Below are 57,251 nucleotides of genomic sequence, written 5' to 3'. Positions count from 1 at the left end.
GCCTGTGAACTTTCAGCTCCTCGGCCAGCAGCCGGATAGACGGCAGCTTGTCATGCGCCTTCCACTCCCCGCGTTCCATCCGGTTGTACATGTACTGGTACACTTTACGAAACAGAGGATGACTCTGTTCTGTGCCTGCCGCCTTTTTCATCCATCTGCCTCCTATCCACAATACCCTGTCAAACAGCCAAGGCCAATATTCATATCAACTAACTTCTCTTGGCCCTATTGTACTATATTCCGCTCTCCATCTGTTCTGTCATCTATTATCTGTTCTGTTCCTCTTCGGATATGATTAACCAAAACCTTCAACCGGCTGCCACATTACCATCACAAAGGGGAACTGAATCATGATTATGCTCGCTTATTCGCTCGTCTGCCTGATCTTTGGCACAACCTTCCTGGCTATTAAAATCGGCGTAGACGCCGGAACGCCTCCGTTTTTCTCGGCGGGTCTGCGCTTTTTCGTTGCGGGTGCTGTACTCTTTCTCTTTATGGCCTGGAAAGGCAAAGCCAGCTTCCGCCTGCTCCTGCGCAAAGAAATGCTGTTCACTGGCGCTGCGCTGACTTTTGGAACCTTTTCCGCGCTGTACTGGGCCGAGCAATATGTCTCCTCAGGGCTCGCTGCCGTGCTGTCCGCTACCGGTCCCATGATGATTCTGCTGATGCAGACCGCGTTTCTCCGGCAAAAAGCGCCCTCCTATTCGCTGTTGGGCTGCATCATCGGCTTCACTGGCGTGCTGCTGCTTGTGCTGCCAAGCCTTGCAATTGATGTTTCTCCCCTGTGGATCACCGGCTGCGCCATAGTGTTGACCGGAGAAATTTGCTACGCAGCGGGGGCGATTTATTCCAAAAAAGTAACCCGCACCTTCTCCGGCGAATCGCCCGTTGCCCTGAATGCAGCACAGATGATATACGGCGGCGCGCTCCTGTTCGTACTGTCCCTGTTCACCGAAAACGTGCATCCCGGATTTCTGCTGTCGTTCCAGACAGCCGGTTCCCTGCTCTATCTAACCGTGGTCGGCTCCATGGTCGGGCACACGCTGTTCTACTGGCTGGTTGCCAAAACGAATCCCGTCTTTCCTTCTACATGGCTGTACATCTCCCCGCCGATTGCGGTTGGCGTAGGTTTCCTGTTCTATGGAGAGACTGTAACCTGGCTCACTCTGCTCGGCGTCTTCACCATCATCACCGGCACCGTGCTTGTAAATGCAGGCGCACTGAAGCAACTGCTGTTCAAGCCGAAGCAGAGCGCACCGCTGATGCAGCCGCCGGCAGCAGAAGCTTATCCGCGGAAACGGATTTTGTGAGAGCGGCGGGTTGCCTAGGCTGGCGCAGGCCGCTGGGCTGCGACGGCTGGCGGCGCGGGGGTGGGGCGGCGGCGGCCCAACGCGGCCGGGCTCGGCGTGGAGCCGGGGGCGGCGCTAACAACGGCAGTTTTGCCGTTGTTTCGGTTTGCGGCGCCCGCTCACGACCAGCGGCACCGGAAGCTCTGCTCGCATGCGGACACCAGATCCGTTATTCTTCAAAGTAACTCCATTATTCCTTCATTGCGGACACAGTAGCCGTTATTGGCATCCTTTTTCCCTAATACGGGCCGAAAATCATGAAATAAGAGCTCCTGAGTCCGCGACAACAGTAAAAATACTCATTTTCACAAAATAAGCGCATCTGTGTCCGCAACGCTAAGAACCTAACACCTGCAACTCATTACTCTCAACTCAGCTACTCCTACCCCACTCCCACTCAACCAATAATTACTCCCTACTCTCTGCCCTCCACTCATGCCCCCCAATCAGCTACTCTCCACTCCCACTCCACCAATAATTACTCCCTACTCTCCACTCATGCTCCCCCACTCAGCTTCTCTCCACTCCCACTCCACCAATAATTACTCCCTACCCCCTGCCCTCCACTCATGCCCCCCAATCAGCTACTCCCCACTCCCACTCCACCACTAATTACTCCCTACTCTCCACTCATGCTCCCCAATCAGATACTCTCCACCCCCACTCAACCACTAATTACTCCCTACCCCCTGTCCCCACTCCTCACTCACTGCTCCCCACCCCACATTCGAGGTTGCATCGGGTGGCTTTATGGTGCGGATGAACTCCGGGCTGTATAGGCCGGGAGTGGGAAGCGCTCTAGCAAATTCCGTTGCTCTTAACCGCCTACGTTCTAACCGCGAATAAAAACGTCTATTTTTCAATAATATAATATATATGACGTATTATATGTTGCATTAATGATCATTATTGCGTATTATATAAGCAAGTTAAGGGCTATATATTCCAATAGCACGTAAGAATGGAAGGGGGAATCGGCAAACGGTGCTCCTTTTCAGTGAAGGAACGCCAGATTGTATCCGGAAAGTGGAGGGAACCTGTGATCGAACTGACACCCCGTCAACTGCAAATTGTTGAAATTGTTAAGAAAAGAGCACCCATTACCGCCGAGCAAATTGCGGAGCATCTCAATCTCAGCAAGCCGACGATCCGCTCGGACTTATCCGTGCTTGTCATGCTGGAGTACATTGACGCCAAACCCAAGGTGGGTTATTTTCCCGGCAAAAAAACCGCAGAGCGCCTCGGCGGCAGCTATCTGCTGAAGGAAACCAAGGTCAAGGACATTCAGAGCATTCCGATCATTATCCGCGAGACGACAACGATTCAGGATGCCGTAGTTACACTGTTTCTGCAGGATGTCGGCACGCTGATCATCTGCGACGGGGACGGCAAGCTGACCGGAGTGGCCTCGCGCAAGGATTTTTTGAAGGTTACGCTGGGCAATCCCGGTGCGGTATCCATGCCTGTAAGCATGGTGATGACCCGCCAGCCCAAGGTCGTGACGGTTTCTCCCGGAGATACGGTGCTTGATGCCGCACAAAAAATGATTTTTCACGAGGTGGACAGTTTGCCGGTGGTAATCCCCGGTACTGTGGAAGAAAACGGCCCAAGGCTCGACGTGGTCGGACGGCTGACCAAAACTTCCATCGTCAAACTACTCCTCGATCTAGAAGCCAAAGGATAACGGGAGGAATCAAAAACGCATGGAGCCATCCTCACATTTCATTACGATATGCTCGGATTCTATAGGGGATACAGCAGAGGCTGTCGTGCAGGCTGTTATCCACCAATTCCAGAATCAGCGTGTCACGATCAGAAGATACGGCAATGTTAGGCATGAAGACGAGCTGCGGAAGCTGATGGAGGAGACTGCCCAGCTTCAGGGCTTTGTCGCCTACACGCTGGTTCAGCCGGAGCTGCGGGAGATGATCCGCGAGGAAGCGGTGCGCCTCGACCTGCGGATTGTCGATATCATGGGCCCGATGATGCAGGCCTTCATTGATACCTTTGATGATGCGCCCCAGGCCCGGCCAGGGCTGCTTCACCAGCTCGACGAGGACTATTTCCGGCGGATCGAGGCGATAGAATTTACCGTGGCCTGTGACGACGGGCGCGATCTTGGCGCGATGCTGAAGGCGGATATTGTGCTGCTGGGCATGTCCCGCACCTCCAAAACCCCGCTCAGCATTTTTCTGGCCCACCGGGGCAAAAAGGTCGTGAACTACCCCATCGTTCCCGAAATCGGCCCGCCGCAGCAGCTGATGAGCCTGCCGCCGAACCGGCTCATCGGGCTTACGATGAAGCCTGAGTATATGCTGAAGATCCGCTCCGAGCGGCTGAAGCAGCTTGGACTCCCGGCAGGCTCGCAGTATGCCAGCCTGGAGCGCATCACCGAAGAAATGGAATACGCCGCCGTGCTGTTCGCGAAGCTGGGCTGCCCGGTGATTGATATTACGAACAAGGCCATTGAAGAAACTGCAGGCATTATTATGGGTTATATCACTGATTCTCCTTAGAATCATCGTTTTACTGCTGGTCTTAGCCTGTCCGGCCTTAGCTTATACAAATAGAATACTGGAGGGAAATCATATGGAACGCGAATTGGCACTGGAAATTGTACGGGTAACTGAACTGGGCGCTTTATCTTCGGCCCGCTGGATAGGACGGGGCGATAAAAATGCTGCGGATGATGCGGCCACAACCGCCATCCGTTCCATGTTCGATTCCGTCTCCATTGACGGGACAGTGGTCATCGGCGAAGGGGAAATGGACGAAGCACCGATGCTCTACATCGGTGAGCAGGTCGGGAACCGGAACGGCCCCTCCGTTGATGTGGCCGTTGATCCGCTGGAAGGCACGGAGGTGGTAGCCTGCGGGCTTCATAATGCCCAATCGGTAATCGCCATTGCCGACCGGGGCAGCCTGCTCCATGCGCCTGATATATACATGGAGAAGCTCGCCTGCGGTCCGGAGCTGGCCGGCAGGCTCAGCCTGGAAGATCCGGCTGAGACCACGCTGCGCAAAGCCAGCCTCATTACCGGCAAAGCGCTCTCCGAGCTGACGGTGATGGTCCTTGACCGCAAGCGGCATGATCAGCTGCTTGCCACGCTGCGCGGGCTGGGCGTGCGCGTCAAGCTGATCGGCCACGGCGATGTGGCCGGAGCCATAGCGGCAGCGCTGCCGGACAGCGATGTTGATCTGTACATGGGCTCCGGCGGAGCACCGGAAGGCGTGCTGGCAGCAGCCGCGCTGAAATGCCTCGGCGGTGAGCTGCAGGGCAAGCTGCTGCCGGAGGGCCCCTTCGAGCTGCAGCGCTGCCTGATGATGGGCATCGAGAATCCGACGCGCGTCCTCTCGATGGAGGATATGGTCGGCACCGGCGACGTCATCTTCGCGGCGACCGGCGTGACCTCCGGTGAATTTTTAAGCGGAGTCCGCTTCATCGGCAAGGAACGCGCCGAGACTCATTCCGTCATCATGCGGGCGCAGAGCCGCACCATCCGCTACATCCGCAGCATTCATTTCCTGCCGGGCAAGGAGATTCCGCAGGTAACGGCCAGCAGACCGGATGCCGCTTTCATCTGATGTGCGGTTCACCGTACTGGCTGTAATAGCAAGTTTTAGGCCATCCTTTGCGGATGGCCATTCTTTTGAAAATTTGCACTCACCGAGACGAATCAAGTCCTTTTACCTCCATTACCTTTTTACTAAACTGATACGCTACAGTAACGTTTTCTATAATCTCAGTATCCTGATATGCAAGAGAGCCCTCGAACTCTAAGGTGTCATTGTCTTTCCACACTACTTTGTCTGCATAGCTATAATTCTCATGATCCGGGCGGGTCCATGTATCCAATTTTTTTTGTGCACCATATTTGACTCTTGCAGATTCTACTAACTCTGGACTTGTTTTTCCCGCTTCAACATTCATAATTTGAACAAATTCACTTTTATTAGAGCCTGTCACGACCGCAACTAACTTCTTATCCGGTGAAGGAATAATATCTGTAATATACATAGATGGTGGAGAAAAGCTTAAATACTCTTGAAGCACATTGTTTTTTATCCTCCAAAGGACATTTTGACTTCCATAATCCGAATAATTGTTAAATAACGTAAACATTAGACTTCCGTCTGCTAACTTAAAAATATACGGGCTCCGATAACTTTTGGACAGAATATCTATGGCAAAAGCGGCTGAATCAGCGATTTTTGGATTATCATTTTCTAAAAAGGGCTGGAGTGCATTTAACGCTTTTTCTCTCAGCTTTTGATCATTAAAGCATTCTACCAGCCTATTAATAGCAATATATATATGCTCATCATTATTACTTTTTAAAGCTTGTAGAAATTTTTCCGCATCATAGCGGGCAACCGGTGCTAACTCCATGTCTTCAGCTCTTAAATAACGTATATAAGGCTCTGCGTTTTGATTTTTATAATATTCTGTTGCTAATAAAGCTGAAGCCGTAGAACTATAAAGGATAAGACAGGCAACCAGAACCACCCACTTTTTAGAAATACTTTTTTCCTTTTCTCCATACTGTGCCCGGCCGCTTCAATTAAGTTCTCATCAATTAATCCGATCTCTTTATATAACTCTTCTCTCTTCACAGGTTAACCCCCTCTTTCTCCAGATGAACTCTAAGTTTATTTCTTAACCTGAATAAAATGGATTTCACTTTGCTGCTGCTCATATTAAAATTCATAGAAAGATCCTTTATGGAACAGGAGTACCAGTACCTCCCAATAAATAAATTTCTTGCTTGCTCATCCAAGCCATATAGAAATTGATTTATTATATTGGCTATCTCACCTGCTTCATACTCTGTTTCTACAGTATCAGGGGAAGCTATACAATCTTCTAATTCAGCCAGAATAACTTCAAACTCACGATTACGCTTTTTCGCTGTGTTATAACCATGTTTATCAAGCGCAATATTACGTGTGATCCTCCCCAGAAATACAGGGAACTTCCTAGGCAGATTAGGGGGGATTGCATTCCATGCTCCTAAGTATGTATCGTTCTCACACTCTTCAATATCCGAATAACTGGAAAGTGTGTTTCTGGCAATCATTCTGCAGTATGCCCCATATTTATTCTTAGTCTCTATAATGGCTTGCTGCGAACGCTGTAAATATAGGCAGACTATTCCCTGATCTTCCATCCGGTATTCTCCTTTTACAAATCTTCTCTCTCTTATCTATATAAGTTGAACTTTAGTTTTACATTGTGGGGTAGGGTCGTAACTGCGGGGAATGTTTGGACTTCCAGCCGCTGTTGTCCCCAGATTTCTTGATTGGAACCGCCTTTTGCGGTTGAAATCCGGTGACAAAGGCGGACGCTACCGCTCTTCCAGTTCCAAACTTCCCCTCCGCACTTCCCCCTTTTATGAATTTATTAAGTTCATCTTATCTATATAGTAGAATGTTCATAGAATTGGTTGCACTTCTTTTCGATTTTCTAATATTAATGGGTTCGCAAGCAGTTTTAAAAGGGGCACCCTTTGCAGAGGTTTACGGTCCTTGTCCAAAAAAAGGAGCGGGGTAAGCCCACTCTCCATGGATAAAATTGTACTGTTCTAACGGATACCAGCCATTGCTCCGCAATACTTAATAACGTCCATTATCGTTCCATTGACCGTACATTTTGTTTGCTCTCGTGTTTGTTATGAATTTGTCTAATCTGTTCTTATATACTTCCGGCTGATTCTTATAGCTTTGTATCGTGTCGATCCGAATTCTTTGGTAAAGATCCGGAAATGCCATGAAATTCTCATATACTTGCTTTTCCTCTTTTAGCCTTTGCTCTATATCTTCATCTATTGTAAAAGAATGGTGATCCATATCAGGAAGAACCCTTCTTCCTTCGTCTCTCATGAACCCCAGCTTTTCGAGGCGGCGGACACGCTCTTTATTTAATTCAGTCCATGAGCTTTTTTTACTTCTGGGAGATAGTCTCTGAGCCAGTTCCGTTCCAGACAGCTTCTTCTTGACTCCATCGATCCATCCAAAGCACAAAGCTTCTTCGACCGCGTCCAAATATAACAACACATCGGGGATGGGCGTCAGACTAACCAAGACCCAGCAGCACTTTTCAGTCTTACCATAGTCCTGCAGCCAATTCCTTAAATCTTCCCTCGATTTTACCCGAATTAAATTTTCAATTTCCATAGATAAAAACCATTATCCTTTCCAAATTGATTCACATTCCCATACTATACCTCCACGCGAAAGTAAAAAAATGGCCTTTAATTGCAAGACCATTTTAATGAGTTGCTTTCCAAAGAAAATAAAGTAATAGACTGGAAATAAAGTGTTAGACTCGGAAAATAAAGTTGGAGACTGAGAAAATAAAATATTAGACTGGTGGCGCCTCATTAAGCTAACGGGCAGATTTGTTTAATGGTAAAATGGTGGTAAACCGAATTTGGGGGTATTGGAGTGCGAATGTATGCCCTTCTTAAAGAACATGTTGATGATGTTAGAAAGCTTATGATTTACGATTATGAAAATGGAGTTTATGTTTTTTTATATGATACACAAGAAGATAAGAGTGGCTTTGCCGACTTATGGTTTGAAACGTTTGATGAAGCTGTTGACTACTGTATTGAAAAATACAAAGTAATACAGGATCAATGGGTTGTAATAAATGATCCAAAGGAAGGGCAACAACACGATATTATACATTAATTAATAATATTAGCTTTAAGCTAACGAGGAATGTTAGTTCAATAAATACAGCGACAGTCTAGGACTTTATTTTCCTTGTCCATGGCAGTCGCTGTTCCAATTTTCAAGGATCAGTCATAACTAATTTTATGGAGACTGATGGTAAGGCAACTCGAAAGTCCGTGTAGAATATAGAAAACCAATCTAATACTTTATTTTCTTCTGACAGTTACTGTTTATTGGAAATAACTTTATCAAGGAACTGATCTGCGTCACTATTAAATTTCCAGTTAACTCCAAATTTATCAGCCAGCATTCCGAAGCAGGAAGACCAAGGGGTATTGGATAACGGCATGATGACATGACCGCCAAGGGACAAATGATTAAAGTATTCTTCCAGCCTTTGCTTATCATCCATGACCAGACTAATCAGAATATTATTCCCTTTGACCAGCTCACCTGTTACAGCCTTCATCGAAGGCAGAATATCCGACATCATGATTTTCCCGCCTGCAAATTCTATGGAAGACTCCATGATCATATTTAACTCATTTTCCGGCATTGGGTAGTTTGGATCTTGCGGGATATCGCCGAATTTCACCTTTTTTACTTCATTTGCGTTTAAAGCCTCCGCATAAAATTCAATGGCTTGTTCTGCGGTTCCATCAAAGTTTAAATAGGCAATAGCTGACATAGGACATAACCTCCTTCTTGTTATATATGTAGTATAATCTACAAAAGGCGACAGCTATATGTCACCGTTCTTGGATTAATGTAGAGAAAAAGGAGGAGGAAATATGGACAAGGTTGAGAGGCTAATTTCTATCATTATGATATTGCTGAAAAAAGATGTCGTTCCGGCAAATGAATTCGCGCAACTATTTCATGTTTCCAAAAGAACGATTCTTCGCGATATGGAAACGCTGAGTTTATCAAACATCCCGATCTATTCGGTCATTGGCGTTCATGGCGGCTACGGCATTATGGATGAATACAAGGTTGATAAACGTCTGTTAAGCAGCTCCGACTTGGAGAATATATTGACTGCGCTTGGCGGATTGGAACAAATTCTAATTAGCGAAGAAGTTGAGGTGACGATCAAAAAAATAGAAGCCATGGTTAGCCCATTGTCCCCAAAAGGTTCAATCGAGCTGTCATTTTATGATTGGGAGGGCCGGTCTGAGATTCTTCAAACCTTGAAGATATGCCAAGAATCGATACTAAAGAGAAGGTTAGTTTCGTTTGATTATATAGATAAAAATGGCACCACGACGAATAGGATTGTCGAGCCGTACCAGCTTCATTTTAGCGAAACGAGTTGGTATTTGAAGGGATTCTGTTTACATCGCCAGGGATACAGAACATTTAAATTATCCAGGATCGATCATCTTCATATGGAGGGAAATACATTTAACCCTAGAGATTATTCATTGGAACAAGCACATGAAGCAAGTTATCAACCGCAATTAGCCGCTATTAAAGCGTTGATTTCACCTGGCATAAAAGATCAATTCATTGAAAGGTACGGCCGGAAGAGTATTGAAAACTATAGTTCTGACTATTTCTTAGCCACCATCCATGTTCCTCAAAACAGTATTGGATTTCAATTTTTAGCAAGCTTCGGTACAAACCTGAAAATCGTAGAGCCCAAAACATATGTTGAAGAATTCCGAAATTATTTAATTAGAATGGTGGAGAAATATTCTTAAATGTCCCCAAGAAGAGCGTCGAGTTGCTCCCATCGCTCCGCAGTGTGGATCATTTCTTCGGCAAAACGGACAGGGACCGCACCGCTCAGGGTGATAGCTTTTGGCGAACAGCCTTCCCTGGTTCGTCTCGACAATCCACTTCTTGTTCATTAACCCGCGCCTAACACGCTCAGCGGACAGCATCTCAGCGGAAAAATGCTTTTTCAGCCAGTCCGCGATTTCGCTGACTATTTGGTCCTCGTCGTCAACAGCATTTAAAGCCAACCTCTCTAATCATATAAACCCCTGAGATAACAAAATCTTCTGTACTTCGACAGCACAATCAGTCTATCCGAAATTCCCTTCACATAGGTCTGAACAAAGCGAACATATTCATTCAGGAGTTCTGTTTTTCCTGAAAGAATCTCTACGGCGTATAAATTCACTTTTGCTAAGAACCGAAATCACGTATTACCCGCGCTATTCTTTTAAAGGCTAGATTTCTCAATTATGTGATATTAAATTTCCAGATCAATGCAAGCGCCGTTTCAAAGATACCACCTTAAAAATACTATGTATCAAAAGGACGGTGATAAAAAATGAGTATAAGTCCACTCTGTAGACAGTTTGCGGAGATTTTTGGTGGTGAGGCCCAGGTAGTTAATGGTGTATGTGTTGCAACTAAGTTACGTACCAATATCAAGGTCCGAATATTGGGTAGACGTTCAAAGGGCTTGTTTACACTTCCTTTCGGCATTTCCTTCGAGAGTGTTGGTAAAGACGGCAGGGCACTATGCCTTGGCGAATCAGTTATCCTTACTCGGGAAATAAACCCATTTATTTCTGAACTCCGCAAAGCAGGCATTAAAATAACTGCTCTTCACAATCATTGGTTATTTACAAACCCGAACATCTGGTACATCCATTGGGAAGCAGTCCAAAAACCCCTGGTATTCGCTAGAAATGTGCGGAACGCATGCAGAGCTCTGACCAATAAACCCGTTGGCCCATTAGTCTGTAAGCGTGCTAGCAAAAAATAAGTATCGGCAAAAGTCCACTTCCAGATACATCATCATTTTGTAGTACAAAAAACTTGCCCCTACTTATGATACGGTTCACCACACAACAGCGGGAAGACGCACCCGGTAGTTACCTCCCCCCAGATTCCCGCTCACTCATTACAAAGAAGGGTATCCCCAAGTCCAGCGGACTCGGAGATACCCTTCTTTTACTCCAATAATCGATACTCCAGGGAGGCAATGCCCCCTGCTTGCGAAATCCTCTTAACGGGTCCGGCTATGGTCTCTCAGCACCCCGCTATTATTGTTCACCTTTACATTCCCCGTCTTATCCACCCGGGCTTCCTCACGTTTAACCGTATCTTTAACCTGCTCCGTCTCCTGAATTTCACGTTTATGAACGTCCACTTCCCCGGTAACCACCGTATTCTTGTTGACCTCGACCTGTTCCTCGCTTACAGGAATACGAATCGTCTCACCGGCTCCGACGGGTTCCGCCGTGGAATCATGATTAACGGAACGGCGTTCGATAACAATTTCTTCATGGCTGACTGGAACATTAATCGTTTTCTGCTCTTCAACGATCTCTTTCCGCACGTTCACTTCACCGGTCTGCACTTTATTTTTGGAAACGTCGAGCTGTTCTTCCCGCAAGCGCAGCTTACGCGCTTCATCGTGATCTCGCTCACGGTCAGCCCAATCAGCAGAACTTGTATTGTCCAGTACGCTGTCCATGCCTTCCCGTGAGCCGGAATAGACATCTCCCGTCATCCCCGGCCGGTTCACATCATCCAGCCTTCTGCTCTCCGGAAGATCATTCACCGGTGCGGAATTCATCGTATCCAGTCCAGTATCCTCGCGTCCCTCCAGCCCGGAGCCGTTAAATGCGGCATCCACCGTATCACTTACTGAATGCCGGGCTTTCGCCGCCTCACCTTCAGGAATTGCCTCCTCTATATAACGGTCAGCATTTGCGGAATTGTGGCTGCGGAACACCGAGTACACATCATTGGCCCGCGTGCTGTCGGCATCCACCATGACGAGAATGCGGCCTTCATCCACATAATTATCATAGCTTTCTGCCTCATCCTCCGGTATGCCAAGTCCGATCAGTCCGCCGACAAGTCCCCCGGTTCCGGCACCTACCGCAGCTCCGGCTAGTGTTGCCGCAATGGGTCCCGCCGCAAGAATGGGTCCGATTCCCGGAATCGCCAGTGCGCCGATGCCTGCCAGAAGTCCGGTTACACCGCCCAGCACGCCGCCGGTTGCCGCCCCGGAAGCCATTCCCTCAGGGGCTTTGGTACCCGTTTCATCATGGATCGTTTCGACATCCTGCTTATTTCTTGCAATCACCGAGATATCCTCTGTCAGAAATCCGCGGCTTTTCAACGCCTCAATGGCCTGTGAAGCTTCATGTTCGGTATGGAATACACCAACAATTTTCTTGTTCATAACGATTCCCTCCTGATGGCTTTTTATTGGGTGTCAATTCATCATGTTGCTTATTTTCACACCCCTTACTTAACCAAACGCGCAGGGCCTAAACTGGGAAATCTCCGTTTCCAGGCTGAATCCACAAAAGAATTTTCTAAACAGGAAATAATTTGGGAAATATAAAAAAAGACACATTTTCATCAATTTTTCCGAATCCAGGTTAGATAATCTGACGCAAATATCCCGGATTTCGCCCATTTGTTAAGCCTTTTGGAACATTGACCGCTACCCCATTACAGATGCTGCAAAAGGGACTATACTCCTCGTAAGATAGGTCAACTATTATGACTCGATTAAGGAGGCCCTGGTATGAATATGCGACTCAAGGTGCTGAAGAAGCACCTGCTCTTCTGCTGCAGCGAGCACTGCAACAATCAGGATGTGGAAGATGTCATGCAGGAATTCAAAGAACAGCTCGTGGAGAAGGGGATTAACAAAACCGTCAAAATCAACAAAACCAGCTGTCTCGGCCTGTGCGGCAACGGCCCTTTTGTGATTGTTTATCCCGACGGCATCTGGTATTACAATGTGACTACAGATGATGTGGAACGTATTGTGGAAGAGCATCTGGTGAATGGCGAGCCTGTCGAAGAACTGGTAATGCTCAAAATGGAAGCCTGAAGCCTGATTCCTGCCTGCCCGGCTGGCTGCATGTTTCTATTCGCTGCATTAACCCCCGTACAACCCCTCCTTATCTAAATCCTGTAAGTCCCGCCCACAGCCTAGGGCCTGGGACTTTTTGCGGTTGCTCAGCCTTGGACAATCTAATGTATAATAGAGGATGTCTATCAAGGTAATTGCCTGGAGCCATCCTACACTGAAAAGAGGCTGAAGCATGGCTATATTCAAATATAATTCAGAGCGCCCTTTCCGGGGCAATCCCGGTCTGCATCTTCATTATTGGGGCCGTGAAGAGTGTGCTCCCGGACACAGCGTCGGCCCCGGCGTGCGGGACCTGTACAAAATCCATTTCATTCATGCCGGAACCGGCCGGGTCACTGTCGGGAGAGAAACCCACATGCTGCAGCCCGGTCAGGCGTTCCTGACTTATCCTCATATCGTTACTCATTATGCCGCAGACATGGATCAGCCCTGGACCTATTCATGGGTTGCTTTTACGGGAGAGGAAATCGGTTATCTGCTGTCCAAAACCTCGCTCTCGCCGGAGCATCCCGTTTTCCCGATGGATGATTCGCTTATGCCCGCACTCTATGACCGGCTTAGCGCGGCTGCGGACTATAAGGACAGTCTTGATCTGCCTCTTAAGGCGATCATGTACGAGTTCTTCGGGCTGCTGGTGCGCCTGGTTCCGGCGGCTGCCCATCCCCTCCCGCTCCCCCGTCAAAAAAGCATCTATGTGGAGCAGTGTCTGCACTATCTGCATGCCCATTACTGTGAGAATGTGACTGTAGAGCGCATGTCCTCCTCCCTGAAGCTGGACCGCAAATATTTATCGGCATTGTTCAAAAAAACCGTCGGCCTGCCGCCGCAGCAGTACCTGCTTAATTTCCGCATCGCCAAGGCATGTGAGCTGCTGACGGAGACCCCCTGCACAATCGGTGAAATTTCACGCTCTGTTGGCTATCAGGACCCGCTGCTGTTCTCCCGCATGTTCAAGAAAGTCAAAGGCTGCTCACCCAAGGAGTACCGCATCCGCCATGCCGGTAATGACATTATTCTATAAACTTCTTCCTTGCTGACATACTTTTGTTCCTGCACTTCCGCTACAATAAAAGCGAAGCCTTTAGCCCAAACTGGTAAAGGAAACTTTTTAAGGAGGAACAAATCCGATGTATTCTGCAAATCCTGAACGTTACAGCCAGATGAAATATAACCGTACCGGCCGCAGCGGCCTGCTCCTGCCCGCAATCTCGCTTGGACTATGGCATAACTTTGGCGGCAATGACGTGTTCGAGAACGGCCGCGCCATGATCAGAAGGGCCTTCGACCTGGGGATTACCCACTTCGATCTGGCCAATAACTACGGCCCGCCGGCCGGCTCCGCCGAAGAGAGCTTCGGGCAAATCCTGCGAAAAGATCTCGCCGCTTACCGCGACGAGCTGATCATCTCCAGCAAAGCCGGCTACTATATGTGGCCAGGCCCTTATGGCGAATGGGGCTCGAAGAAATACCTCGTTTCCAGTCTCGACCAGAGCCTGAAACGGATGGGACTGGACTATGTGGATATTTTCTATCATCACCGTCCCGACCCTAACACACCGCTGGAGGAAACGATGTCCGCACTGGACCTGCTGGTGCGCCAGGGCAAGGCGCTGTATGTCGGCATCTCAAACTACAATGCCGGACAAGCGCGTGAAGCGGCGCAGATTCTGCGCCGCCTGGGCACACCCTGCCTGATCCATCAGCCGAATTATTCCATGATATCGCGCTGGATTGAAGACGGGCTGCAGGATGTGCTCGCCGAAGAAGGCATTGGCACCATCGCCTTCTCTCCGCTGCAAAAAGGCATCCTGACCGACCGCTACCTCAAAGGCATCACACCGGATTCCCGTGCGGCCGGACCCAGCGTGTTCCTCTCCGAGAAGGAGATCACCGCAGAGGTCATTGGCAAAGTAAGCAAGCTGAATGAGCTTGCTGCCGCGCGCGGGCAGAAAATGTCGCAGCTGGCCTTGTCTTGGGTTCTCCGTGGCGGCAAAGTCACTTCGGCCCTGATCGGTGCCAGCAAGGTCAGCCAGATCGAGGACGCGGTTGCCTCCCTGAACGCGCCTGAGCTCAGCGCGGAGGAGCTGGAGCAAATCGAGAATATTTTGCGGGGATAAACTTAAAAGCAGCACAGAAAGGACCGCAGATGAAGACAAACCGTTTAGGAAATTCTGATTTATACGTAAGCGCCATGGGACTAGGCTGCATGTCTCTCGGAACAGATGAAGCCAGGGCTGCCGCAATCATTCATGAAGCGCTGGAGCTGGGCATCAACTTCCTGGATACCGCCGACCTTTATGATGAAGGGCGCAATGAAGAATTTATCGGCCAGGCACTGCGCGGGCGCCGCGGGGATGTCATTCTTGCCACCAAAGTCGGCAACCGCAGAATTCCCGGACAAACGGGCTGGAGCTGGGACCCTTCCAAAGCCTATATCAAATCGGCAGTGAAGGGCAGTCTGCGCCGGCTGCAGACCGATTATATAGACCTGTACCAGTTGCACGGAGGAACTCTCGAAGATCCGGTCGGCGAGACGATTGAAGCCTTTGAGGAGCTGAAGCAGGAAGGTCTTATCCGGTACTATGGCATTTCCTCCATCCGTCCGAATGTAATCCGCGAATATGTCTCCCGCTCCCATATTGTCAGCGTCATGAGCCAGTACAGCATCCTGGACCGGCGGCCGGAGGAAACGGTACTGCCGCTGCTGGAACAGCATGGCATCGGCCTGATTGCCCGGGGGCCGCTGGCCGGGGGCATATTAACCGAGCATGGCGGCAGCAAAGCCCACCGGGAGTATCTGGGTTACGGCAGCGAGGAGCTGCCCCTGCTCCACGAACACCTGGTGGAGCAGACCGGTCCCTCCCGCACCCTGACGGAGGCGGCCCTGCATTATCCGCTGGCAAACCCGGCGGTGGCTGCGGTTATTCCGGGCGCGAGCAGCCTGGAGCAGCTGCGGTTGAATGCAGCGGCAGCTGCGTCGGCCCCGCTAACTCCGGCAGAGCTGGCAGCCGTCCGGGCTGCCAGCAAAAGCAACCGGTACACGCAGCACCGGTAGAGCAGCAGAGCAGCACACGCCAAAGAGGCTGTCCTTAAGCGGTTAAGCTCTAACCGTGCAGGACAGTCTCTTTTTTCTTCACGCATAAACTTGCGTTATATACACCATCACCAGCAGCCCGAAGATAAAGGAATAGGTGGACGGGCGTTCGTAACCATGACCGTGGCTCTCGGGAATCAGTTCCTTATAGACGATGAAGAGCATCGCTCCGGCAGCAAATGCCAGCCCGTACCCTACTACATTCTGCACATAGCTGGCTGTAAAATAACCGATGACCGCCGATACCATCTCCATGAGGCCGGTCAAGGCGGCCATGATCAGCGCTTTTCGACGGGTCGCTTGGGAATTGAGCAAAAACACCGCCAGGATGAGCCCTTCCGGCATGTTCTGCGCCCCGATAGCGATCGCCACCATGGGACCGAGACTGGCCTGCTGGCTGGCGTAGCTGAAACCTGTACTGAGGCCTTCGGGAATATTATGAATGAACAGCGCGATCAGCACGAGCAGCGCTTTGGAATCCATGTTGGTGAAGCCGGGTTTATTCTCTACATCAATATGGGGAATATTATTCTCAATCAGATCGAGCAGCAGCACACCGGTAATCAGACCCAGGGACAGGGCAATGATTCCCGACTCTTTGATCGCCTGCGGCATTAACCCAAAGGTGGATGCAGATACCATAATTCCGGCGGTGAAGGCGACCAGCACATCCTTCCACAGCTCGGACAATCTCCGGACAAACAGAATGGGAACCACCCCAAGCACAGTAGCCATAGCCGATAAAAAGCTGCCAAAAAGCGCAGTTGCCAAGTCTTCAACCCCTTTAGTGGACAGGACTCCTAGACCCAGCTTATGCTATAAGCAGCCTTAGTTATGTCTAATAATTTCCATTTCCCTCCTGCAGCTCCGGCACAATCTGCAAATACATCAGATCCTCGTCCAGATATTCCTCCCCCAGCTTCATTGCCCTCGGCTCTGTGCCGTAGCAGATAAAACCCAGAGATTCATACAGCCGTTTGGCGGGCAGGTTGGTGGAGGTAAGCGTCAGATTAAGAATTTCCAGACCCGGCAATGCTTTGGCCCGGCTGATCAGTTCCAGCATCAGGAGCCGTCCCACTCCCTGCTGGCGGGCGCCCGGATCAACGTATACGGAATATACATGGGCTTTATGATGGATTTTCGGCCTACTCTCACGGAAAAAAGTGATGATGCCCACCAGCTTTTCCTCTGTGTCAAAAGCTCCCAGTGTAAAATGAGCATCCGCCGGCTCCAGTCTGATCCGTGTAGTGACAATGGAGATTTTGAACTCGGATTCATAAGTGCTGAGAAAAGCCTCCGGGTTCTGCAGCAGCGACTGCAGCCGGAGTTCGCGGTAAATCTCCGCATCGGCGGAAGTCAGTGTTCTTATGTACAAGGCTTTGCCTCCTTACTGTGTTTGTTAAAAAATCCCTTCCTTTTATCATTATACCGGTTCCCCCTAGGTACAGGCCCTCATATATTTCTAAATTGACAAAAAAGCTGAATTTAGGTATATTTACTTTTGTTAAATTAAATTTTGCAAAATATAAATCTTTCTTTGCGTACTAATCCAACGAAAATGAGGGAACGGCTATGATGATTTTAAGTACAATACTTGTAGCGCTTGTAGCACTTGAGCATGTGTATATTTTAATCCTGGAGATGTTTATGTGGACTACCCCAAGAGCGCAGAAGGCGTTCGGGACCACCAGTCAGTTCGCTAAGGAGACGAAATCCCTCGCGGCCAACCAAGGGTTGTATAATGGCTTTCTGGCAGCGGGTTTAGTATGGGGCCTGCTCCATCCGAACAACACATTCGGGTTCCAGCTTCAACTGTTTTTTCTGATTTGTGTAGGTGTTGCAGCGGTCTATGGCAGCATCACTGCCAAGAAATCGATTCTGTTCGTCCAGGGCCTTCCGGCCTTCGCGGCTATTCTCGCTGTTGTTCTGGCGAATCTGTGAACTTTTTTCTGCAAAATCAAGGCCATCCTTTGAGGGATGGCCTTTAGCATTTAATACTGTTTTTGACAACCGCTGCCCATAGTTCATTTATGGCTTCACAAACCTCAACAATAATTCGGCGGAAGGGATAGAATAGCCCTTGCCCAAGACCATCACACCGGAAAGAATCGTTATGTAGCCTGAGATCAGTTCCTTCAGATTTCCATCTGCGATTTCCCCTCGTTCCTGCCCTTCTTTGAACAACGGAAGCAACCTTTCAACATATAGATCCAGCGGATATTGTTGGATCAGCTGGCTTACTTCTTCGGGAACCTCTTGGGAATTCCGGGCTTGATGCAGCAGCATAAAAAACGGGGTCCCACTCTCATCCAGAATTGCCTCCGTTAAGACTTTTACTTTCTCAATCGGTGATCCAGACAATCGGCTCAATTGATCGATTTCCGCAACCGATGTAACCACTGCCTCCCGGACCAGTGAAATGAAGAGTTCTTCTTTCGTTTTGAAATAATGGTAAAAAAGTCCGTGGCTCACCCCCGCTTCAGCAGTGACCATACTGATTTTCGTTCCTTGAATGCCATGCTGTGCGAAGATTTTTACAGCTGCCGCTGTAATTTGTTTTTTGCGCTCATCGTAAATTTTTTGAAGCTGTTCTTCTTTTAAGCGTGGCATAAGACATCTCCTTAGGAATTGAGAAAAAAGTTTTTTAGAACCTGAGCAATAGCGTCGGGTTCGTTTTCATTCTCCGGTCCAAAATGGTCCAATCGGGTAAAGGTTTCTATTGTAGAGCCAGCTATCGTGTGGTTCAACTCCTCAAGCATTTCCTTCGTGGACTTAGGGCTCTTCCCCCTGAAAGCAACAACACTTCTGACATAATTTTTTGATAGTTTGGGTATGAAGAGGCATGCGTTTGTACCTCCCGGTGTTCGGTTAAATTTTGCGCCAATAGCCGGGTGATCTTATGCCAATGTTTCCCCCGTATCATTATCCTCAGAATAAATTTGGAATACCAAAAAGGAAGCCCGGATAACGGGGTATTACCCATGCCTCGCACAAAGTGGGCAAAAGCACCTCTGAAATCATTTCTATGCATAGCCTTCTCGTAATTGGACATCCAAGTACCATCCATAGGGTGAAGGAGAACCCCTGGTTCATACACCGCTAATTTGGTAATGGAGGAATCCATCCTTGCTACCTCAAGTGACACAAGTCCGCCGAAGCTATGTCCGAACAAATAGTTCGCTCCCGTTGCTTTGCGAATCGCCTGGACGTCTTCACACTCTTTATTAATAGCATAATCCGGACCCTGGGGTCCACTTATGCCCGCCCCCTCCGGTCCATCAGATGAACGGTAAATGAATGCGAAAGAGCTTTGGCTAAGCGGGCATAGTCACTCGAATCCCTTAAGGCTCCATGAACAATAATAATTCCAGGTCCGTTTCCGATGCTTTGGTATCCAATTGGGGTACCATCTCCCGATAGAGCTTTCGATTGAATAAACAGACTTACCTCATTCGAAGAAACTTTTGAATTGGGCATAAGGCCACCTCTTTTTAATTGATTAACTTAGTCAATCAATAATATTCCGTAAATAATATTCTGTCAATGCTAACAATGAGGGTCTTCCATAGTCAGGGATGTAGCGGGGATAATTCTATATCAATTTTATCTGCAATTAGAGTGTAAAACTCTGGAAACCTCGGATCTGTGGGACTTGGTATTTCTTCAAATGTCCGTATAAATAACCCCATGTTCCCAATTGCAGTTAAAATCTCACCGACTGTCCAACTTCGTACTAGAGTCTTACCTAATCCAGAGCGTTCCTCTTCAGGCAGCAGCTTAGCAAAGGCAACTTCTCTTCCTTAATACTATCGTCAAAGTAATTGCCAGTTGGTTGTTTTAAATTGTATGTGTTCATCCATGCACGTGCGAAAGGATGAAAGTCAGTTAAGATAAACCGACCATTTTTCCCGTCAGAACAAATATAGTTGAGCTCCACACCGGCGGCAGATGCAGTCTGCATCGCATACAACCGATTTTCTTCAGATATGTCCACTACGATAACATCAGCACCTAGCAATGCTAACCAAATTGGATTTCTGGTTGTAGAACATGCTGCACTCCCCATGGTTGGAGAATTTTTAGTTATCCAGCAATGCCGCCTGCCGCTTGTAATGATCCTCAATCACCAGGCAGGCCATGGCTTCAATCACCGGCACAACGCGGGGGCAGATGCAGGGATCATGCCTGCCTTTGGTCACGATTTCCCGTTCATTGCCGCCGGTGTCGATGGTCCGTTGGGGGACTGAAATCGAAGAGGTCGGCTTGACGGCCACACGGAAGACGATGTCTGCCCCTGTGCTGATGCCGCCGATAACCCCTCCGGCATGGTTCGTCTGAAATCCGCTTGCGTCCATCTGATCATTGTGCTCACTTCCAAGCATAGCTGCCGCCTGGAAACCGGCGCCAAATTCAATGCCTTTGACCGCCCCGATGGAGAGCATTGCCTTGGCCAGCTCTGCATCCAGCTTGTCAAACACAGGCTCCCCAAGTCCTGCCGGGACGCCGCTAATCCGGCATTCCACAATTCCTCCGCAGCTGTCGCCCTTAGCAGCCAGCTCTTTGATCCGCTTAACCATACGTTCTGCCGCCGCAGGATCGCACGCCCGCACCACGTTGGATTCGATAACCTCCGGGTCAAATGTCCCGCAGCGGATGCCGCCGATTTCGGTGGTATAAGCCAGTACCTTCACGTTCCGATGCTCCAGCAGCTTGCGCGCAACCGCACCCGCAGCCACGCGGGCCGCCGTCTCCCTGCCCGAAGCCCTGCCGCTCCCGCGATAGTCACGAACCCCGTACTTCTTCTCATAGGTGAAATCCGCATGTCCGGGCCGGTACATAGATTTAATATCATCATACGCCGACGGGCGCATGTCCGTATTGTCCAGCATGATGCACAGTGGTGTACCTGTTGTCCGGCCCTCGAAGAGGCCGGACAGGATGCGGATCTTATCATATTCCTTCCGGGGAGTCGTGACGGAGGACTGCCCTGGTCTTCTCCGGTCCATCTGAACTTGGATGTATGCTTCGTCCAATTCGACACCCGGGGTAACCCCCTCCACAATAGCACCTACGGCCTCTCCATGGGATTCTCCGAACGTAGTCACTTTTAATCTCTCCCCGAACGTACTTCCTGCCATTTCAATACACCCCTGTTCATTAAAGTTCTTTATCCATTAGTTTAAGGGTATACTTGAAATAAATGAAATTGTAATATTCAGCATCTGCCATAGAGAGGATTGATAACAAGTGATCATCAACAGTGAATGGTACCGTATTTTCCTCCATGCCTCTGATTGTTCCAATCTAACCAAAGCTGCACAAAACCTCAATATGACGCAGCCATCCGTCAGCTACGCGATCAAGCAGCTTGAAGAAGCCCTTGGCGTCCGGCTGTTTGACCGGTTATCCAAGGGCGTCCGGTTAACACAAGAAGGACAAACTCTGTATCTGCATGTCCGGCAGGCCTTCGAGGAACTTGACTCCGCTGAGCGTCAAATGAAAAATATGAAGCAGTACCGTGAAGGCCGGCTGCGAATCGGTGCGAACGGGGCAATTATTAAGGATTTCATTGTCCCCCTGCTCGACCAGTTTCATGCCCGCTATCCCAACATTCGCATTCAATTGTCGCAGGAGAAGACCAGCCTCATCCTGGAGCGGTTGAAGCGGGGCTCGTTGGACCTCGGCTATATTTATCTGCCCGTATCCGACGAAGAGATTAGGATCGTGGCCTCCCATGCCTCACCTTTTTGCGCGGTTGTGGGAACTGCCTTTGCAGACTGGTCGCGGGAACCCCTGCCGACGGAACGGTTGATGGAGCTCCCGCTCCTGATGCTGTCCCCGGGCAGCACCACGCGTTCCTTCATTGAAGAATGGTTGCGGTCCCAGGGGATAGAAGCCGAAGCCGACTTTGAACTGAACAGTCTGGAAATGCTCACCGAATTTGCCGAGCGGGGATATGGAGCAGCCTTCCTGCCTCGGGCTTTTGTGGCCTCACGTATTACGGGAGGATCTTTAGTAGAGCTTCACACGGCAGTCCCCATCCCTGACCGCCATATTGGCATCGCTGTTCGCAAGCATTCGTCCCTGTCACTTGCGGCTGAGGCTTTCCTGGAGATGTAATTCCTTTGCAAAACAGGACGCCCCCGTAAGATACCAGGGAAACGTCCTGTTTTATTTTAAGTATTACCGCTGGCCGCTCCGCCGTTGAAGTAAGTCTTCAGTACAAATTCATGCGTAAGTTCTCGAGGCCGCTTCTTCTGTTCCTTTTAGATTAAATAAATCAAGATCGAGTGCTCTTGCTATGGTAACCAACGTATCGATCCGTGGTACTACTGCTCCAGTTTCGATACGGGCAATGTGTTCTTGGCGCAAATTGCCGCCACGCTCGATGATCCTAGCCGCTAGCTGCTCCTGAGTTAGACCTAACTCGAGACGACGTTTATGAATTAAATTAATAAGCTGTGCGGTAATCTCTAGGACTTCAGATCGTTCTGATCCAAGCTTTTCATGGATTTCCTGTTTCTTGGCTCTCCACGTCTTCACTTCGTCATTCCTCCTTTGCCTGGCGTTCCAACCAATCCTTCCTGCGAAGTTCTGCCTTCTTGATCTCACTTCTTGGTGTCTTCCCAGTCTTTTTTCGAAAATGAGAGAGAAGAACATATTTGTTGCCATCCCACAAAAATAACAAGACTCTATTAACACCCGGAGTAATTTCCCAAATGTCTTTCGTAAGTTTATCAACAAAATTATAACCTGCGAGCGGCCCTAATTGTTCTAACCGATCTAAAGCGACTTCCATTTGGTCTAATTGGATTCTCGCATTTTTATTTTTTGGCGCTTGTGCTGTCAGATCGTCGATGAATTGTTCAACATCAGAATTACCATTCTTATCTTCATAAAAAACAATCTCATACACGCAGCTGCCCCTACATTTAATGTTATTATACATCAATTACCTAGATATTATACCATAAAACGCATAAAATAGATTAAGTTTATCCTAGCGTAAAGTCACAGAAAATTTCTAAAAACCTCAAATTCAAAAATCGGAATTCTCTCTCACTTCGATCCATATAAAAAGACGCCCGGCTTTGGGCGCCTTAGCTCATTATTTTATAGCGATGTAAATTTGCAGCTCTGTGTTTGTTGGATCAAAGTCTCTGGCATCATACAGCTCAAAGTCGCCTGTGTAGGCTCTCATCTCTGTGGATTCCCCGAAATAGGCCCAAATCTCGCGCCACGCTTGTGCCACCACTTCATACACAGGCCCTTTTTTCGTCGTGAATACCCTGTATTTACTCCCGGGGACGGCCACAACGACATGATTCTTGTCATCCGGGACCAGCTCAGCGCTTGATTCATGCCCAATTATAACGGTATAAGCTCCGTTTGCGTCGCTCTCATAATCCGTGTACACAGCGTAAATGAAATGCGGATTTTCGCCTCCCGCCGCAGATAAGAGATTGCTCTGAAAATAAGTTTCCCACAGCTTGGGCAATCTCCCCTCCGGTCCCGCCTCTTCTGCGTTTGTAGTACGTACAGCAACTCCTGTTATGATCAGCTTTTGTTTGTGAACGGTATAAGTGTTCATAATCCACTCTCCTTTTCACTGAATTGTACAATAAGAAAGTAGACAACTTACTGTCATGTTCCGGATGTCCAGCCGATACCAGCTTAAGGTAGCCTCTGGGAACTGTCTGCTACACCAGCTCATACAAAGATGTGTCTACCGCCTGAACGAAAGGTGTCCATTCCCCTGTCGTGTACAGCAGAAGCCGGTGCATTGCCCGTGTACATGCTGTATAAAAGAGCTTGCGCTCGTTCTCCCGGTGATAGGACTGCAAGGAGGCATCGTAAATCAACACGGCATCAAATTCTACCCCCTTAGCGAGATACGCGGGAATGACCAGTATCCCCTTGTCAAAAGTAGGCGTGTTCTTTGTGATCAGCCGCAGCTCTTTGACCCCCCCGGCTGCCAGAGCCTCATAGGCTTCTGTGCTCCCGGCAGCGGTTTTCGTAATCACGGCGATGGATGTATAGCCTTCAGCCTGAAGCGCCGCGATATCTGCCGCTATTCGCTCCACCCGTCGCCCGCTGCTCTCCAGCCTCGTGAGGGTGGGCTTCCTTCCGCTTCGCTCAAAAGGTACAATTGTTTCTCCGCCCGGCAAAAGCGGCTTCGTGAACTCCACAATTTCACGGGTAGAACGGTAACTGCGGACAAGAAGAAACTGGCTGGTCTCCTCCTCGCCATAGAGCCGGACCAACGGCGAACCGATCCCGTGCAGGTTCGTGGCCTGTGTAAAGATGGCCTGACTGAAATCACCGAGGACGGTCATCCGTGCACGGGAAAAAGTCTTTTGAGAAACTCATACTGAAACATCGAATAATCCTGACCTTCATCGATGAATATATGCCGCACCTGAGTGTTGGTCCGGGTACCTTCGACAAGTTCTTTTAGATACAGATAGGGTGTAGCATCTTCATACAACAGTTCGTTCCGGCTCAGCTTATCTTTGGTATGCACGCAGATTTCCGGCCAACACTCCGGCACCTCAGCTTCATCTGTCATTTCCCTGTATGCAGCTTCATCGCTGAACAGCTGGCCATACAGCCCAAGCATATCTATAAACGAGAATTGTTTTACATTCCGTCTCAGGGGTTGGAATTGCTCTTTCACGATCATCCGGGTCAGCAGCTCTTCCTCCCGCTCGGCAAAATCAAAATCACCCTCGTCCGGGCGGGGCTTGTTGCGGACTATTTCATCGATCCGGGCATATTTTTCGGCAAAGTCAAAAACCCCCCGGTCTTTGTGCAGCATACTGAATACTTCAGCGTACTGCTCCCCGTCCAGATAGTTAAGCTCCTCCTGTACCCAGTCTGCTCCCTGCTCTACCCTCTCCAGCCGGGCCAGCTCCTGCAGCAGCCATTTCTGGACAAGTGTGATACGGTTGGCCAGGCGGATCGAAGCATCATAGCTGTAGAATTTGGCTTTGATCTGCTCATCAGAGATCAACACACGATCCCGGAAACGGATGCTGACAAACCTCATGCCTTCCCGCTCCAGCCACACCGAATACCTGCGGAGTGCCTGAAGGTAGGCTTCCGACGCTTTATATTGAATTCCATTCATACGGGCCTTATATTCTGGTCCTTGCTGTCCGGTCAGCACATATTCGATCTGATCGAACGGGTCCTCCAGGCGAAACGTTGATCCGAGCCAATACTCCAGATATTCCTGGAAGGTGGTCTGCTGCATATTCTCTTCCCCAGCTCAGGAAGAACTGTAGAGACGTAGCTGTTGAACATGGGGTTAGGCGAGAAGAGAACAATCTGATCCGCCGTGAGCCTTTCGCGGTGTTTATACAGCAGGTATGCTACGCGCTGCAGCGCCGCAGAGGTTTTCCCGCTTCCGGCTGCCCCCTGCACAATGAGCATCTTGCTTCTATCGTTGCGGATAATCGCGTTCTGCTCTTTTTGAATCGTCGCCACGATGCTTTTCATTTGCGCATTTGCCCCTCCACCGAGCACCTGCTGGAGCAATTCGTCGCCGATGGTTAAACTCGAATCGAACATGTGCTGGAGATGACCGTCACGGATCTGGTATTGACGCTTCAGGTTCATGGTCCCCGTGATGCGCCCTCCCGGCGTTTCATAGGCTGCCTTGCCCGGAGGATAGTCATAGTAAAGACTCGCAATTGGAGTACGCCAGTCATATACCAGAAAGCTCAGACCATCCGTATCGGCGAAGGAGGACACTCCGATATACACTTGCTCCGTAATCCCCTGGCCATCTTCCAGAAAATCAACGCGTCCAAAATAAGGAGAGGGCAGCAGCCGGTTCATATTTTTCCACTGCTGCACGAGCCGTTTATGGCTGCGTTCCCGTTCGGACAACACTGCGGATTGCTGATTAATCGTGAAAAAGGTTTCTTCGAAATCCTCGTCCGTGCTGGTGTTGACCGTAACCTCTTCCCAGAATCTTTTGCGGATATCCGCCGCCTGATCCTTTAATTGGCCTATCTTGGGCTCCAGTTCAACGATCGCGGATGTCAGTTTTTCCTTAACCAGATTCAGCCGCTGCTGCTCCTGCTGCCATTCATTCATGTTCATCATCTCCTGAATACACTCCTTCTCAAACGAAGTTAGCAAAGAAAAAAGGACTGTTGACAAAATGCATTTCCATCTGCTACAATAAAGGTGTAGATAAAATGCGTTATCTGTGTTTTAATCAAAAAAAACATCGACAGTTCTTCAACTTTAGCACAATGCTTATTTGTTTGCAACGGTTTTACCTATAATAACCTGGCATTTCTGCCAGGTTTTTTTGATTCCAAAAATGGCGGCATCCGGGAAGTTACTCCCTCTGCCGCCATTTTCTTTGTATTCTTTAGCTCTTAGAAATTCAACTTAAAATTCGTAATCCGGAGCGTTCCAGCCGATACGGTTTCACCTGAACCGGCATATACCTTGAATTGAACTCCCCTTACGTCAATTGCATTTTCCAATCCGGCATTATTGCTCCAATTTGTTTTTGCCGATTTCCAAATCGGGGAATGAAATGCATAGACGACATCGACAGATTCACCCGGAGCAATAATTCTTTCAACTGTAGGATCGGCTGCTGTTTGGCCTCCTGTCTCCTGCCATACCCAGCCCCCTCCGGTCCTGACTACCAAAGAAACATGAATTGCACTCGTGCCGGTATTAGTCAGAGTGCTGGAAACGCTTGCATACTTTGACCAGTCATCTCCGATCCCCAGACCAGGCTTAGTTTCTGTAGCTACACCTGCTGCAATCGTATCGCTTATCGTAGATTTATATTTTACAAAGAGGGTTTCTCCATCCAATCCGCTGGATTCATTCCCAGTGTATGAGGATTCAACAAGATCCCATGGATAGAAGCTGGCTGTTTTGGGACGGTTCATCTCTGCGATCGTCGAAGCATACGCTGCCGGCTCCAGATCAAAACTGATGGTATGCAATTGAAGGCTGCCCGCTAACCCTCCGCTTCCACCTTGTACACGTAAAATAATACGGTTTACATCTTTGTTCGTGAGACCCGTCAAAGGTACAGTAGCGATCATTGTAGTTTTTGCAGGGACTTTAATGTACTGTCCCAATTCAACCCATTTCCAGTCACCATCTTTGACAATCGGTTGGATCTGTATCTCAGCTGCATTAGGATTGGAAATGATGAGATTCATATTACTGTAACTGCTCCAATCCGCAACAGGGGCCGGATCTACCTGGAAACTTGGATAGTTCTCCGTTTGCAGGTTAAAGCTCATATTCAATCCGCCATTATCCAGGTAAGTCAGTTGAGCAACTGTAGGCACAGCCGGTTTGTCGGTACCATTAATTCCAACATACCAAGTGCTGTAATTGCCGATAATCCCCGGATCAATGACTTGAACATTGCCGGGATCGCCCGTAGTTATTTCAACAGCATTGCTTGCGGCCGATTCATTGCCTGCATCATCAAAAGCCTTAACGGTAAAGGTATACGCTGTTGTACCTTTCAAACCGGATGCTCTATAGCTTGTCGTTGCACTGGTGCCTTGCAGTACTCCATCCACATAAATGTTGTAGCCAGCAACGCCAATGTTGTCAGTTGACGCGGTCCAGGTCAGATTGGCTGTTGTAATTGCAGGCACCACAACAAGTCCTGCCGGCGCTGTAGGCGCTGTTTTATCACTGCTGTCAGAGGTTTTTATACTCACGGCATTGCTTGCGGCAGACAGGTTGCCGGCTGCATCAACCGCTTTTACAGTAAATGCATAAGTTGTACTTGCTTTGAGGCCTGTCACAGTGTAGTTAGTAGTCGGGCTGATATGAACCAAGGTTCCGTTCTGATAAATATTGTACCCCGCCACACCTACATTGTCTGTTGAACCCGTCCAAGTCAGCGCAACTGTAGAATATGTTGGCGAGGTGGCGGACAAATTCGAAGGTGTGGTCGGCGGCTGATTGTCGGATGTGTCTTCAAATACCGTGCTCCGCTTCGAGGTTGCTTTAATTCCGTTCGGCCCGTTGATGATGGTATTCCCTTGTTCAGTATAGCTGGTTCCTGCCCAATCGTTTGACATATCCAGATACTCCAGCCCGGTGCCGTTTCCTTTCCACGACCATCCTCAGATACCCGACGCCTTTTTGCTGGGAATAACTCATAATTGTCGCTTCATCGACATCACCGTTGGTATGCTTTATTCCGAATTCACCGATAACCAGCGCCAGATTCTTATTTAATACATTGTCAATGTTACTCTTAACTGTTGCCGCGTTTCCTCCTGCGTATTCGTACATATGAATCGAGAACATCGTATTTTTCAGAGGGTCCGCATTAAAAACCTGTGTTCCATAATCAATGATGGATTGCGGATATTGCCCCCATCCTGCTCCGTCAACCATAATGGTATTCTTAATCCCGGCATTTCTAAGCTTCGGTATAACAGAAGTATATCCTTTGGCCCAGTTTGCCCCATCCCATGTGCCGTACCACTCATTAGCGATGTTGAGAATGACGGTTTTTTCTTTACCGATGAGCGCACTTTTCATTTCAATCCAGTAATTTGCAATATTATTAAGCACAGCTTCACTATCAGAGCCGGTCCCGTCATGGACTTCGACAACTGCCACCATTTTGTTCTGTTCGCACAGGGTGATCAGATTTTGTATGGCTGCCAAACTGTCTTTTGACCATTGCTGGCCGTCTGATAGTACAATTCTTACGGTGTTAGCACCCGTTTTGGCTATTGCCGGAATGGCAACAGACTCCTGGCCCTTGTACCAGTTGTAAGCGTGGTTAATTCCTCTCATCACAAAGGGTTTTCCGTTGGCATCATATAATGTATTTCCGTTAATATAAAATCCCGAATGTGTGGAAATTGCACTGGTGGTTACACTCAGAGCCGTACTTGCCGCTGATATGTTCATTGCTGCATCTTTCGCCTTTACGGTGAAACTGTATGCTGTATTGGCCGTCAAGCCGGTTACAGTATAGCTTGTTGTTGTGCTGGACCCGGCCAGCGCTGTTCCGTTATAAATGTCGTACCCTGTTACTCCCACGTTGTCCGTGGATGCTGTCCAAGTAAGGCTTATGCTTGTTGCTGTTTTTGAGGGGCTTTTAAGGTCTGTTGGCGGGGTTGGGGGTATGGTGTCTGCGGTAGTTGTAATCTGCGTAAATTTCCATCTCTGTTGAGCATTTCCGTTGTCCGTCCACTGCTGGACATTGGCTCCGTCTGCGGTTGAGCCTCCTGCCACATCCAATGCTTTGCCGCTGCTTTTGGAGATTAACTTGTAATATCCCCCGCCTGCACCGGTTATTTTCCACTGCTGTGTGACCGCACCGTTATCCGTCCACTGCTGCACATTGGCTCCATCTGCAGTTGAGGGGCCAGCGGCATCCAATGCCTTGCCGCTGGATTGAGCGATCAATGTATAGAATCCATTGCCAACGTCAATGACCTTCCACTTCTGCTGGGCGTTCCCATTGTCCGTCCACTGCTGCACGTTAGCTCCGTCTGAAGCAGAACCTCCTGCCACATCCAGGCTTTTGCCGCTATGCAGTGCTGTAAGCTTATAAACTGCACCGGAAATAATTCCATGATCCACCGGTCCGCTGTCCGAATACACTTCAAAATCCCAGAGAGAATACCCGTATTCCGTTGCCCTGTGTGTTCCATACATCCTTACATATCTTGCACTTGTTGCTGCAAATGAAATATTATCAATCCCGCCGTCTCCTGTTGTAGTGGAGTAAACCGTAGTCCATTTGCTGTTATCCGTGGATACCTGAATCTGGTACGCTTTACCGAAGGCAACCTCCCAGTTCAGCATCACGCCATTCACATTGTTTACGCTCCCAAGATCAATGCTGATCCACTGGGGATCGGAATAATTGGAGGACCACCTTGTTGAAGCGTTTCCATCAATAGCCTTATCCGGTGTTTTAGTTGAATCCTCACTTGAGCTTGCTGTTGCAGTTTTGTTAGCTGCGATGTTGGCTGCTGCACTTGCCTCCATTGGCGGTACCATCCCGATAAGCAAACCAAACATCATAATAAAAGCTAAAATTTTCTTCAAACAACATCCCTCCCGTTAATGAATAGGCCATGCTTTGGATAATAAAAATGTCTTCCTCCTTCCTCATTATTCGCAAATGAAAGCGCTCTCTTTTTTATGTGGATCAGAAGAGCGCTCAAGGGGGAATGATCTAGCGGTTCCCGCAATAACCGGTTAGGCCACTACATCATTTGTTAGGAGGTTATCTATCCAATAACCTTCTAACGATTACAGAATATTACTTTGTTATCATAACTGTCAATGGTTTCAATAACACAAAAATAATTTTTTTATCAGTGATTGACCCAATACATCTAGGTAATGGACACGGCATTTTCTCAAAACAAGTTGAGGTAGCTGTTACCCGTAAAGTATATATTCAAATGATGGGTGAATAATTGAAAACGAACTTACACGGCACGAAATGTATCAACCCAGGAAATGAATGCTAAGTCAAAAGGCACCCGGATGGGTGCCCTTTGTTTACAACATAAGCAGGCTCTGCTAGCGGCCTCGATGTTTTTCTTTGGCCTTTAGCACCTTTAATTCCCGTTTACGTGCCAATGCTGCTTCCAATTGCTGTTTCGAACCGGTGCGTCTCTCCTGCTTTCTTTTCTCATACTCCAGCTTAAGAGCCTCTTGAGCATAGGAAGAAACGCCTTTTCTCCGTACTTCATTAGTTGCCTGCCTTGCAAGCCGCTTGGGGCTGACCTTTTTCACTTCAGACGGCTTTATGGCCACTTCCTCCGAGAGTCTGCTGATAAGCTCCGGCACCTTGTTACGAATGAACTGTAGAATCTCCTCGTCCTTAGGCTCTGCACCAAAAATGTACCTGACTGCTTTCAACTTCCCTTGGTCCTGATCCTCCAGGACTCCGACCCAATACTGACCATCATGATAAACTGTAAGCTTCATATTCACCCCCCTCAATTGAATCGAAACGACGGACATCCCGAGGGGGGAAGGTTACTGACATGCCGTTCTGGGGATACAGAGCCATGCATGCGCCTGGACTACCAACCAGGCTGTGTTTTCTCGTTTCAGAGAAAATTATAGACGCCTAGGGGACGGATGTAAATCTAAACCATATAGAGTTGACCGGCACGTTATATTATTCCCCAAATCTCATCTTGTCAAGAGATAATGTGTGAATGAACGACAAAGCGGGAGTTCCCCCATAGGCTTTCGAAATATAAATGAATTTCCGGGAATGAAGAGCAGTATCGCTTTTTCCAATTCATCCGGTTTCACGTAATATTTTCTTAGGCTGCAAAAGACAGAAAAGGAGGTGCAGCATGAACAGCATCGACAAAATAAGATTTATTCTCCTCTATGGTAATGAACCTGAAATAAAATGTTACGGGTACATGGAGTTGAATCAGGAGGGCAACATGATCGCGCTCTACAATAGGTATGGCGAGGAAATAGACATGTATGGCGGACATGAATTTGTCAGGGTACGGACACTTGGCAAATTCGATGACGAAGACCGCGATAATTTTTATTCCTTGTTAGAAAGTGATGGTGTAGGATAATTTGTCAGGTCGATCAGAGGGATGTTGGTTATACAAACAACGAACGGAACGCTATAAATATTCGGGAGGCAGAAGATGAACAAACAGATTCAAGAGGCGGGCGGAATAAAGAGAGGGCAGATGCTAACTGCGCTGCTCATCGGTGCGTTTGTTGCGTTTCTGAACGAAAATTTGCTTGCCAATGCACTTCCTGGATTGATGCGGGAATTCGGGCGTACCGCCGCGACTATACAGTGGTTATCGACGGGTTATATGCTCGTTATCGGCGTGCTGGTGCCTGTGACCGCCTTACTGCAGCAATGGTTCACGACCCGCCAGATGTTCATGTCTGCGATGGCGTTGTTCGTGGCCGGCACCTGTTTGTGTGCAGCAGCGCCGGGGTTCGGAATCTTGCTGACAGGCCGGGTTATTCAGGCTTGCGGGACAGGATTATTGGTCCCGCTCATGATGAATACGATTCTCGCCCTCTATCCTCCAGAACGCCGGGGTGCCGCCATGGGGCTTATGGGGCTGGTCGTCATGGTCGCGCCTGTCATCGGACCGGCTTTGTCCGGTTTGATTATCGATACCTTTAACTGGCGGTGGCTGTTCTACATGGTGATTCCGTTCGCCCTGTTTGCGATTATTTATGCATTCATGTACTTGAAGAATGTGACAGAAGTGACCAAACCAAAGGTCGATCTTGTATCCATTGTGATGTCAACTGCCGGTTTCGGCTGCGTCACCTACGGCTTCAGCCACACAAGTGTCTCGTTTGGGCCTGAAGGTTACGGGGCGATTGCAATAGGCAGCCTTTTCCTGCTCCTGCTTGTATGGCGCCAGCTTAAGATTAAAGAGCCGTTGCTTGATCTGTCCGTATTCCGTCAACCCACTTTTTCTCTGGTTGCGGTATTGATTGTATTTCTGATGATGGTCCTATTCGCCACAACAACATTGCTGCCGCTCTATATGCAGGATGTCCTGAAGCTGACAGCATTCGCAACAGGCTTACTTCTAATGCCGGGCAGCCTCTTGAACGGGATGCTGATGCCGGTGTCGGGCAAATTATTCGATAAATTCGGGCCGAGACTCGTCATTGTGCCCGGACTGTTCCTGATTGCTATATCGTTGAGGCTGTTTGCCGGAATCGACAGTGATACAACACAAGGCTCTGTTCTGTTCAATCATGTCCTCTTATTCTTAGGCATGTCGTTCGTCGTCATGCCGGCTCAGACGGCAGGATTGAATCAGCTTCCACGTCACCTGGTCCCACATGGCACAGCCATATATAATACCCTTCAACAGGTTGCAGGTGGAATTGGCATCGCTTTGTTCGTCGGCATCATGTCGTCCGGAGCCAATCGTTATCTTCACCATTCGCTCAATCCTACTGCGGTGCATGAGAAGACACAAAGCATGATTTCCGGTCTGCAAACGGTTTTTTGGATTGAATTTATTCTTGCAGTACTTATTTTGGTGCTGGGCTGGTTTATAAAAAAGCCACCTGAACATAGTTGATTCATTCCTATAGAAGTTGAACTGGAGAACTTGAAAGCTTGGGAACGTAATGAGACTCATAAGGAACTATGCTAAGTGGAAAAAGGAAAACTAATTCGCTGAAATCCGGGCTACAGAAGGTTTTAGTGGGATTTTGTACACCTAATTCATGCCTTTTCCCCTATACGACCGCTTTCAGGCGAATTAGTGGTACTTTTTCCCACATAAGCTACTTCATGAGCCGAATCAGATCGATTAGTGGTACTTTTTCCAACTAAGGATGACTAGCTCTTTCATAAGATTTTTTAGTTCAATCTATATAAGTTGAACTTTAGTTTTACATTGTGGGGCATGGTCGTCACTGCGGGGAATGTTTGGACTTCCAGCCGCTGTTGTCCCCAGATTTCTTGATATGAACCGCTTTTAGCGGTTGAAATCCGGTGACAAAGGCGGACGCATTCGCTCTTCCAATTCCAAACTTCCCCTCCGCACTTCTTCCCTTTTATGAATTTTTTAAGTTCATCTTATATATAGCACAGATTGAAGCATAAATGTCTAAGAGGACGCCTTCCCGGTTTGCAGTTCATCACGGAAATGCCGGATGTCTTTCAGTCGCGTATCAACAGCTCGAGGTGACGGAGCTTGATCAGCGGCACCGGGTGAAAGGTGCCGCCGTTAGCTCTGCCCCGTTTACGGCTGGCCGTCCCGCCGCTCTACCAAATAGAACATATAATCGGTCGGGACCCCAGTATGCCCTTGCTGCCTCAGCATCGCGGTCACATTGCCCCGGTGATAGGTCCCGTGGTTGACCACATGCCGCAGAATTTCGGAGAAATGCGTATCGAGACTACCATACCTCGGATGCTCAATCGTCATCGCCTTGTCCAAGTCGGGCGTACGCCGCAGCAAATCGCGGAACTGTTCGGCGACGCTGGCGAACAGCCGCCGCATCTCGTCCACTGTTTTGCCCTGCGCTTCCTCTGTCCAGTCCGGGATTCTCGGAAAAATATTCTCGTTCGGAACTTCCGCGAGCACAGACATATAGAGCTGTTCGTACATGTACATGTGCCCAAACGTTTGCGACACGGACGGGAACACGCTCGTTACATTTGCATGGAACACTTCCTCCGGAAGCTGCTCCAGGTGAGTGAATAACCGGTCATTCGCCCAAACATGATATTCGTACAATTGATGCGGGTGTTGAAGCATTTAGGAATCCACCTTTCCTGTATTCATCGTTGTTTGGCTGCGGCTGCCGCAGCCTTGTCTCTATCGTATACCGGGTTCACTGACAACCGTTGTCAGCAAAAAGTTCAACCGGAATCGTCTTCGTAATGTTGTGCGATTGTGTATGCCATTTCCCGGATCTTGCGCTTCAGTTCAAGCGGCTCGCGTATGTGGATGGCCGTGCCGAACGTCATCAGATACTGCGGAAGGTACTTGTTCATCGTCGGGACGTCGAGCAGGAACCGCGCCTCCCGATCGGTCCGTTCCGTCAAATAGTGGCGCAGGTGCCAATGGCCGCACACCGCATTCAACGTATCTGGCTCTCCCTCAACGCGGATGACTATCAGCGGTCCGTCCGCCTCCCGTTCCTGCTCGGACTGGTTGCGAAAATAGGCCGACGCGGAGAAACGCTCCGGCTTTTCGAACCGCTCCTCGGTCGGCTCCAGCCGCACGATGCGGTCGACGCGGAACGTCCGCACCGCCTGCGACCGGTGGCAGAACGTGACAGCGTACCAGTCGTTTCGGTCGTAAGCCAATCCGTACGGATCAACTTCACGTTCATCGGCCTGCTTCGCATTTGCTTTGCGATAGACGATGCGGACCGTTCGCCCGTCCCTCGCCGCCTGCTCCAGGTCCCGTAACAACAGAACGATGGAAGGCGGGCGCGCCGGAGAAATCACATCCAGGCCGCTTGTCTGACTCGACAGATCGCAGCGCTGCTCTTCGTGCAGCCCGTTCTCCACCTTTTTCAATGCGCCTTCCAGTTCCTCCGTATACGGATAGCCAGCACCTTGCGCAAATTTAAATGCGTCCACAAGCGCTTTCAACTCTACGGAGTTGAAGAACAAGGGCGCCTCCTTAAAGCTGTCCAGAATGCGGATGCCGCCGTCGTGGCCTGATTCCGCGACGACCGGCACGCCGCTGGCGCATAATGCGTCGATATACCGGTACACGGTGCGGACGCTGATCTCCAGACTGTCCGCGATCTGCGCGGCGGTGAGCTTCCTCCCGGATCGCAGCATCCAAAGCATGGACAGCATGTTATCCCATTTTGCCATCAGGAGCCCCCCTCTTCCTCACGAAAATAAAACTGATTTAGATATTGCATAATCATGTTAACACATAAACCTTCACCTGCCTCCCTTGACTTAAGTCAATGCCCCTCCCGCACCTCCTTAGTACAATGAAACCACAATCCACAAGGGGGTAATGTTAATGTCTGCTGCAGTGGCACGAACTGGGGGAGTTTCAATTGTTCTGATGGCGGTGGCCGCCGCGTTTTCGTATGGATATGCTCATGGAAGTCTTGTGGTGAGGGGAGACCCAGCCGCTACCTTCGGCAACCTGCAGTCTTCTCCCCTGCTGTTCAGGGGTGAAATCCTGGGATGGCTTCTGATCTTGGCCTGTGACACCGTTGCAGCATGGGCATTATATACGGTTCTGAAGCCTGTGCAGCCGGACCTGTCCCTGCTGGGCGCATGGCTGCGTCTATCGTATACGGCGGTATTGGGTGTTGCCGTCTCCAGTCTGGCTGCTGTCTCGCTCCTTACAGACAGCAGAGGCCAGGTGCTTGCCGGCTTCACCTCCGGGGAGCTGCAGGCGGAGATGATGCTTTTTCTCCGGGCTTTTGAAGCGGTGTGGTCGATCGGGTTGATTCTGTTTGGGGGGCATCTGCTGATTGTGGGCGTGCTGGCCTTCCAATCGGGAAATATCCCGAAAACCATTAGTGTTCTATTGCTGCTGGCTGCAGCCGGTTATATGGTGATCCATCTGTGCCGCACCCTTGTTCCGGAGTATGAGGGATTCATAGAAGTCATTGAACGGGTCTTTATGCTGCCGATGACCGCAGGGGAGCTGGGCTTTGGCCTATGGCTGTTGTTCAAAGTCCCGGCTCCGCGCGCTCGCGGTGAATCCGCTTCTTAATCCGGCTCAGCGACTCCGGCGTCATGCCAAGGTAGCTTGCCAACTGATGCTGAGGGACTCGGCTGATCAGTCCGGGTCTTTTGTGAAGCAGCGTTTTCAGGCGGTCTTCGGGAGAAGAGGCAATAAAAGCAGCGAACTCTTCCTGCACCTGACCGAAGCTTTCCTCAATCATCCGGCGCGTCATGGTTTCAAGCTGCGTGTATTTGGCGTACATCTCCTTTTCGGTATCCAGCGGCCCGACGACCAATACGCAATCCTCCAGACAGGTCAGGGTGTAATCCGACGATTTATCCGGCTTATGCGCATTGAAGATAGAGATCGCCTGCTCTTCGGTATAGAAGTTGGAGGTGATGTCCCGGCCCATAACGTCAACTGCATGCTGCCGCACACATCCCTTCAGGACAAAATAGCATTTACCAGGAACCTCGCCCTGCTTAAGCAGAGTGGTTCCTTTGCTGTATTCTTCGACAAGAATTTCATCCAGAATCGCTTGCTGCTCTGCTTCGCTCAAGGAGGTCAGCCGGGTCATATATTGGAGTAAAAGCTGCTTCATGTTCAGTTACCTTCCACCACTTTCTCCACATACCGCCCCAGCCCGTTCGCCTCCAGTTCCTCCTTCGGGATGAACCGCAGCGCGGCGGAATTGACCCGGTAGTGCTGCTTCGCCGGCTCCGGCCCATCGAAGAACAAATGACCGAGATAGGCTCCGCTCAGTCTGCTGCGCAGCGCAGTCCGCACCTCTCCGCCGCTGTAGTCGGCTTCCCGCCGGATCAGTCCCTCGGCTATCGGCCCGGTGAAGCTGGGCCACCCGGTAGCGGAGTCGAACTTGTCCGCTGAGCTGAACAGCGGGTCGCCGCTGATTACATCGACATAAATGCCGGCATGGAATTCATTCCAATACGCATTCTCATATGGCGGCTCCGATGCCTTATGCTGCGTGACCTCATACTGCAGCCGGGTCAGCTGGTTCCGCAGGCGTTTTTGATCCTCAGGGCTGTTCCAGTGCTGCTCCAGAAATTCGTCCCGGCCCGAGCCTTTCAGATAGAGCTTATAATCCAAAGGATGGGTTTTATAATAATCCTGATGCAGCGCTTCAGCAGAGTAGAATGGGGCGGCAGGAAGAATCTCCGTCACAATCGGGGCCTTAAATCTTCGGCTGGCCTGTAGAGCTGCCTTAGACGCCTCCGCCTTCGCACGCTGTTCTTCATTATGCACAAAAATTGCCGTCCGGTAGGAATACCCCCGGTCCAGAAATTGTCCGCCTTTGTCGGTCGGATCAATCAACTGCCAATAAATGTCCAGCAGCCGCTCATACGGGAACAGCTCAGGCTCATACGTAATCTGCACAGCCTCCACATGCCCCGTCGTTTCCATCCCCACTTCCTCGTAGGTCGGATTCTCCGTATGGCCGCCCGTATACCCGGACACCACAGAGACAATTCCCGGCAGCTCGTCAAAAGGCTTGACCATACACCAAAAGCAGCCGCCCGCAAAGGTGGCAAGCTCCGTTCTGTTCTTTTCGTTCAACCGGAACACCTCCTCTGTGAATTGTCCCTATTATATATGAATATCTCTTTTTTCCAAAGAAAGCAGGGCAGCTGTCAGACAAACTATGATTATAATAGCCGGAATAAGCACCGCCCGGACGTAGTCACTTGTACCTGACAGCAGAATAACCTTCGAGTGCTCTACATATATCCCGTATCCCGGAAAATTTTCCGGTCGACGAAGTCCAATCACAAGGCGCATGGCATCGGACTCAAAAACATTAAAAAAACCATAGCAGAGTTGAATGGCCTGTTGGATATTTCATACGACCATCATTTCTTCAGGGCAAGAAAAACCTTCTACAAGTTGAAACGAACTTGTAGAAGGTTTTTAATTGGGACAAGTTAAAACGACTTCGCCATTCTGGCTCCTTTATAATTAATTCCAAAAAGTACAAGAATAAGAGCCTATCGTATATGGGCAGTCAACAATATTATGTGTAAATACTCCGTATATTCCCCACTTTGATTTGACTTTCACATTCGGGCCCGATCCTCCTCCAACATAAGTTACAATGCCCGAGTGGTCTCCTGCCCCATAATCTACTTTACTTCCGACTGCACCCGTTCCACTGGTATAACTACCATCTGTCCTATACGCACTTGCACTATTCATCCAATGAGTATTAGTGGAACTTGTTGAATACCATGCATATGAATGACAATTATAACTAGGATTCTGAGAACTCACAACTGTTGCATTAGGATACGCCTTTACCATTTGAGCTTGTAATGCCGATGCCTCTGTCGCCGTAAGTCCATGATCAGCCCAAGTCAGCCCTTTATATGTGGACACACTAGTACCATTAGGTGTTGTTACAGAACTGTTAGTATAGTATGGAGTAATATCACTATTTGATCCAATAAGGCTATTAGAACCAAGAGCTTCAAGTAAAGCTTTAACGTAAAGTCCTTGAGCGATTATTGTATTATCTGTTGTTTCTAAGTAACCTATCTTATCCTGGTATTGCTCTAGTTCGGATATGGCATCTGTTCTCTTTGTTAATTCTTGTAAACCGTTGAAATTACTATAAATTGCATTGAAACCTTCTTGCTTAGTATTAAAAGCAAACATATTTGCTAGTAATGGATATTTCAATACTGTTTCCACTAATGCTTTTGTGGTCATCTTATTTAAAATAGTTTGTGGAATTTGAGAGGCGTTAACTTTCTCCTCAGTAGACGTAAACTTCTTCCATTCATCAGTATTGGGTTTTACAACGTATTCATATGAATTAGTTATTGAATATTGAACATTTGTGGTTTCATCTACAGCACTTGTTGAATCAGCAAAAGCTGCCGGTAACGCTAAACAGAAGATCAAAGAAAAACACAATGATATCGAAGTTAGTAAATTCTTTTTCATTATCCTCATCCCTTCATTTTATAGTTTACATTAACATCCTTAAATAACTACTCCTAATTAAGAGTTCTTGCACCACCATGTTGAACTTGCAACGTTAACACTTTTCTGAGGTTCAGCAAGGAATTTAATCCTTCACATTAACCACCCCCCAACATGATTTGAGCATATATTATTTTCCGTCTATACCTGTTTGTAATCGTTTACACACACTTCTATTCAATCAATACGCATCAGCTTTTATTACAAAAGCATATCTCTCTTCGTTTTGTCCCCAAGTCGCCGTAATTTCAAATCCTCTAATATCCACCTTTTTGTTATCGAATTTCGAACTCAATAGAGATGCAGGATTCTTTTTTAATAAAAAGAAAAATTTATGACCTTCGTTTGTTAACGAAATATCGGAAGACAATTTATCAGAGTATAAAAAATGCCCGTTTGAATCCAACAATATGTCTTTGATAGCAACATTGTCGGGTGGGTTATTCCCAAAGTCTAAAGTTATTTTAGTATTAAGTTTTATATATTTTATGTCTGTTAAATTATCTTGTTTTAAGGCAAATTCGAAAATCGTCTTATCATTTTCTGAATTATTGTCCTTGGTATAGTCTGAGGAAACGAAATCAATGCTCTCATCTCCAATAGTTATTGTTAAATCATGACTTTCATTAGTACTCGTACATCCACTACACCCTATTGATATTATTAGTAATAAAATTATTAATCCATGGTTCACAGAACCATCCCCTTTGTTAGATAGAATAAGAATTCCTTCGTATGTACGGAATTATCATTGTGAAATATTTCACGATTATATTCAATCCCATTCTTAAAGTCCACATTAATACTATATAATTGTTTTTTTGGTATATCAAGTATTTATTTAGAAATTTTTGTATTTCTCCAAGAACAGATTCATCAGGAAATTTGATGTGATCGTCGTTTATAACCGCCATCTTATCAGCACGCCGATCATGCCTTTAGCCCTGCGCAGATTATGGGGTCACCGCCCAAACCGTAGTTGGATGATAAATCGCCACATAAAAACCTATTGACTTGTATTTACATTGTCCATATAATCAGTCTATGACTTTTCATGTAAGGAGATCTGACATGATTATTGTGGATGAAGTTTACCATAATGTTGTTTATCGTCTGTCTACAGAGGAGATAAGACACCTCATTGAGCGCCTCAAGGCCAGAAAAGAGGAAGAAATTGAGGGGATTAAGGATAAAATCAACAAATATGAACAAAAAAGGCGGGCAGAAGAGGCCATGTACCAATCCCTCTCCCCTATCCGCAAATGGTTTGCAGGGCATCCGGCGAGCCATCACACAGCCGTAGAATATATAGTCCATGTAAAAGACCGGTTCAAACAAATAGACAGCATTAAAAGAAACATACAGGAATTGGATCAGGTCCTGCTGCTGCTCGGCACTCATCCCGTAACGGAAGAGATCCCGCTGTCACCTGAAATCATAAGAGAGATTAAATTCATTAAGGGCATGGAGGCATTATAGAAATGAATGTGACGCTGGAGTCTCTTGGCGGTGGAGTAGATACGATTTGGGTCGTATTGAGCGCCGCTATGATTTTGCTGATGGAGGGCGGTTTCGCTCTGCTGGAGGCCGGTTTTGTAAGATATAAAAACAGTGTGAACATTATCATGAAAGTATTCGCCGATATCACTATAGGAACGCTGATTTTTTATATTTTCGGATTTGGGCTGATGTACGGAAAAGATGCCGGCGGGTTGGTAGGCACCAGCGGATTTATGCTTGGCGGTGATCTCTCCAATCTTCATTTCACCATCTCGGTTGATACCTTCTGGCTGTTCCAGGCGGCTTTCACCATTGCCGTTATCTCCATCGTATCGGGAGCGGTTGCTGAACGGATCAACTTCCGCGCTTATCTGCTGTACGTCATATTCATGACCGGCCTGATCTATCCCCTGGGTGGCCACTGGGCATGGGGCGGCGGCTGGCTTAGCCAATTGGGTCTGCAGGACTTCGCAGGTTCAGCCGTTATTCATGCCCTTGGAGGATTCTCGGCACTGGCAGCGGCTATTGTCATCGGCCCCAGAAAGGGAAAGTTCAATCAGGCCGGGAACAGCACCGTCGCCCTCCCGAGCAACCTGCCGCTGGCTTCGGTTGGCGCCTTCCTGCTCTGGTTCGGCTGGTTCGGCTTCAATGCAGGCAGCACCTTAAGTGCTGCCGATGCCCGGATCGGACACATCGCGATTACGACCATGCTGTCAGCGGCAGCAGGCGGCGGAATCACCCTGATCTACACCTTATTCCGTTACCAGCGTTCAGATGCCCCATCCGTAATTAACGGTTCTCTCGCCGGTCTGGTTGGTATTACGGCCGGCTGTGCGTTTGTCAGTGACGGTGCGGCCATCCTGATTGGCGCCGTCTCCGGTCTGCTCATGATGGCGGCTACCAACTGGCTGGAAGCCCGCCGCATCGATGATCCGGTGGGTGCCTTTCCGGTACATGCCGTATCTGGCGCCTGGGGAACCGTAGCCGTAGGCTTGTTCGCTACCGACGGCGGACTGCTCTATGGTGGAGGCTGGCACCAACTCGGGGTGCAAATCCTTGGGCTTGTCACATTGGCGGCCTGGGGTTTTGCAACTACCTGGTGCGGGCTGAAGCTGATTGGGAAGCTGGTTCAGGTACGGTCCAGCGAGGAAGAGGAAGAAATCGGCCTCGATATCAGCTATCACGGCATGATCGCCGCGCACCGGTCAGCCGAATTCATTGAGCTTGAAGATCACTACCTGGCGGAAGACGACATTGGCTCCGGTAATAACTCAAGAAGATAAGGGACACCGTTCATCTGAACCAGGCTCCCTTTGCAAGGAGAACACAAACAACGCCTTTTCGCATCCTAATAGGAATGTGAAAGGGCGTTGTTTGGTTCAAGGCCTATCCCCCATACACCTCTAGGGGAGTTGGCTCTTGCCAGTATTGAACAAGAGGCCTCACACAAGTTCGGAGAACTGATGTGAGACCTCTTGTTAACTTTGGATGTATACGGGCTTAACGCCTTATTACATCATGCCGCCCATGCCACCCATGCCGCCCATATCAGGCATACTTGGTTTTTCAGGCTCAGGCTTGTCAGCGATAACCGCTTCGGTAGTCAGGAACATCGCAGCTACGGAAGCTGCGTTCTGCAGCGCGGAGCGTGTTACCTTGGCAGGGTCAACGATTCCGGCTTCGAACATGTTCACCCATTCACCGGTAGCAGCGTTGTAGCCGATGCCGATGGATTCTTTTTTCAGACGGTCCACGATAACGGAACCTTCTTGTCCTGCATTAGCTGCGATCGTGCGGATTGGCTCTTCCAGAGCGCGCAGCACGATGTTCACACCTGTCTTCTCATCGCCAGTTACGTCTACAGCCGCAACAGCGTTGTATACATTCACAAGCGCTGTACCCCCACCGGATACGATACCTTCTTCAACCGCAGCACGGGTTGCGTTCAGGGCGTCTTCGATGCGCAGTTTACGCTCTTTCAGTTCAGTTTCAGTTGCAGCGCCGACTTTGACAACGGCTACGCCGCCAGCAAGCTTAGCCAGGCGTTCCTGCAGTTTTTCTTTGTCGAACTCGGAAGTGGTTTCTTCCAATTGGGCACGGATTTGGCTTACGCGTGCATTGATGTCCGCTTTGTCGCCGCTGCCGTCTACAATGGTTGTGTTTTCTTTGGTTACGCGCACTTGACGGGCGTTACCCAGTTGTTCCACAGAAGTGCTCTTCAGATCAAGACCGAGCTTCTCAGTGATTACTTGGCCTCCGGTCAGAGCAGCGATATCCTGCAGCATAGCTTCACGGCGGTCACCGAAGCCAGGAGCTTTCACCGCTACAGCGTTGAAGGTTCCGCGCAGTTTGTTCACGATCAGCATCGCTTGAGCTTCGCCTTCGATATCTTCAGCGATGATTACGAGCGGACGCGCCTGTTGAACGATCTTCTCCAGCAGTGGCAGGATTTCCTGGGTGCTGCTGATTTTCTTATCGGTAATCAGGATGTACGGGTTCTCCAGAACAGCTTCCATTTTGTCCGTATCCGTGATCATGTACGGGGAAATGTAGCCGCGGTCGAACTGCATGCCTTCTACCACTTCAAGCTCAGTCAGGAAGCCGCGGGATTCTTCAACGGTGATAACGCCGTCTTTGCCCACTTTTTCCATAGCTTCCGCAATCAGCTTGCCCACTTCGTCGTCAGCAGCGGAGATAGCCGCTACCTGAGCGATCGCCTGGGAATCTTCGATTGGCTTAGCGATGTTTTGCAGTTCAGTTACAGCTGCTTTAACCGCTTTGTCGATCCCTTTGCGGATAACCATCGGGTTCGCGCCTGCAGTTACGTTCTTCAGACCTTCGCGGATCATCGCTTGAGCCAGAACAGTTGCAGTTGTAGTTCCGTCGCCGGCTACATCGTTGGTTTTGGTAGCTACTTCTTTCACGAGCTGTGCGCCCATGTTCTCAAAAGCATCTTCCAGTTCGATTTCTTTGGCGATGGTTACACCGTCGTTAGTGATCAGCGGGCTGCCGAATTTCTTCTCCAGCACCACGTTGCGGCCTTTTGGTCCAAGTGTAACTTTTACGGCATTTGCCAAAGCATCAACCCCGCGCAGCATTGCGCGGCGGGCATCTTCACTGAATTTAATTTCTTTTGCCATTGTGTAATTAACCTCCTAAAAGTTTTGTTAGCGTTACTTCCTGAGTGACTTCGTTCAAAACTCACTTCGGAAGCATCAGCCAATTTTGGTGTAAGTATAATTCGGTTATCACTTATGAAAGGCTTACTGATTAGTCGAGAATCGCGTGAATGTCGCTTTCTTTCATAATCAGATATTCTTTGCCTTCGTATTTAATTTCAGTTCCGGCATATTTCGAGAACAGCACACGGTCGCCTTCTTTAACTTCAAGCGGAACACGCACTCCGTCTTTCAGGGCACCGCTGCCTACAGCGATAATTCTGCCTTCCTGCGGCTTCTCTTTGGAAGAGTCCGGCAGCACAATCCCGAAAGAAGTGGTTTGCTCTTGCTCGCTTGGTTCTACCAACACGCGTTCACCTAGTGGTTTGATCATGAAAAAATAGCCTCCTTTGAAATATGTTGTTTAGCTTGAAAACATAGATGGGATACCGGTGAAGACTAAAGCTTCGGCGGCAGCTCTGAAAAACAGGACCTCCGGACCGTCATATACCGGCGGCGGCCTCTTTCTCAGCACTGTTAGCACTCAACACTGTGTAGTGCTAACAACAATTTTTATGATACTCAACTTGAAGGCGGATTTCAAGTCCTTTTACGTAAAATCGTATTTGTTTTTGGGAAAAATATGGTTTATGTGCTTGTCTGCCCCGCACTCTCTTACATTCTATCCACCGAAGGGCAGAATATGCCCTTCCGGTTCACGTTTTCCGGTTCCCTACCGGGACTCCTCTTTCCTGACGTAACGGGCCTCCAGCTCACGGTCCATGGCAAGCTGCTTGCGGTAAACGAAGGACGACAGAAATACACTGAATTCGTAGAGAACCAGCAGTGGAATCGTGACGAGAAAGTCCGAGATGAAATCCGGCGGCGTGATGACCACGGCGATAAAGACAAGCGCGAAATAAGCATACCGGCGCATCTTGCGCAGGCGCAGCGGATTAAGAATTCTCAGCTTGGTCAGAAACATAACGACAAGCGGAAGCTCAAACAGCAGCGCCAGCGGAATGACCAGACTGAACATGAAGCTGAAGTACTGCGCAATGCCATAAGTCTCTTCCAGCCCCATGCTGCGGGTTATTGTAATCGTGAACGACAGCGCCATGGGGAATACAATATAATAGGCAAACGCGATGCCGAGTATAAAAAGGACAAACACATAAGGCACGTAACGCAGAGCGGCGCTCCGCTCCACCGGCCGGAGTCCGGGACTGATGAATGCCCACAGCTGATAGACAATAAACGGGACCGATACGGCCAGCGAAACAGCCATGGCGATCTTCACATACATCCCGATGCCGTCCCAGAAGGAGAAGGCATGCAGCACGAAGCCCTGGGCCATATCTGCGTGAATCAGGTAGAGATAGATTGGTTTGGCGACGAATAAGCCGGCAACGAGGCCGGCAACGAATACAACCAGCACATAGATAATCCGTCTGCGCAGTTCGGTAAGATGATCCACCACTGACATTTCTTCCGCTTCCAGAGACATGACTTACACCACCCGATGACTTATGTATGAAGAGCCGTATTCAAGCAGAAACGGCTTCGCCGTCCAAATAGAAGGATAATTTATTGCGTGAAGCATATTTCTTATATTTTCAAAAAAGGGGCGCCGCCCAGCCTGAAACAGCACTGAGAGAAACGCCCCCGCGTGAAAAGATGATTTTATTCCGGCAGACGTCTGTCCTGCGGAAGATCTGCTGCCATAGTCTGCGGGGCTGCCGCTGCCGGAGCTTCGCTTTTCTTAGCGGGTTCCGGGTCATTGATAATTTCCCGCGCCCCGTCCTTAAATTCACGGAATGTACGCCCGACGGCCCGGCCCAGTTCAGGAAGCTTATTGGGACCAAAGAGCAGCAGCGCCAGGATGACTAACAAAATAATTCCGGGAGCACCAATACCACTTAGCATAGTTTATTCCTCCTTGTCACTCTGTCCGTCCATGATATCGTTAACAATAAATTAATAATACCATAACTTATGTCACACATCCATCAGAGATCCATGACGATTCTTGGTGACCTTATTGGACATAGAAGAAATTATTGCCGGTATTGGCCGGTTACCATGAGCAATGCTTCCGGCAGTTGATCCATAATCGCTGCCAGATTCTCATGCACTCCCTTGGGTGTGCCGGGCAGGTTCACAATCAGCGTTCTTCCGCGAATGCCGCAAATGCCCCGGAACAGCATCACTGCACGGTTTTTCTGCATTACCGTACTCCGCATGGCCTCGGAAAGCCCGGGCACCTCCCGTTCAATGACACGACGGGTCGCCTCAGGCGTAACATCACGAATCGCCAGATCGGTGCCGCCCGTAGTCAGCACCAGATCCGCCTGGAAATAATCCGTCAGTTCAATCAGTGCGGCAATAATCTCATCCTGTTCATCCGGCACGATCCGATATTCAACGATCTCGCCGCCTAGCTCCTCTTCCACCAGTTCCCGAATAACCTGGGCGCTCGTGTCTTCCCGTTCGCCTCTGGCCCCTTTATCGCTGGCCGTCAGGATTGCTGTTTTCCACGCCATAGGTTGTCCCTCCTTCTCGCTATGCTATGTATAGGCGGCCGTCTTCACGGCCTTTACTCAGCGCTTCCACCCGCATCTTGGTGTCCTGATTCCTCCAGCGCGTAATCCCCCGTTTTGCCTCCGCTCTTCTGTACGAGCAGCGTGGGCCCGATAATCATATCCTTCTGCAGTGCCTTGCACATGTCGTATACCGTCAGCGCGGCTGCCGATACGGCGGTCAGCGCCTCCATCTCCACCCCGGTTTTGCCGGTTGTCTTGACGGTTGCTTCTATATATAGCCGATCTTCGCTGTTATCCCAAAAACGGATATCAATGCCGGTAAGCGGCAGCGGATGGCACATGGGAATCCAGTCCGCGGTTTTTTTGGCCGCCATAATTCCGGCAACCTGGGCAACAGCAAGCACATCGCCTTTGCCGATCCGGCCCGCCTTGATCGCTGCGAGTGTTCCGGGAGCCATCTCCACGCTGCTGCGCGCGGCGGCTGTCCGCTTGGTGATCTCCTTGTCGCTCACATCCACCATACGCGCCCTGCCCTGCTCATTGAAATGGGTTAATTCCATGGTATGTTCTCCTTCCGGCAGTGAAAGATGCCCTCTTCCGTAATCAGCATGTCCATATAGGCATCATGACCATCCATCGGGACTTCAGGCACCAGTTGTTGGCTGAAAGCCAGCCCGATCCAGACCGGAGGCTTCAGAGCAAATCCGGCCTCCTGTTTCCAGGACGCCTGCATCCGGTCATAGTAGCCCTTACCGTAGCCAAGACGCCCGCCCTGCCGGTCAAATGCGAGCCCCGGAACAAAAACCACATCCGGAACCGGGAGCATCTCCCGCTCCTGCCCGTTCCCTTCAGGGATTAAGGGCTCCAGGATGCCATAAGCTCCAGGTGCAAGCTCCTCCCAGGAGCCAACCGTATGAAGGCTCATGGTTCCCGCTTCCGCAATCACACGGGGGAGCAGCACCTCCCGGCCAAGCGCCCAGGCTCCGGCAATCAGCGGGCGGCAATCCAGCTCTGAACGGAAGGGCACATAGGCGAGCAGTGAAGCAGCCTTGCCCTTCCTGAGCCAGTCCAGTGCATAGCTGCAGACCCGGGCGGACATGGATGCCCGTTCATCTCCAGCAAGCCCCTCACGGACAGCTGCTCTCTCTGCGCGCAGTTCCCGCTTAAGCGCTGCCAGCAGCGCACGGTTGCCTGTCATGGACAGCAGCCTCCTTCTCCGTTATATCCTAGCTTATCATAGTTTGTAAACTCAGTTTACCACTCTTCTCACATGTTCGCCAAGGTTGAACGAAACACGCTGTTACAGGAACCCATGCAAGTCTTGTCCACGACCCGGCTGGTGCAGCAGTCTCCGGGGAAGGATTCTTTCGTCCTGACGCATCACAGCAAGGTAATGCAGGCTGCTCCCCTCGCGCGGCAAACGCTTTTCATGTAAACTATAGAATAAGGTTTTTGGTACAGCCGGGGCGGTAGACGCCATGGTGAAATATGTAAGGGCGGAGGTTTCATCAGTATGCTTCTTCAAGCAACAGGAATTACCAAGTCATATGGAATACAAAGCGTGCTGAACGGCATCAGCCTGCAGGTGAACGAGAAGGAACGGGTAGGCCTCGTCGGTGTCAACGGGGCCGGGAAGTCGACCTTCCTGCAGATTCTCGCCGGCGAGATGTCCTTTGACAGCGGGCAAATTCATAAATCCAAGGAAACCACCATTGGTTACCTGGCCCAGAACAGCGGACTGCAGTCTGATAAGACCATTCAAGAGGAAATGCTGGCCGTATTCAGCCCGCTGATCGAAGCGGAAGCAGAGCTGCGGCAGCTCGAAGCAGACATCGCCGACCCTGGGCTGGCGGATGACCCGAAGCGTTATGAAGATCTGCTGGAGCGCTACGCCAGACGTTCGGATTGGTTCAAGGATCATGGCGGCTATGAGATGAATACGCGGATCCGCAGCGTTCTGCACGGCATGGGCTTCGGCGAGTTTCCGCCGGAGACGCCGATTGCCACGCTGAGCGGCGGCCAGAAAACCCGACTGGCTCTGGCCCGCATTCTGCTGCAGGCTCCGGATCTGCTGATGCTGGATGAGCCGACCAACCATCTGGACATTGAAACGCTGACCTGGCTGGAGGATTATCTGCGCAGCTATGCCGGCGGCATTCTGGTCGTCTCCCATGACCGCTACTTTCTCGACCGTCTGGTGACTACAATCGTCGAAATCGAACGCCATCAGTCCCGGAAGTACACGGGCAACTACAGCCGTTATGTGGATCAGAAGGCCGCAGAATATGAGATCCGCCTGAAGCAGTATGAGAAGCAGCAGGAAGAGATTTCGCGGATGGAGGATTTCGTGCAGCGCAATATCGTACGTGCCTCCACCACCAAACGGGCCCAGAGCCGGCGCAAAGCGCTGGACAAGATGGAACGTATCGACAAGCCGCTGGGTGATTTGAAAAAAGCCAGCTTCTCCTTTGAGCCGGACTTCATGTCCGGCAAAGAGGTGCTCCAGGTGCGGGATGTCGCGGTAGCCTTCAGCGAAAAAGCGGAGCCGCTCTTCCGGAACGCCTCCTTTGAGCTGCGGCGGGGTGAGACGGCAGCCCTGATTGGCCCGAACGGAATCGGCAAGTCCACGCTGCTGCAGTGTCTGACCGGTACGCGGGAGCCTTCCACCGGCACCGTGAACTGGGGAACCAAAGTGAAGATCGCCTACTACGATCAGGAACAGACCCGGCTTAATCCGCGCAATACGGTGCTGGAAGAGCTGTGGAGCGAATATCCGATGCTGGAAGAGGCACGAATCCGGACGATCCTCGGCAATTTCCTGTTCAGCGGCGAGGATGTCCTGAAGAAGGTTGCTGCGCTCAGCGGCGGTGAGAAAGCCCGGGTCTCGCTGTCGAAGCTCATGCTGCGCGGCGCCAACATGCTTATTCTCGACGAGCCGACCAACCATCTGGATCTGATGAGCCGCGAGGTGCTGGAATCGGCGCTGATTGATTTTGAAGGCACCCTGCTCTTCATTTCCCATGACCGTTATTTCCTGAACAAAATGGCCGAACGCGTACTGGAGCTTCATCCGGGCGGAATTGATCAATACCTCGGCAATTATGATGATTATATCGAAAAAAAGCGGGAGCTTGAGGCGATTGCCCTGGAGGAAGCGGAGCTAGCCTCTGCCAAGGCCTCCAAAAATGCCGAAGCTGAAGTGCCGGCGGCAGAAAAAGGTACGGCCCTCTCCTATGAAGCCGAGAAGCAGGCCAAACGCGAGGAACGCAACCGCCAGCGGCGGATTTCCGAACTCGAGGAGAATATCGCAGCACTGGAGGAAGACATCGCCCGGATTGAGAATGAAATGACCAGGCCCGAGGTTTTTCAGGATTATGTCTCACTTCAAGAGCATGAAAGTAAGCTGAAGCTCAAAAAAGAACAGCTTGGAAATTTATTTAGCGAATGGGAAAACCTTGCTGACGAATAATGTAAATGCGTTAAATAATTATTTTTTAAGAGTTTCCGGTTTATTCATAAACAGTTATCCACAGCTCCATCCACAATTTTCGTGTATAACTCACAGCTTAAAAAGGCCCTATGGGCCTTTTTTTACGCGTAAAATCGCCTTTTTCCTTGTCAAGGACTTTTTATCCACCGAACTATCCACATTATCCACAATTCTCACAGGAAAACAGCTCTTAGTAAACAGCCCTTTTCGGGATTTGAAAAAATGCCGTTATTGCTGATTTTACGCGGTTTTTACACAATTCGGGCAGAATATGTGGATAACGTTGTCCACAGCTTGACAAAAGACGTTTCTGCTTTTTTATTCTTCATTTTGCAACAAGCAGAAACGGCTTCGCCATCACATGACCTATCCGCAGCCGTTGCGGACCGGAAAGCCGTTATTGATAGAAGATTCGTCTTTTCCGCAGGACAACGGACCGAGATGCCTTTATTTGTCCCTTTCCCCTTTATTCCAGGCTCCATCGAACGATTTAACGGCTCCTGAGTCCGTAACTGCTGAAAAAGTAAGATTTTTAGAAAAATAAGGGCTCCTCTGTCCGCTTCAGTCCGCGGATGGGCTGATGGAGCCCCCCTGCATTGCTTATATCCTCTGGGGCTTCCAGGATCTCCGCATTTCTTGATATTGAATAATTTTTTATACAATAAAAAATGGCCTGTTCCCCCACATAATATGTGGAGAAAACAGGCCATCGGATATTCCAGAGTGCCTTGCAAATTTACGCTTCGCGCACTATACAGCCGGCGACGGCTGAGAAGCTGAAGCAGCGGAGAGCAGGGCCGAGTTGCAGGCCGCGATATAAGCAATGCCCGCCGCCATTACAATATCCTGATGGATAGCCGTCCCCCTGAATTTATTTCCTTCCCACTCCACCATTACCGCCGCCTCGGCCTGGGCGTTCTCACCGCTGCCCAGCGAATGCAGCTCCAGCCCCGTAAAAGCAATCTCCTCGGCAATCCCTTGCCCGATCGCCGCTATGATCGCCTCCAGCGGCCCGTTGCCGGTGCTGGTGTGCGAAGTTTCCTCGCCGCTTCTTAAGTGGCGGACCGTAACAGCGGCCACCCGGCGCTGCGCGCTGCCGGCCAGTACCTGGACCTCGCCCAGCTCATAGACCTGGGCTTCCTGACCGGTAGTGGTGCTGACCATCCGCAGCAGTTCATCGTCGCTGACTGCCTTCTGGCGGTCAGCCGTCTCCTTGAAGGATTCATACAATGCATCCAGCTCCCCGGGGCTGAGCGCAATGCCATACTTCGCCGCCCGGTCCTTCAGGGCATGGCGGCCGGAATGCTTGCCCAGAATAATCATGCTGCGCGGAATGCCCAGCCGCTCCGGGTCCATGATTTCATAGGTGCTGCGGTCCTTCAGCAGCCCGTCCTGGTGAATTCCCGATTCATGCTGGAAGGCGTTTCTGCCGACGACCGGCTTGTTGTAGGCAATCGGAAAATGCATAGCCCCGCTGATGATCCGCGAAGTGTCGTACAGCTTATCCAGCACAATTCCGGTTTCCGCGCCAAGCGCGTCCCCCCGTGTCTCCAGTGCCATGACCAGCTCTTCCAGCGCACAGTTTCCGGTGCGCTCCCCCACGCCGTTGACTGTCACCTCAATCTGGGTAGCCCCTCCTTCAATCGCAGCCAGGCTGTTGGCCACGGCAAGCCCCAGGTCGTTGTGGCAGTGAGCGCTATAGCTTACGGTATCGCAGCCTCTGGCCCCCTGCCGGACCCGGCGGAACATCTCGCCATATTCCTGCGGCAGGGCATAGCCCACCGTATCGGGCAGATTGATAATCGTCGCGCCTTCCTCAATGACGGCCTCCACCATTTCGATCAGATCATCGATGCCCGTCCGTGCGGCATCCATGGCGGTGAACTCCACCACCTCGCAGAATTGGCGGGCATACGCCGTCATCTCCCGGGCGGCGGCTACAACCTCGGCCCGGCTCATGCGCAGCTGATGGCGCAGGTGAATGTCCGAGGAGGAAATGAACAGATGAAGCCGCCGCCGCTCCGCATCCCGGGTCGCCCGCACTGCAGCATCAATATCCCCTCTGACTGCACGGGCAAAGCCGCAGATTTCCACGCCCTGCACCTTCCGGGAGATCGTCTCCACGGCGGCAAAATCCCCGGGGCTCGATACCGGGAACCCCGGCTCCAGCACATCCACGCCCAGTTCGGCCAGCTTATAAGCCAGAATGATCTTTTGTTCCGGAGTAAGACTGGCCCCGGGAGCCTGCTCGCCGTCACGCAGCGTCGTATCGAAAATCTGAATTCGTTTCTTTACCGGAATAATCATGGAAAACCCTCCTGAAAGTTTTGTGGCATTGCTTCTCAGACCCAGCTCCGGGCAAAAAACGCTCCGCAAGCGTAAGCCGCATTATGGTGTACTTAAGCTGCAATCTTCCTATGTCCCTGGCCTTCGTTTCCGCTTTGCACAAGAACCGCACGTCGACTTGCGGCTCTGCTGATTCCCACCCACTGCTGCCGGCAGCAAGCGGAGAGCAGGCTGTCCGCCTAGCTTGGCAGACAGCTTTCACTCTCCAACGCTTTTCCAGAATGAGGCCGCCTTATCCGGCCATCACCTGAACAACGCAAAAACCCGCCATCTCTAAATAAAGAGACGGCGGGTTCCCCTCCGCGGTACCACTCTTTTTGACGCACAGCCTTCTGTGCCAGCAAAGCTTCAAGCTGCGTCCTGCTCTTCCCCACGGAACGCTTGCCGGGCGCTAATGCCCGGCAGCACTCCATGAAGGTCCGGTAACGGGGACATCCGTAGCGGCATACATCCTGCTGTTCCGCCGCTCCGCTCCCGGGCGAGATTCAATGCCTCCGGTGACTGCGTCGCACCACCCCGCAGCTCTCTGCTCACCTTCATCATCTACTGCTCCCGTTCATCGCGTGTTCTCTATCATATCCGTTAATTTCTTCAATAGCCTTGTCAATTCACGCAAAAAAGCCTGACGCCTCATTCAAGAGACGACAGGCTGTTCACCTTCGCGGTACCACTCTTGTTGATATCCCGGTTCAGCCAGCGCATTAGCCTTTCTAAGATATCCACTCTACAGCCTTGCAAGGAAACGGGAAGCAACCGCTTGTTCCGTCACTATGCAGGACTACCCTCTTACGGAGGCAAACCGTAACGGTGTACGAAAGGTCGGGGTCGATTTCGCCCCGGTTGGCGTTCCTTGAAGGAACCTCCTGCTTCCACCGTTCCGCTCCCGGACGAGTTCAGGTCTCCTTCGGCTGCGTCGCACCTACCCGCAGTTCTCTTATCCCGGAGATTCCTTACTGCTTCCATTCATCGCGTTTGTTCAAATTATAAATAATGATTGAACTGATTATACCCGCCATCTCCAAAAGCTGTCAATAGGTTTCCACTGACCAATTTTCCAGCGAGAACCCCGGATCAGCGACCATATCCAGCGGTGTGCTGCCGTCATGGCGCCATTTCACGTAAGCGGCCGCACCGATCATGGCCGCATTGTCGGTGCAGAATACCGGAGGCGGAATGATCAGCTCAATGCCCTCCGCCTCGCAGCGGGCGGTCAGCGCCTCGCGCAGGCCCTTGTTGGCCGCTACGCCTCCGCTGAGCAGAAGCTGCTTGGCTTGGGTGGCTTTTACAGCACGGACCGCCTTCTCCACCAGCACCTCGACAACCGACTCCTGGAAGCCGCGGGCTATTCCGGCCACATCCGGCGCAAGGCCCTTCATCTTGCTCTGGTTGACCACATTGAGCACGGCCGACTTCAGGCCGCTGAAGCTGAAATCATAAGAATCCGGCTCCAGCCAGACGCGGGGAAGCGGCACCGCTTCCTCGGCCTCGCGGGCCAGCCGGTCCACATGGGGGCCGCCCGGATAAGGGAACCCGAGCGCCCGCGCAACCTTGTCATAGGCTTCGCCCACAGCGTCATCGCGGGTTCGGCCGATAATCCGGAACTTGCCCTCCCGTTCCATGCTGACCAGCTCTGTATGCCCGCCGGATACAACCAGCGTCATGTTGGGATACTGCAGCTCCTTAACCAGCCGGTTGGCATAAATATGACCGGCAATATGATGCGTGCCAATCAGGGGCTTGCCCCAGGCAAGCGACAGGCTTTTGGCAGCTACAACACCGACCAGCAGCGCTCCGACGAGCCCGGGCCCCTGCGTAACCGCAACTGCCGTCAGCTGTTCAGGCTGAACGCCTGCCGCTTCAAGCGCTTGCTCTATCACCAGTGTAATCACTTCTACATGCTTGCGGGATGCCACTTCAGGCACAACACCACCGAACGCGCGATGGGTTTCGATCTGGCTGGAGATCATGTTCGAAAGCACCTCACAGCCGTCCTTCACCACCGCTACGGAAGTTTCATCGCAGCTGGTTTCGATTGCCAATATTAGTACAGGCTGAACTTCACCCGTTTCGGTCTTCATTTCAGATCCACGCTTCCTTCCATCATGCCTTGCTCCCCGTATTCCGGCAGATCCGCCCACATAATCAGCGCATCCTCGCGATTATCCGAGTAATAGCCTTTGCGGGTGCCTGCCGGACGGAAGCCTTTTTTGCGGTACAAATTCTGGGCGACCTCGTTCGAGACCCGGACCTCCAGTGTGATGGACTTCATGCCCAAAAAAGCAGCCGTCTTCATTAGCTCGTCCAGCAGTCTCTCGCCCCATTTGCGTCCCCGGTACGCCTCAAGCAACGCTATATTCGTGACATGGGCTTCGTCGACAATGGCCCACATCCCCGCATAGCCAATAATATGCCCGTGCAGCTCCATGACCATATATTTGGCAAAATGATTGTGGGTCAGCTCGTTGCGGAAGGCCTCCTCCGTCCAAGGCATCGTAAAGGCTTCCCGCTCAATAATCAGAATATCAGGAATATCTACAAGCTTCATCAGGCGGAACACCAGCTCCGTGCTCTGATCCCTTACCGGCTCCGATTCCATCATTATTGATTCAGGCTCCCTTCACCGTTCCGGCGCAGATTGGCTTCCGCTTCGGACAGCTGAGTATAATTCGGGATTAGACTGTGCAGATCATCACTTCCCGCTTGCAGGCGCTCTTCCCCTAAATACCCCGCCCAGCGGCCTTCCAGCTCATAGGGCACAACGTGAACATTCCCTGCTTCCCGCAGCGGCCCGGCTGATTCGCCGCTGCCAAGCAGCAGCGTCTCGCCGACGAACCAGATGGCGCGCGGCTTCCTGCCTTCTGCCTCCGCCTGCTTCAGTCTATCCGTCAGGTCCAGCACCCAGTCGGCCATAAGCCGGATAGCATCCGGCTCCAGTCTCCGGGGCGCATGCTCCCCGTCCGCAGCGAACAGTGCGGTGTAGGCCTGCCCCCGGCGCGCATCCAGCAGCGGAATAATCCAGTCCGGGCCAGTCCCGGCCGGTTCCTGTTCCGCCGGTTCCCCCGCGCTGGATGGTTCCACCTGCTGCTTCAGCGCAGCAGCCAAACCGCCCCAGGCCAGCGCCTGCAGGGTGGAGATGCCGGCTACCGGCACCTTCCAGGCCCACGCCAGCGTCTTGGCAGCAGTTACGGCGATGCGTGTTCCGGTATACGAACCCGGCCCCAGCCCAACTGCAATTCCGCCGATCATGGCGGGGGTTGTGCCGGTAGCCTGAAGCGCCTGCTCAATAATCGGCAGCAGGTGCACGGAATGGTTCCGTTCCCCTGAGGCATTCGTTTCATGCAGCAGCCTGCCATTTTCCGTTACCGCTATCCCAAGGATAGCTGTGGATGTATCCAGCGCCAAAAACCGCTTGCGCGGCTCATCATTTTGCTTCTTCATCTTCCATTACCCCACTTCTGGTTCAGAGCCCGGCACACCCCGCCGTAAGGCTCCCCGCTTCCGGTCACTGTAATCAGCCGTTCCTCCGGCCCGCATGTTTCTATAGCGATATGGAGATGCCGCGGCGGCATCAAATCCGCAATAATACGGCTCCACTCTACCAGGCAGACGCCCTGCCCATAGAAATATTCATCCAGCCCCAGCTCGTCCGCTTCCTGCAGCGAGATGCGGTATACATCCATATGATAGAGCGGGAGACGCCCTTCATACTCCTTGATAATTGTAAATGTCGGGCTGCTAACGATCCCTTGTACACCCAGATGACGGGCGAAGCTCTGCGAGAACGCTGTTTTCCCAGCGCCCAGATCTCCGTCCAGTCCGATAACCATGCCCGGTTCTGCTGAGGCGGCCAGTTCAGCCGCCAGCTGCTGTGTATCCTCCAGGCTATATGAACGGTAAGTGAACACCGTTTCAGCGATGTTGTTCAAGCTGCAACTACCACCTTTTTATTTCAATCCATGCCCCTGCACCAGGAGCAGACATATCATCACAATAATTTCAATTATATCGGTATGATACTTCTACCGCAACAACGTCCTTCATTTGCTGCCTTTGGCTGCAAGAGCAGGGACAGCATATAAATTCTATATTTGCACAAAACAGTACGCCGATCCTTGACTGAATAAGGCAGCCGTTTTGGATTACAGTTTAGAATTGCGCTCGAGATTCCTGTATGTCGCTTCGAAAGGAGTAATATCGCTTACCGATACGAGTCCGATGTGAATCTCTTTCTAATTAGGTCAGAATTCACATTCTATTGTATTCTCTGCAGCAGAATAACCCATAAATCAGTCAAAAAGCTCCATCTATTGCACTCTGTACATTAGAATCCCTCGGAAAAGCTGTTTTGGGCTCGATATCCGAAAATCTATTGCACGAAATACAGCAGAAGGCGATTCAACGCAGAACCAGAAGGTATTCTATTGCACGAAGTGCAGTCATGAAAAAAAATCCACTGAGGTTATCCCGCATGAAGACAACACGACTTCTATATAGAGTGAACTTAAGATATTTACATTAGGGACTTCGTCGGGACTACGGAGAATGTTTGGACTTCCGGCCGCTGTTGTCTGCAGATTTCTTGATTTGTACCGCTCTTCGCGGTGGAAATCCGCAGACAAAGGCGGACGCATTCGCTCCTCCAGTTCCAAACTTCCCCTCCATCCCTTTTGTTAGTTTTTCTAGTTCACTCTATATAGTTCAATCTATATAGCACCGCTCACCTAATAGCAATGGTCACCTGACGGCACCGCTTACCAGCTTCTTTCTCCAGCGCCAGTTGGAAAAAGCAAAAAGCCGATTGAACGGGTTATCCCCCTCAAACGGCTTTTTAGAGTCCTGAATGGGTTCCAGTCTCAGCTCTCCTGTTCTTCCAGACGCTCCACACCCACCGTATGTGTATTCGTCGGACGTGAACCTACCTGCACTGTAGCCATTCCGTTTTCCGCATCTACATGCTCTATCCAGACAGGTTCTCCGTCCAGGTGTACAGAAATCATATCCTTGGAGGCATAAATCGCCTTTGCCCGTTGTACGTCCATGATTGGCTTCCTCCTATAGTTT

At 50.1% G+C, this 57,251-nt stretch carries 54 protein-coding genes, 5 pseudogenes and 1 other annotated feature (1 of these 60 cut by a window edge); of the genes and pseudogenes, 21 read left to right on the top strand and 38 right to left on the bottom strand.

Going from position 1 to position 57,251, the window contains the following annotated elements:
• Window positions 1-151, bottom strand: the 5' end (the start) of a protein-coding gene (locus tag JI735_RS14655; RefSeq protein WP_202677513.1) for an aminotransferase-like domain-containing protein. It extends 1,268 nt beyond the left edge of the window; the window shows 151 of its 1,419 coding nt (coding positions 1-151); the start codon lies at window positions 149-151; the stop codon falls past the left edge of the window.
• 199 nt (window positions 152-350) lie between these two features.
• On the opposite strand from JI735_RS14655, the gene JI735_RS14650 reads away from it, so the two are divergent.
• The 4 genes from JI735_RS14650 to glpX all read left to right on the top strand — a co-directional run bounded on the left by JI735_RS14650 (window position 351) and on the right by glpX (window position 4,934).
• Window positions 351-1,310, top strand: coding sequence for a DMT family transporter (locus tag JI735_RS14650; RefSeq protein ID WP_202677512.1), 960 nt, complete (start codon window positions 351-353; stop codon window positions 1,308-1,310).
• 1,078 nt (window positions 1,311-2,388) lie between these two features.
• Window positions 2,389-3,033, top strand: coding sequence for a helix-turn-helix transcriptional regulator (locus tag JI735_RS14645; RefSeq protein WP_039834931.1), 645 nt, complete (start codon window positions 2,389-2,391; stop codon window positions 3,031-3,033).
• Window positions 3,034-3,052: 19 nt separating this feature from the next.
• A complete protein-coding gene (locus JI735_RS14640; protein WP_060819002.1) occupies window positions 3,053-3,865 on the top strand; it encodes a pyruvate, water dikinase regulatory protein in 813 nt (270 codons plus the stop codon).
• A gap of 73 nt (window positions 3,866-3,938) precedes the next feature.
• On the top strand, window positions 3,939-4,934 hold the full coding sequence (glpX, locus tag JI735_RS14635; protein ID WP_202677511.1) for a class II fructose-bisphosphatase: 996 nt from the start codon (window positions 3,939-3,941) through the stop codon (window positions 4,932-4,934).
• Window positions 4,935-5,013: 79 nt separating this feature from the next.
• On the opposite strand, the gene JI735_RS14630 is transcribed toward glpX, so the two are convergent.
• The 3 genes from JI735_RS14630 to JI735_RS14620 all read right to left on the bottom strand — a co-directional run bounded on the left by JI735_RS14630 (window position 5,014) and on the right by JI735_RS14620 (window position 7,523).
• Window positions 5,014-5,856 (bottom strand): hypothetical protein, encoded by an 843-nt coding sequence (locus JI735_RS14630; RefSeq protein ID WP_233476406.1) that lies wholly within the window; start codon window positions 5,854-5,856, stop codon window positions 5,014-5,016.
• 103 nt (window positions 5,857-5,959) lie between these two features.
• Entirely contained in the window at window positions 5,960-6,517 is a 558-nt protein-coding gene (locus tag JI735_RS14625) for an RNA polymerase sigma factor (protein WP_039834925.1), read from the bottom strand.
• Between the two features lie 445 nt (window positions 6,518-6,962).
• Window positions 6,963-7,523 (bottom strand): YdeI/OmpD-associated family protein, encoded by a 561-nt coding sequence (locus JI735_RS14620; protein ID WP_039834569.1) that lies wholly within the window; start codon window positions 7,521-7,523, stop codon window positions 6,963-6,965.
• Window positions 7,524-7,799: 276 nt separating this feature from the next.
• On the opposite strand from JI735_RS14620, the gene JI735_RS14615 reads away from it, so the two are divergent.
• On the top strand, window positions 7,800-8,042 hold the full coding sequence (locus tag JI735_RS14615) for a hypothetical protein (RefSeq protein ID WP_039834568.1): 243 nt from the start codon (window positions 7,800-7,802) through the stop codon (window positions 8,040-8,042).
• A gap of 208 nt (window positions 8,043-8,250) precedes the next feature.
• Here the strand turns inward: JI735_RS14615 and JI735_RS14610 are convergent, their stop codons facing one another.
• Window positions 8,251-8,715 carry a VOC family protein gene (locus JI735_RS14610; protein ID WP_039834567.1) on the bottom strand — a complete coding sequence of 155 codons (465 nt, stop codon included), beginning with the start codon at window positions 8,713-8,715 and terminating at the stop codon, window positions 8,251-8,253.
• Window positions 8,716-8,818: 103 nt separating this feature from the next.
• Between JI735_RS14610 and JI735_RS14605 the strand changes: the two genes are divergently transcribed.
• Both JI735_RS14605 and JI735_RS14600 read left to right on the top strand, forming a co-directional pair.
• Window positions 8,819-9,730, top strand: coding sequence for a helix-turn-helix transcriptional regulator (locus tag JI735_RS14605; RefSeq protein ID WP_039834566.1), 912 nt, complete (start codon window positions 8,819-8,821; stop codon window positions 9,728-9,730).
• A 578-nt stretch (window positions 9,731-10,308) separates the two neighbouring features.
• Window positions 10,309-10,749, top strand: coding sequence for a DUF1259 domain-containing protein (locus JI735_RS14600; protein WP_202677510.1), 441 nt, complete (start codon window positions 10,309-10,311; stop codon window positions 10,747-10,749).
• 243 nt (window positions 10,750-10,992) lie between these two features.
• On the opposite strand, the pseudogene JI735_RS37330 reads toward JI735_RS14600, so the two are convergent.
• Both JI735_RS37330 and JI735_RS37325 read right to left on the bottom strand, forming a co-directional pair.
• A pseudogene (locus JI735_RS37330) lies at window positions 10,993-11,376 on the bottom strand (YsnF/AvaK domain-containing protein); the annotation flags it as partial.
• A gap of 309 nt (window positions 11,377-11,685) precedes the next feature.
• A pseudogene (locus JI735_RS37325) lies at window positions 11,686-12,180 on the bottom strand (general stress protein); the annotation flags it as partial.
• A 351-nt stretch (window positions 12,181-12,531) separates the two neighbouring features.
• Here JI735_RS37325 and JI735_RS14590 point away from each other — a divergent pair.
• The 4 genes from JI735_RS14590 (at window position 12,532) to JI735_RS14575 (ending at window position 15,940) form a co-directional block, all read left to right on the top strand.
• Window positions 12,532-12,843 carry a (2Fe-2S) ferredoxin domain-containing protein gene (locus JI735_RS14590; protein WP_020429600.1) on the top strand — a complete coding sequence of 104 codons (312 nt, stop codon included), beginning with the start codon at window positions 12,532-12,534 and terminating at the stop codon, window positions 12,841-12,843.
• Between the two features lie 214 nt (window positions 12,844-13,057).
• Complete coding sequence (locus tag JI735_RS14585) at window positions 13,058-13,906, top strand: AraC family transcriptional regulator (protein WP_051051751.1); 849 nt, start codon at window positions 13,058-13,060, stop codon at window positions 13,904-13,906.
• A gap of 106 nt (window positions 13,907-14,012) precedes the next feature.
• Window positions 14,013-15,002: an aldo/keto reductase gene (locus tag JI735_RS14580; RefSeq protein ID WP_039835317.1), complete on the top strand. Its 990-nt coding sequence runs from the start codon at window positions 14,013-14,015 to the stop codon at window positions 15,000-15,002.
• A 29-nt stretch (window positions 15,003-15,031) separates the two neighbouring features.
• Window positions 15,032-15,940 (top strand): aldo/keto reductase, encoded by a 909-nt coding sequence (locus JI735_RS14575; protein WP_202677509.1) that lies wholly within the window; start codon window positions 15,032-15,034, stop codon window positions 15,938-15,940.
• Window positions 15,941-16,018: 78 nt separating this feature from the next.
• Here the strand turns inward: JI735_RS14575 and JI735_RS14570 are convergent, their stop codons facing one another.
• Window positions 16,019-16,750 (bottom strand): ZIP family metal transporter, encoded by a 732-nt coding sequence (locus JI735_RS14570; RefSeq protein WP_020429596.1) that lies wholly within the window; start codon window positions 16,748-16,750, stop codon window positions 16,019-16,021.
• A gap of 67 nt (window positions 16,751-16,817) precedes the next feature.
• Window positions 16,818-17,354 (bottom strand): GNAT family N-acetyltransferase, encoded by a 537-nt coding sequence (locus tag JI735_RS14565; protein WP_039835314.1) that lies wholly within the window; start codon window positions 17,352-17,354, stop codon window positions 16,818-16,820.
• 197 nt (window positions 17,355-17,551) lie between these two features.
• Here JI735_RS14565 and JI735_RS14560 point away from each other — a divergent pair, with 197 nt between their 5' ends.
• Window positions 17,552-17,920 (top strand): DUF1304 domain-containing protein, encoded by a 369-nt coding sequence (locus JI735_RS14560; protein ID WP_039835313.1) that lies wholly within the window; start codon window positions 17,552-17,554, stop codon window positions 17,918-17,920.
• Window positions 17,921-18,007: 87 nt separating this feature from the next.
• Here JI735_RS14560 and JI735_RS14555 read toward each other — a convergent pair whose 3' ends face one another.
• From JI735_RS14555 to aroC, 3 genes are all read right to left on the bottom strand, one after another.
• Window positions 18,008-18,589 carry a TetR/AcrR family transcriptional regulator gene (locus JI735_RS14555; protein WP_039835312.1) on the bottom strand — a complete coding sequence of 194 codons (582 nt, stop codon included), beginning with the start codon at window positions 18,587-18,589 and terminating at the stop codon, window positions 18,008-18,010.
• A 1,135-nt stretch (window positions 18,590-19,724) separates the two neighbouring features.
• On the bottom strand, window positions 19,725-19,973 hold the full coding sequence (locus JI735_RS14545) for a hypothetical protein (RefSeq protein WP_233476405.1): 249 nt from the start codon (window positions 19,971-19,973) through the stop codon (window positions 19,725-19,727).
• Window positions 19,974-20,058: 85 nt separating this feature from the next.
• On the bottom strand, window positions 20,059-21,117 hold the full coding sequence (gene aroC / locus JI735_RS14540; RefSeq protein ID WP_202677508.1) for a chorismate synthase: 1,059 nt from the start codon (window positions 21,115-21,117) through the stop codon (window positions 20,059-20,061).
• 109 nt (window positions 21,118-21,226) lie between these two features.
• Here aroC and JI735_RS14535 point away from each other — a divergent pair, with 109 nt between their 5' ends.
• Entirely contained in the window at window positions 21,227-22,099 is an 873-nt protein-coding gene (locus JI735_RS14535) for a LysR family transcriptional regulator (protein WP_083886656.1), read from the top strand.
• Window positions 22,100-22,207: 108 nt separating this feature from the next.
• Here the strand turns inward: JI735_RS14535 and JI735_RS14530 are convergent, their stop codons facing one another.
• The 7 genes and pseudogenes from JI735_RS14530 to JI735_RS14505 all read right to left on the bottom strand — a co-directional run bounded on the left by JI735_RS14530 (window position 22,208) and on the right by JI735_RS14505 (window position 30,955).
• A complete protein-coding gene (locus tag JI735_RS14530; RefSeq protein WP_051051749.1) occupies window positions 22,208-22,522 on the bottom strand; it encodes a helix-turn-helix transcriptional regulator in 315 nt (104 codons plus the stop codon).
• Between the two features lie 4 nt (window positions 22,523-22,526).
• A complete protein-coding gene (locus JI735_RS14525) occupies window positions 22,527-22,895 on the bottom strand; it encodes a type II toxin-antitoxin system RelE/ParE family toxin (protein ID WP_039835304.1) in 369 nt (122 codons plus the stop codon).
• Between the two features lie 192 nt (window positions 22,896-23,087).
• On the bottom strand, window positions 23,088-23,570 hold the full coding sequence (locus JI735_RS14520) for a GyrI-like domain-containing protein (RefSeq protein ID WP_039835303.1): 483 nt from the start codon (window positions 23,568-23,570) through the stop codon (window positions 23,088-23,090).
• Between the two features lie 109 nt (window positions 23,571-23,679).
• Window positions 23,680-26,089, bottom strand: a pseudogene (gene helD, locus JI735_RS14515) (RNA polymerase recycling motor HelD).
• A gap of 284 nt (window positions 26,090-26,373) precedes the next feature.
• Window positions 26,374-27,612 (bottom strand): annotated as a pseudogene (locus JI735_RS37820) (hypothetical protein); the annotation flags it as partial.
• 144 nt (window positions 27,613-27,756) lie between these two features.
• A pseudogene (locus JI735_RS14510) lies at window positions 27,757-30,037 on the bottom strand (cellulase family glycosylhydrolase); the annotation flags it as partial.
• 507 nt (window positions 30,038-30,544) lie between these two features.
• Window positions 30,545-30,955: a YjdF family protein gene (locus tag JI735_RS14505; protein WP_039835302.1), complete on the bottom strand. Its 411-nt coding sequence runs from the start codon at window positions 30,953-30,955 to the stop codon at window positions 30,545-30,547.
• A gap of 380 nt (window positions 30,956-31,335) precedes the next feature.
• On the opposite strand from JI735_RS14505, the gene JI735_RS14500 reads away from it, so the two are divergent.
• Window positions 31,336-31,575 (top strand): hypothetical protein, encoded by a 240-nt coding sequence (locus JI735_RS14500; protein WP_039835301.1) that lies wholly within the window; start codon window positions 31,336-31,338, stop codon window positions 31,573-31,575.
• Between the two features lie 75 nt (window positions 31,576-31,650).
• Window positions 31,651-33,072, top strand: a complete 1,422-nt coding sequence (locus JI735_RS14495) for an MDR family MFS transporter (protein ID WP_039835300.1) — start codon at window positions 31,651-31,653, stop codon at window positions 33,070-33,072.
• Window positions 33,073-33,741: 669 nt separating this feature from the next.
• Here the strand turns inward: JI735_RS14495 and JI735_RS14490 are convergent.
• Together JI735_RS14490 and JI735_RS14485 are read right to left on the bottom strand one after the other, a co-directional pair.
• Window positions 33,742-34,260, bottom strand: coding sequence for a DinB family protein (locus JI735_RS14490; RefSeq protein ID WP_202677507.1), 519 nt, complete (start codon window positions 34,258-34,260; stop codon window positions 33,742-33,744).
• A gap of 104 nt (window positions 34,261-34,364) precedes the next feature.
• The gene (locus JI735_RS14485) at window positions 34,365-35,336 is read right to left on the bottom strand and encodes a helix-turn-helix transcriptional regulator (RefSeq protein WP_039835297.1); all 972 of its coding nucleotides are present in this window, start codon (window positions 35,334-35,336) and stop codon (window positions 34,365-34,367) included.
• A 157-nt stretch (window positions 35,337-35,493) separates the two neighbouring features.
• On the opposite strand from JI735_RS14485, the gene JI735_RS14480 reads away from it, so the two are divergent.
• Window positions 35,494-36,201 carry a DUF4386 domain-containing protein gene (locus JI735_RS14480; protein ID WP_233181852.1) on the top strand — a complete coding sequence of 236 codons (708 nt, stop codon included), beginning with the start codon at window positions 35,494-35,496 and terminating at the stop codon, window positions 36,199-36,201.
• On the opposite strand, the gene JI735_RS14475 is transcribed toward JI735_RS14480, so the two are convergent.
• Entirely contained in the window at window positions 36,158-36,754 is a 597-nt protein-coding gene (locus JI735_RS14475; protein ID WP_039835292.1) for a Crp/Fnr family transcriptional regulator, read from the bottom strand. The genes JI735_RS14480 and JI735_RS14475 overlap by 44 nt on opposite strands.
• 2 nt (window positions 36,755-36,756) lie before the next feature.
• Window positions 36,757-37,728, bottom strand: coding sequence for a peptide-methionine (S)-S-oxide reductase MsrA (gene msrA, locus JI735_RS14470; RefSeq protein WP_039835291.1), 972 nt, complete (start codon window positions 37,726-37,728; stop codon window positions 36,757-36,759).
• 156 nt (window positions 37,729-37,884) lie between these two features.
• Here msrA and JI735_RS37815 point away from each other — a divergent pair, with 156 nt between their 5' ends.
• Window positions 37,885-38,097, top strand: coding sequence for a GHKL domain-containing protein (locus JI735_RS37815; protein ID WP_083886651.1), 213 nt, complete (start codon window positions 37,885-37,887; stop codon window positions 38,095-38,097).
• A 30-nt stretch (window positions 38,098-38,127) separates the two neighbouring features.
• Here the strand turns inward: JI735_RS37815 and JI735_RS14460 are convergent, their stop codons facing one another.
• Entirely contained in the window at window positions 38,128-39,114 is a 987-nt protein-coding gene (locus JI735_RS14460; RefSeq protein ID WP_051051746.1) for a hypothetical protein, read from the bottom strand.
• 220 nt (window positions 39,115-39,334) lie between these two features.
• Window positions 39,335-39,847, bottom strand: a complete 513-nt coding sequence (locus JI735_RS14455; RefSeq protein ID WP_051051745.1) for a hypothetical protein — start codon at window positions 39,845-39,847, stop codon at window positions 39,335-39,337.
• Window positions 39,848-40,224: 377 nt separating this feature from the next.
• Here JI735_RS14455 and JI735_RS14450 point away from each other — a divergent pair, with 377 nt between their 5' ends.
• Window positions 40,225-40,632: a hypothetical protein gene (locus JI735_RS14450; RefSeq protein ID WP_039835290.1), complete on the top strand. Its 408-nt coding sequence runs from the start codon at window positions 40,225-40,227 to the stop codon at window positions 40,630-40,632.
• 2 nt (window positions 40,633-40,634) lie between these two features.
• Entirely contained in the window at window positions 40,635-41,936 is a 1,302-nt protein-coding gene (locus JI735_RS14445) for an ammonium transporter (RefSeq protein ID WP_269847001.1), read from the top strand.
• A gap of 228 nt (window positions 41,937-42,164) precedes the next feature.
• Here JI735_RS14445 and groL read toward each other — a convergent pair whose 3' ends face one another.
• The 7 genes from groL to JI735_RS14410 form a co-directional block, all read right to left on the bottom strand.
• Window positions 42,165-43,793: a chaperonin GroEL gene (gene groL, locus JI735_RS14440; protein WP_039835288.1), complete on the bottom strand. Its 1,629-nt coding sequence runs from the start codon at window positions 43,791-43,793 to the stop codon at window positions 42,165-42,167.
• A gap of 130 nt (window positions 43,794-43,923) precedes the next feature.
• Window positions 43,924-44,205 carry a co-chaperone GroES gene (gene groES, locus JI735_RS14435; RefSeq protein ID WP_020429415.1) on the bottom strand — a complete coding sequence of 94 codons (282 nt, stop codon included), beginning with the start codon at window positions 44,203-44,205 and terminating at the stop codon, window positions 43,924-43,926.
• Window positions 44,206-44,544: 339 nt separating this feature from the next.
• A complete protein-coding gene (gene tatC / locus JI735_RS14430; RefSeq protein WP_039835287.1) occupies window positions 44,545-45,318 on the bottom strand; it encodes a twin-arginine translocase subunit TatC in 774 nt (257 codons plus the stop codon).
• Window positions 45,319-45,494: 176 nt separating this feature from the next.
• Complete coding sequence (tatA, locus tag JI735_RS14425) at window positions 45,495-45,737, bottom strand: twin-arginine translocase TatA/TatE family subunit (RefSeq protein ID WP_025707280.1); 243 nt, start codon at window positions 45,735-45,737, stop codon at window positions 45,495-45,497.
• 131 nt (window positions 45,738-45,868) lie between these two features.
• On the bottom strand, window positions 45,869-46,354 hold the full coding sequence (locus JI735_RS14420; RefSeq protein ID WP_020429419.1) for a MogA/MoaB family molybdenum cofactor biosynthesis protein: 486 nt from the start codon (window positions 46,352-46,354) through the stop codon (window positions 45,869-45,871).
• A gap of 53 nt (window positions 46,355-46,407) precedes the next feature.
• Complete coding sequence (moaC, locus tag JI735_RS14415; RefSeq protein ID WP_046501465.1) at window positions 46,408-46,914, bottom strand: cyclic pyranopterin monophosphate synthase MoaC; 507 nt, start codon at window positions 46,912-46,914, stop codon at window positions 46,408-46,410.
• Entirely contained in the window at window positions 46,905-47,552 is a 648-nt protein-coding gene (locus tag JI735_RS14410; protein WP_039835284.1) for a 5-formyltetrahydrofolate cyclo-ligase, read from the bottom strand. Before JI735_RS14410 ends, moaC begins: the two co-directional genes overlap by 10 nt.
• 315 nt (window positions 47,553-47,867) lie before the next feature.
• On the opposite strand from JI735_RS14410, the gene JI735_RS14405 reads away from it, so the two are divergent.
• Together JI735_RS14405 and JI735_RS14400 are read left to right on the top strand one after the other, a co-directional pair.
• Window positions 47,868-49,823 (top strand): ABC-F family ATP-binding cassette domain-containing protein, encoded by a 1,956-nt coding sequence (locus JI735_RS14405; protein ID WP_039835283.1) that lies wholly within the window; start codon window positions 47,868-47,870, stop codon window positions 49,821-49,823.
• Window positions 49,824-50,066: 243 nt separating this feature from the next.
• Window positions 50,067-50,348: a hypothetical protein gene (locus JI735_RS14400; protein ID WP_202677505.1), complete on the top strand. Its 282-nt coding sequence runs from the start codon at window positions 50,067-50,069 to the stop codon at window positions 50,346-50,348.
• 246 nt (window positions 50,349-50,594) lie between these two features.
• Here the strand turns inward: JI735_RS14400 and JI735_RS14395 are convergent, their stop codons facing one another.
• From JI735_RS14395 to JI735_RS14370, 6 genes are all read right to left on the bottom strand, one after another.
• Entirely contained in the window at window positions 50,595-52,151 is a 1,557-nt protein-coding gene (locus tag JI735_RS14395) for a 2-isopropylmalate synthase (protein WP_039835282.1), read from the bottom strand.
• A gap of 317 nt (window positions 52,152-52,468) precedes the next feature.
• Window positions 52,469-52,759: a binding site (T-box leader), on the bottom strand.
• A 459-nt stretch (window positions 52,760-53,218) separates the two neighbouring features.
• Window positions 53,219-54,268 (bottom strand): tRNA (adenosine(37)-N6)-threonylcarbamoyltransferase complex transferase subunit TsaD, encoded by a 1,050-nt coding sequence (gene tsaD / locus JI735_RS14390; RefSeq protein ID WP_039835281.1) that lies wholly within the window; start codon window positions 54,266-54,268, stop codon window positions 53,219-53,221.
• Window positions 54,265-54,789, bottom strand: a complete 525-nt coding sequence (gene rimI, locus JI735_RS14385; RefSeq protein ID WP_083886649.1) for a ribosomal protein S18-alanine N-acetyltransferase — start codon at window positions 54,787-54,789, stop codon at window positions 54,265-54,267. Before rimI ends, tsaD begins: the two co-directional genes overlap by 4 nt.
• Window positions 54,789-55,628: a tRNA (adenosine(37)-N6)-threonylcarbamoyltransferase complex dimerization subunit type 1 TsaB gene (tsaB, locus tag JI735_RS14380; RefSeq protein ID WP_202677504.1), complete on the bottom strand. Its 840-nt coding sequence runs from the start codon at window positions 55,626-55,628 to the stop codon at window positions 54,789-54,791. Before tsaB ends, rimI begins: the two co-directional genes overlap by 1 nt.
• Window positions 55,625-56,116: a tRNA (adenosine(37)-N6)-threonylcarbamoyltransferase complex ATPase subunit type 1 TsaE gene (tsaE, locus tag JI735_RS14375; protein ID WP_051051744.1), complete on the bottom strand. Its 492-nt coding sequence runs from the start codon at window positions 56,114-56,116 to the stop codon at window positions 55,625-55,627. Before tsaE ends, tsaB begins: the two co-directional genes overlap by 4 nt.
• A gap of 927 nt (window positions 56,117-57,043) precedes the next feature.
• A complete protein-coding gene (locus JI735_RS14370; protein WP_020429434.1) occupies window positions 57,044-57,229 on the bottom strand; it encodes an H-type small acid-soluble spore protein in 186 nt (61 codons plus the stop codon).
• Window positions 57,230-57,251 lie beyond the last annotated feature (22 nt).

Source organism: Paenibacillus sonchi (genome assembly GCF_016772475.1).
In the GTDB taxonomy this organism is placed as follows: Bacteria; Bacillota; Bacilli; order Paenibacillales; family Paenibacillaceae; genus Paenibacillus_AQ; species Paenibacillus_AQ sonchi.
Note: the sequence above shows the minus strand (reverse complement) of the source record. Positions and strands in the feature narration are given on the sequence as shown.

What these genes read in the sequence shown, in the direction of transcription:
- JI735_RS14650 (WP_202677512.1), top strand. Translation starts at nt 351, where the DNA reads ATGATTATGCTCGCTTATTCGCTCGTCTGCCTGATCTTTGGCACAACC.
- JI735_RS14640 (WP_060819002.1), top strand. Translation starts at nt 3,053, where the DNA reads ATGGAGCCATCCTCACATTTCATTACGATATGCTCGGATTCTATAGGG.
- glpX (WP_202677511.1), top strand. Translation starts at nt 3,939, where the DNA reads ATGGAACGCGAATTGGCACTGGAAATTGTACGGGTAACTGAACTGGGC.
- JI735_RS14625 (WP_039834925.1), bottom strand. Translation starts at nt 6,517, where the DNA reads ATGGAAGATCAGGGAATAGTCTGCCTATATTTACAGCGTTCGCAGCAA.
- JI735_RS14620 (WP_039834569.1), bottom strand. Translation starts at nt 7,523, where the DNA reads ATGGAAATTGAAAATTTAATTCGGGTAAAATCGAGGGAAGATTTAAGG.
- JI735_RS14615 (WP_039834568.1), top strand. Translation starts at nt 7,800, where the DNA reads ATGTATGCCCTTCTTAAAGAACATGTTGATGATGTTAGAAAGCTTATG.
- JI735_RS14610 (WP_039834567.1), bottom strand. Translation starts at nt 8,715, where the DNA reads ATGTCAGCTATTGCCTATTTAAACTTTGATGGAACCGCAGAACAAGCC.
- JI735_RS14605 (WP_039834566.1), top strand. Translation starts at nt 8,819, where the DNA reads ATGGACAAGGTTGAGAGGCTAATTTCTATCATTATGATATTGCTGAAA.
- JI735_RS14600 (WP_202677510.1), top strand. Translation starts at nt 10,309, where the DNA reads ATGAGTATAAGTCCACTCTGTAGACAGTTTGCGGAGATTTTTGGTGGT.
- JI735_RS14590 (WP_020429600.1), top strand. Translation starts at nt 12,532, where the DNA reads ATGAATATGCGACTCAAGGTGCTGAAGAAGCACCTGCTCTTCTGCTGC.
- JI735_RS14585 (WP_051051751.1), top strand. Translation starts at nt 13,058, where the DNA reads ATGGCTATATTCAAATATAATTCAGAGCGCCCTTTCCGGGGCAATCCC.
- JI735_RS14580 (WP_039835317.1), top strand. Translation starts at nt 14,013, where the DNA reads ATGTATTCTGCAAATCCTGAACGTTACAGCCAGATGAAATATAACCGT.
- JI735_RS14575 (WP_202677509.1), top strand. Translation starts at nt 15,032, where the DNA reads ATGAAGACAAACCGTTTAGGAAATTCTGATTTATACGTAAGCGCCATG.
- JI735_RS14560 (WP_039835313.1), top strand. Translation starts at nt 17,552, where the DNA reads ATGATGATTTTAAGTACAATACTTGTAGCGCTTGTAGCACTTGAGCAT.
- JI735_RS14555 (WP_039835312.1), bottom strand. Translation starts at nt 18,589, where the DNA reads ATGCCACGCTTAAAAGAAGAACAGCTTCAAAAAATTTACGATGAGCGC.
- aroC (WP_202677508.1), bottom strand. Translation starts at nt 21,117, where the DNA reads ATGGCAGGAAGTACGTTCGGGGAGAGATTAAAAGTGACTACGTTCGGA.
- JI735_RS14520 (WP_039835303.1), bottom strand. Translation starts at nt 23,570, where the DNA reads ATGAACACTTATACCGTTCACAAACAAAAGCTGATCATAACAGGAGTT.
- JI735_RS14505 (WP_039835302.1), bottom strand. Translation starts at nt 30,955, where the DNA reads ATGAAGCTTACAGTTTATCATGATGGTCAGTATTGGGTCGGAGTCCTG.
- JI735_RS14500 (WP_039835301.1), top strand. Translation starts at nt 31,336, where the DNA reads ATGAACAGCATCGACAAAATAAGATTTATTCTCCTCTATGGTAATGAA.
- JI735_RS14495 (WP_039835300.1), top strand. Translation starts at nt 31,651, where the DNA reads ATGAACAAACAGATTCAAGAGGCGGGCGGAATAAAGAGAGGGCAGATG.
- JI735_RS14490 (WP_202677507.1), bottom strand. Translation starts at nt 34,260, where the DNA reads ATGCTTCAACACCCGCATCAATTGTACGAATATCATGTTTGGGCGAAT.
- JI735_RS14485 (WP_039835297.1), bottom strand. Translation starts at nt 35,336, where the DNA reads ATGGCAAAATGGGATAACATGCTGTCCATGCTTTGGATGCTGCGATCC.
- JI735_RS14480 (WP_233181852.1), top strand. Translation starts at nt 35,494, where the DNA reads ATGTCTGCTGCAGTGGCACGAACTGGGGGAGTTTCAATTGTTCTGATG.
- JI735_RS14475 (WP_039835292.1), bottom strand. Translation starts at nt 36,754, where the DNA reads ATGAAGCAGCTTTTACTCCAATATATGACCCGGCTGACCTCCTTGAGC.
- JI735_RS14460 (WP_051051746.1), bottom strand. Translation starts at nt 39,114, where the DNA reads ATGAAAAAGAATTTACTAACTTCGATATCATTGTGTTTTTCTTTGATC.
- JI735_RS14450 (WP_039835290.1), top strand. Translation starts at nt 40,225, where the DNA reads ATGATTATTGTGGATGAAGTTTACCATAATGTTGTTTATCGTCTGTCT.
- JI735_RS14445 (WP_269847001.1), top strand. Translation starts at nt 40,635, where the DNA reads ATGAATGTGACGCTGGAGTCTCTTGGCGGTGGAGTAGATACGATTTGG.
- groL (WP_039835288.1), bottom strand. Translation starts at nt 43,793, where the DNA reads ATGGCAAAAGAAATTAAATTCAGTGAAGATGCCCGCCGCGCAATGCTG.
- groES (WP_020429415.1), bottom strand. Translation starts at nt 44,205, where the DNA reads ATGATCAAACCACTAGGTGAACGCGTGTTGGTAGAACCAAGCGAGCAA.
- tatC (WP_039835287.1), bottom strand. Translation starts at nt 45,318, where the DNA reads ATGTCTCTGGAAGCGGAAGAAATGTCAGTGGTGGATCATCTTACCGAA.
- tatA (WP_025707280.1), bottom strand. Translation starts at nt 45,737, where the DNA reads ATGCTAAGTGGTATTGGTGCTCCCGGAATTATTTTGTTAGTCATCCTG.
- JI735_RS14420 (WP_020429419.1), bottom strand. Translation starts at nt 46,354, where the DNA reads ATGGCGTGGAAAACAGCAATCCTGACGGCCAGCGATAAAGGGGCCAGA.
- moaC (WP_046501465.1), bottom strand. Translation starts at nt 46,914, where the DNA reads ATGGAATTAACCCATTTCAATGAGCAGGGCAGGGCGCGTATGGTGGAT.
- JI735_RS14410 (WP_039835284.1), bottom strand. Translation starts at nt 47,552, where the DNA reads ATGACAGGCAACCGTGCGCTGCTGGCAGCGCTTAAGCGGGAACTGCGC.
- JI735_RS14405 (WP_039835283.1), top strand. Translation starts at nt 47,868, where the DNA reads ATGCTTCTTCAAGCAACAGGAATTACCAAGTCATATGGAATACAAAGC.
- JI735_RS14400 (WP_202677505.1), top strand. Translation starts at nt 50,067, where the DNA reads ATGCCGTTATTGCTGATTTTACGCGGTTTTTACACAATTCGGGCAGAA.
- JI735_RS14395 (WP_039835282.1), bottom strand. Translation starts at nt 52,151, where the DNA reads ATGATTATTCCGGTAAAGAAACGAATTCAGATTTTCGATACGACGCTG.
- tsaD (WP_039835281.1), bottom strand. Translation starts at nt 54,268, where the DNA reads ATGAAGACCGAAACGGGTGAAGTTCAGCCTGTACTAATATTGGCAATC.
- rimI (WP_083886649.1), bottom strand. Translation starts at nt 54,789, where the DNA reads ATGATGGAATCGGAGCCGGTAAGGGATCAGAGCACGGAGCTGGTGTTC.
- tsaB (WP_202677504.1), bottom strand. Translation starts at nt 55,628, where the DNA reads ATGAAGAAGCAAAATGATGAGCCGCGCAAGCGGTTTTTGGCGCTGGAT.
- JI735_RS14370 (WP_020429434.1), bottom strand. Translation starts at nt 57,229, where the DNA reads ATGGACGTACAACGGGCAAAGGCGATTTATGCCTCCAAGGATATGATT.